We start from the raw sequence: 57,671 nt of genomic DNA on the forward strand, positions 1-57,671 counted from the left end.
TGATCGTGGTCGTGATCATCATGATGATGGTGATGACCACCGCCATAGGCACCGGCTTCAGGTTCAAACGGTGCTTGGGTTTCTTCCACATTAACATGCAATCCCAACAACATATCTTTTAATACATAATCGGCTTCCAGCTTTAACCAGCCGTCGCCAATTTCCAGCGGTACGTGACGATTACCCAAATGATAAGCCGCCCGCATCAGGGCATGAGCAGAATGGGTTGTGACAATCATCACTTGCTGATCAGCAGCTTGCACCTGAATGATAGAACCATCCTGTGCTTGCAGCACATCACCACCACGTAAGATTTCGCCTCTGGTCATAAAAATAGCCGCTTCCCGACCTGATGCCAGCTTGACCCGGATTCGACTTTTTTGACGTAAATCAAAACTCATCGAGACTTTGTCATCAAAGTCGCTGATGTTGTTGTCTGTTAATTTTGTATGTATTTCAAGCATGCTCTTACTCTAAAAAAGAAAATAGCGTTGTGCCATCGGCAACTCTGTGGCCGGATCGCAAATCAATAATTCGCCATCTGCCAGCACCTGATAAGTTTCAGGATCGACGCTAATATCCGGTGTTGCATCGTTTAATACCATATCTTTTTTCGTTACCTGCCGGCAGTTTTTCACAGCGACAAGTGGCTTGGATAAGTTCAGATTTTTAACTTCCGGATTATCCATAGCCGCTTGCGATACAAAGGTTAATGAGCTTTTAAGCCCCTTACCAAAGCTGGCAAACATCGGACGATAATGCACGGGCTGCGGTGTTGGGATTGAGGCATTAGGATCTCCCATCGCTGCTGAAGCAATGCTGCCCCCTTTTAAGATTAATGACGGTTTAACGCCAAAAAACGCCGGTCGCCATAACACCAAATCAGCAAATTTCCCTGGCTCGATTGAACCCACAATATGTGAAATGCCATGAGTTATCGCTGGGTTAATAGTGTATTTAGCAATATACCGTTTCACCCGAAAGTTATCGGTATTGTCCGCGCCATCTTTGGTATCTTCCGGCAAAGTCCCACGTTGCACTTTCATTTTGTGAGCCGTTTGCCAAGTGCGCATAATTACTTCACCCACGCGTCCCATCGCCTGTGAATCGGATGACATCATCGCAAAGGCACCAGTGTCATGCAGGATATCCTCAGCGGCAATGGTTTCACGGCGAATCCGTGATTCCGCAAAAGCCACATCCTCAGCAATAGCCGGATCAAGGTGATGACACACCATCAGCATATCCAGATGTTCATCCAGCGTATTCACAGTAAACGGTCGGGTCGGATTAGTTGATGACGGCAAGACATTTTGTGAACTGATGGCTTTGATAATATCAGGCGCATGACCACCACCGGCCCCTTCTGTATGGAAAGTATGAATGGTCCGGTTTTTAAATGCAGCTAAGGTCGTTTCAACAAAGCCCGATTCATTTAAGGTATCGGTATGAATCGCCACCTGAATATCCATTTCCTCTGCCACACTTAAACAGTTATCAATCGCTGCCGGCGTCGTACCCCAGTCCTCATGTAATTTCAGACCAATGACACCTGCTTCAACTTGTTCACGAGCAGGTTCAGGCAAAGACACATTGCCTTTGCCAAAAAAGCCCATGTTCATAGGAAACGCTTCAGCCGCTTCCAGCATACGATGAATATGCCAGGGACCTGGCGTACAGGTAGTGGCAAAGGTGCCGGTAGCGGGCCCGGTTCCACCGCCCAGCATGGTGGTCACACCTGAGGTTAGCGCCTCCTCGATTTGCTGTGGGCAAATCCAATGAATATGACTATCAATGCCACCGGCAGTGAGAATCATGCCTTCACCAGCAATAATCTCGGTACCGGCACCAATAGGAATAGTCACGTTAGGTTGAATATCTGGATTACCGGCTTTGCCTATTTGCCAGATATGGCCATCTTTAAGTCCTACATCGGCTTTGATAATGCCGGTGACTGCATCAATAATCAGTGCGTTAGTGATGACGGTATCCGCGACCTCTGCTGCAGGCAGTTGTGATTGGCCCATGCCATCGCGAATCACTTTGCCACCACCGAATTTGACTTCTTCCCCGTAAGTGGTGAGATCTTTTTCGACTTCGATCCACAGTTCGGTGTCTGCCAGACGAACTCTGTCACCGACAGTGGGACCAAACATTTCTGCATAGGCCTGACGTGAAATTTTAAGACTCATGACAAGGCCCCCATCACTTTGCCAGCAAAACCATACACCGTTTGTGCCCCCGCCAGTTCCACCAGCTCGACGCTACGCATTTGCCCCGGTTCAAACCGGACAGCGGTGCCCGCAGCAATATTTAAACGAAAACCATAGGCCTGCTCACGATCAAACAGTAAAGCCTCGTTTACCTCATAAAAGTGGTAATGCGAGCCCACCTGAACAGGACGGTCACCCGAATTGGAGACGTCAATTAATTTGGTCTCCCGCTGAACATTCAGCTCGATATCACCATTTGCAAAACGCATTTCACCTGGAATCATTTTGTCACCTCACACTATCGGGTCGTGAACAGTAATTAACTTGGTGCCATCTGGAAACGTGGCTTCCACCTGAATTTCAGTGACCATTTCGGCAATGCCATCCATCACATCTTCACGGGTCAGTAAGGTCGTGCCATAACTCATCAAGTCACTCACACTGCGACCGTCTCTGGCACCTTCCATAATGGCAGCGGTGATATAGGCCACGGCTTCCGGGTAGTTTAATTTCACACCACGATCTTTACGGCGTTCAGCTAATAATGCCGCGGTAAAAATCAGTAATTTATCTTTTTCTCTTGGCGTTAAATCCATGTCACAGGTCCTATAAAATATTCAGGTTGCCCAGATGCGTGGGCGTATTGCTTGTGAATTTGCATACCATGGGCGCAGACAAGCCCATAGTCTTTCAAAATACTGACGTGCTTCTTGTGCACAGCTACCGATATAACGTGCCGTAAACACTTCTGGTAAGGCAGAAACGCCGTATTGGGCATCAGAATTCACTGTAATTTGTCGACATTGTTCAATGACAGCATCGGGTACTTCACCCGCGGTAACCACAAAGCTACCAAATACTGGAAACCCTCTCAGCCCGGCCAGCGCAGTGACAACATGGCTATCCGGTTTAAACACCGCGGTTTCCTGCCACAACAACCGTTGTTCACGCGATATTTCTAACACTTGTTTATAGCGGCCCTGCTGCCACTGTTCGCCACTGGCTTGCCGACCGAGGCAACTGATATCCCAGCCGGCGAAATGAGCGTATTGGCTTAATTTTACCTGTGTCTTTAAGGTGACATCAGCCCCATCAAACACAATATTTTCTTGTGGAAACCATTCAAGAAGACTGTGATCCGCCTGTTCTATATGCAGTGTTTGACTGGCCTCGCGACCTGCCGACTTATACCATTTGGTGGCACCCGGTGTGGTGATAAAGCTTTTGGCCGCTTTTGCCAAACTAAAGTCCAGTGCTAAACGGTCTCCACCTGCCACACCACCCGGTGGATGAATCACCAGAACATGTGCGGGAGTCGGGCCTTCCGGATATAAACATTTTTGAATCGTTAACGGCCCTGAATGAGCCTTTTTTGCCAGAATTGTTTTACCGTCACGTTCGATAAAACCTAACTGAAGACGGGCATCCCAGCCCGTCATTACGGTATTAAGTTGCGTTCTGTCTATCAATTGGGTCACGCATTCTGTCCTGTTTTCATGCCGTAAAGATAGCATGACTAAAACATCCTCTTTGCATAAAATCAAAGAGGATGTTGTTATTTTTACACTGTCAGGTATTGTTTGATTTTGGCTGCATCCACATTTTCACGCAGATCTTCATGAATCAAATTGCCTTTTTCGATCACCATAATCCGATCGGCAATATCCATCGTGAAGCTTAATACCTGCTCTGATACCACAATCGTTATCTCACGCATTTCACGGATTTCGTTCAACACTTTTGCAATATCTTTAATGATAGAAGGCTGAATACCTTCGGTTGGTTCATCCAAAAGCAACACTTTGGGATTGGTCACCAGGGCTCGGGCAATTGCCAGCTGTTGCTGTTGACCACCAGACAAGTTACCGCCTTTACGATGACGCATCTCATGTAACACAGGGAATAAGGAAAAAATATCTTCCGGAATTTTTTTCTGTTTACTGACCTGTAAGCCAGTTTCAATATTTTCCTGCACGGTCAGATTGGGAAAAATCATCCGTCCCTGCGGTACATAAGCTAAGCCACTGGCAACACGTTTATAGCTATCCATGCCATCTAAATCAGTGCCTTCTAATTCAACCTTAGTCGCCGAACTTGGCAATATCCCCATTAAGGATTTGAACAGTGTGGTTTTACCCATCCCGTTACGGCCCATAATGGCCAGTGTTTCATTTTTATTCGCTGAAAAGCTGATTTCATGAATCACTTCACTCTGGCCATAGCTGACTTTTAAGTTTTCTACTTCAAACATATCAATTTCCTCGCTATTCGCTTAATGGCCTAAGTAAACTTCAACGACTTTCTCGTCTGACTGCACTTTATCCATAGCGCCTTCAGCCAGAATCTTGCCTTGATGTAATACGGTGACTTTGTGAGCAATCTTTTTCACAAACTCCATATCATGCTCAATCACAATCACTGAACGGTTTTTGCAGATACGATTCAACAATTCTGCTGTTTCGTCGCGTTCCTTCGCGCTCATACCGGCTACAGGCTCATCGAGCATTAATAGCTCTGGGTCTTGCATCAGTAACATACCTATTTCTAACCATTGTTTCTGACCATGACTCAACACAGCTGCTTCCGTATCCAGTTCATCTAATAACTGAATCTCTTCCGCTATTCTTAATACAGTTTCTTTCACCTTTTCGTCAGCTTTGAAGAACAAGCTACCAAACACGCCCCGCCCTTCCGGATAAGACACCTCCAGATTTTCGTAAACCGTTAATGTTTCGTAAATCGATGGTGTCTGAAACTTACGTCCTACACCGGTACGAACAATTGCGTGCTCTGACAGTTTAGTAAGCTCTGTATTTTTAAACTTGATCGAGCCTGAGCTGGCTTTGGTTTTACCGCAAATCAAATCCAGTAAGGTCGTTTTGCCGGCCCCGTTTGGGCCGATAACCACACGCAGCTCATTTTTATCGATATACAGATTCAAAGAGTCCACTGCCTTGAAGCCATCAAATGAGACGGTCAAATCTTCAATTGCCAACAGGAAATCAGTTTCAGTACCCATTATTTGGCTCCTTCTAATTCAGCTTTCGCTTCAGTTTTACTATCAGACTCTGCTTTTTTCTCGCCCAACAGACGTTGCATGAAAGGCAGCGTTCTGACGTATTTGTCATAAATACCGGCTAATCCATTCGGGAAGAACATCACCACAGCGATAAATAAACCACCCATCAAGAATAACCAGACTTCAGGAAACGATTCTGAAAAGGCTGTTTTCCCAGCATTCACTAATAAGGTGCCATACACCACACCGATAAGTGACATACGTCCACCCACCGCAGCAAAGATAACCATTTCAATTGAAGGTACGATGCCGACAAATGACGGTGACATAAAGCCAACCTGCAAAGTAAACATAGCGCCACCAATAGCTGAAATCACCGCGGCCAGACAGAAGATAAAGATTTTAAAGCTGGCTACGTCATAACCAGAGAAGCGAACACGATCTTCTTTATCTTTCATCGCCAGTAGCAGTCGACCAAATTTACTGGTCAGTACAAAGCGGCTGACACAGATTACTGCCAGTAATAAGACGGCATTGACGAAATACAAGACGTACTTCGCTGAATCTGGACGAATACTCCAGCCATTTAAGGTTTTCAGGTCAGTAATACCATTGATACCACCGGTGTAACCTTGTTGACCGACAATCAAAATAGTCAAAATCAAAGCGACAACCTGGGTAATGATGGCAAAGTAAACCCCACTTACCCGACGTTTAAACATCGACACCCCGATAAGGTAGGCAAACGCTGCTGGCACCACAAAAATCGCCAGAATCGCCACCCATAAGTGTTCAAACGGCACCCAGAACCAGGGTAATTCAGTTAACTGATTCCAATCCATAAAGTCAGGAATGCCCGGTGTAGATTGAATAGCGGTACTTTCCGGATCCGATGCTTCCAGTTTCAAAAACATCGCCATCGCGTAGCCACCGAGGCCAAAAAATACCCCTTGCCCTAAACTCAGAATGCCGCCGTATCCCCAAAGTAAAACCAGACTGACCGCGGCAAAGGCGTAAGTCAGGTATTTCCCCACCAGGTTAAGGCGGAAAATATCCAGTGCCAGCGGCAATACAATCAGAATAAGCAGCGCAAGGATGCCAATACCGATGGCGCCGTTTCTGCCACCCAATAATCTGTCATAGACAAAATTCATATGGTTATCTCCTACTGCTTATTTACGAACTTTATTGGCAAACAGACCTTCTGGACGAATCATCAGAATGATAACGATCGTCAGTAATGTCAGCACTTTTGCCATAGAACCACTGATAAAGAACTCCAGAATCGATTGCGCCTGGGCAATACTGAAAGCTGAAGCTATCGTGCCGAATAAACTTGCAGCACCACCGAAAACCACCACCATAAAGGTGTCAACAATATAGAGAGAACCGGTCGTTGGACCTGTTGATGCAATAGTGGTAAATGCCGCACCAGCTACACCGGCAATGCCACAACCAAGCGCAAAGGTCATACGGTCCACTTTTTTGGTATTAATACCTACTGCACCACTCATTACACGGTTTTGTGTGGTGGCACGTACATTGAGTCCCCAGGTTGAGCGGTACATCAGGATAAAGACGCCAAAGGTCACTAACGCGGTTAAACCCAGTACAAACATACCGTTAATCGGTATGAAGATAGTGTCTGTTGGCATATATGAACCCATTAGCCAATCTGGCAGCGTTGGGCTGACTTCACGTGCGCCAAACAGAGACCGGAAAATCTGTTGCATAATCAGACTTAATCCCCATGTCGCCAGCAGGGTGTCAAGAGGACGTTTATATAGATGCCTGATAAGCAGCCACTCAACAAAGTAGCCAATAATGCCTGCCACAAAAAACGATGCGACGATGGCAAAAATAAAGTAATAACTCAGAAAATCAGGAAAGTATTTTTCTGTCATGACTGACAATATGTAGGTCGTATAAGCCCCTACTGCCATAAACTCGCCATGGGCCATGTTAATGACGCCCATCTGCCCGAAAATAATTGCAAGGCCCAGTGCCATTAAAAGTAGAACACTGAATAAACTCAAACCAGCAAACCCTTGCATGGCCAGAATTGATGTCAATTCTTGTATTGAATAATCGCCCATAACGCTACTCCGAAGGTGATCTGAAAAGAGTGATTGAAACGTGTTTAAGAGAGGGCAAGCTGCGAATGCAGCCTGCCCATCTTGATACTGCGGTCTATTGGTAACCTTCTGGGAATGGGTTTGGTTCAATCAGCTCAGGTGATTGGTAAATCACTTTCGCTTGACCATCTTTTTGCCATTCAGCTACGCGAGTGTAGCTCCACAGATGATGGTTAGGATGAAGCTTCACATAACCTTCAGGTGCCGTTGTTAACTCAATATCGCCTTCTTCTGAAGCAGCAACTACTTTATCGACATCAAAGCTACCTGCTTTTTCAACAGCCGCTTTCCATAACCAAGGACCAAGGTAAGCCGCTTGAGTCACGTCACCAATAACGCTGTCATCGCCATGCATTTCTTTAAAGGCTTTAACGAAGGCTTTGTTATTGTCGTTATCCAGACTTTGGAAATATTTCATAACTGAATAGAAACCGACCAGGTTTTCACCACCGATACCTAAGACTTCGTCTTCAGTAACAGAGATAGTTAACAGTGTTTGTTTATCACCAGTGATACCGGCAGCATTTAACTGTTTGAACCAAGCAACGTTAGAACCACCGACAACAGCCGCGAAAATAACGTCAGGTTTTTTCAGACGGATTTTGTTAATAACCGAACCGAACTGTGTGTCACCTAATGGTTTGTACTCTTCACCAACGACTTTGCCACCTAAGACATTTTCGATATGTTTACGGGCAATTTTCATTGATGTACGTGGCCAGATGTAATCAGAGCCAATCAGATAATACGTTTTTGCACCTTTTTCTTTCGCTACCCAATCCAAACCAGCTAAGATTTGTTGAGTCGCTTCCTGACCGGTGTAAATGACATTATGTGATTGTTCCAGACCTTCGTAGAACGTTGGGTAGTAAAGCAGACCATTTTGCTGTTCGAATACAGGTAATGCCGCTTTACGTGAAGCAGAAGTCCAGCAACCAAATACGGCAGCAACGTGATCGTTCACTAATAATTTACGTGATTTCTCAGCAAATGTAGGCCAGTCACTCGCACCATCTTCCTGGATGATTTCAATTTGACGACCTAAAATACCGCCTGATTCATTGATTTGTTTAATCGCCAGTTTTTCAGCTTCTTGAGCACCGGTTTCACTGATAGCCATCGTGCCTGTCAATGAGTGCAAAATGCCCACTTTAACGGTGTCATCAGTCACAGCCAGACCGGTCGTGTTCACCGCCGCTGTCGGGTAATCTTCAGCCATCGCTGATGTGCTAATGAAGCCTGCCGCTATCATTGCGCCGAGTAAAGCGCCTGTTTTACCTAAGAATTTTCTTCGACTAAAATGTTTCATTGATTAATCTCCAGTTTTAAAACAATGTTTGGTTACTCAGTGACCGAGCATCCAAGGTCGTGCGGTTTTCTTTGTTTGCATCAATAGGCCGTTTCCTTGTTTATTTTCGTTAGAAGATGAAGTGTCTTTTTGCGATGTCGAGCAAGTGTGCGAGCCTGAACAACCACAGCTGGAACGGCGTGCTTGTCTCGGGGCATGTGCCGATTTTTCATTACGCTCAAACGCTTTTTTTCTGCCACTGTCCATCAGAGCCAGATTGGGCGCTGAAATAATGCGTGCTGCAGGCTCTCCACAGTTTTCACACGTGCAGGGCAAGCTGGATTCACTCATTTTGCGTAAGGCCGAAAATTCGCCACATTGCTCACATCGGTAGTCGTAAATAGGCATCGCACTCTTCCTCTAATCAATTAAGATGTTTTCGCTGTATCAATACCTGGGGTAACCAGTTCTAAAGGACCGTCTGGATTAGGCATGATGTCGAAATCAAATATCTCAGTGGGTAACCACAAGGTCGCACAAGCATTTGGTACATCAACGATGCCGCTGATATGACCTTCAACCGGTGCGGTACCGAGAATGGATACGGCCTGCTGACCGCTGTAACCAAATTTCTTCATGTACTCAATGGCGTTCAAACACGCTTGTTTGTATGCCACGTTAACGTCGAGGTAATGTTGTTTACCTTGTTCATCAACTGAGATACCTTCAAAAATCAGGTAATCACGGTATTTAGGTTCAACCACACTTGGTTTGAACAGTGGGTTTTTGATACCGTATTTCTTAACGCCGCCTTTGATTAAGTTGACGCGGATATCTAAGTAACCTGCCATCTCAATCGCACCACAGAATGTGATCTCGCCATCACCTTGAGAGAAGTGAAGGTCACCCATAGAAAGGCCACCGTCTTTCACATAGACAGGGAAATAAATACGAGACCCTTTGGTCAGGTTTTTAATGTCACAGTTACCACCGTGTTCACGAGGTGGCACAGTACGAGCACCTGTTTTAGCTGCAGCAACTGCTTCATCACCTTTCATTCTGCCCATAACGGCTGATTTTTCTTCAGGTGGGCAAGCTAACATCGGTACACGGTCAGGATCTGTTGCAATCAAATCGGCTTCACGCTGATTCCATTCTTCCAGCATTTCTTTTGATGGTAAGCAACCAATCAAACCAGGATGCATAATACCGGCAAACTGCACGTTTGGAATATGACGTGATGTGGTGTAAATACCGTGGAAATCCCAAATAGACTTACTTGCATCAGGGAAGTGATCAGTTAAGAAACCACCGCCGTTTTCTTTAGCAAATAAACCGTTAAAACCCCATTGCTGATCTTCAAACGTGCCGACATCCAGAATGTCTACCACCATTAAATCACCAGGCTCAGCCCCTTCAACACCAATCGGACCACTTAAATAGTGAACCTGGGTTAAATCGACATCGCGGATATCGTTGGCACTGTCATTGTTACCAATTTGGCCACCGGTCCAGTCCATACATTCAACACGGAATTCATCACCGGGCTTGACCATCGCGATCATGGGTATATCTGGGTGCCAACGGTTATGGATTTGACCGTCCTGCTCCCAAGGTTTTTTATCTAAATCGAGTTTTACTATCGTTTTCATTTTTTTCTCCCGTTAGGGTTTTACAATTTGGTTCTGAAGTTAGAATTGAAGTTGTAATTCAACGGCGAAGATATCCGTGCTTTTGTCATTAGCGGCAATAGGACTATCAACATCTTGATCAGAGTATCTGGCTGATACTTGCGCGTTGTAGCCATCAATGATGTAGGCCACACCATAATCAGTGCGTTCAGTTTCAGTATTGTCATCCGCATCAAAATTTTGGTAACGGATGAAAGGTTGGAATTGGCCCCAGCCAACTTTTTCGTTGAAGATATAACCAGCGCCTACGGCGTAAGCTTCACCTTGTTCAGATTCGAATACATCATCAGTGTCATAGTCGTAATAAGCCGCTTCAAAAGACACCGCACCAGTTGCCAGTTTTTTCTCAATTAACAAATCAGCACCGTATTGACTGTAATCGCCTACATCAGTCGCAGAAGCTGCACCGTCTTCTTTACTACGTCCAAAAATACCAATGGTGAAAATATCTTTTTGTCCCAGGTAGTTACCTGTACCGTAGTAACCTGGTTCTTTATCCCAGAAGCTATATTGCAAACGTCCGGCATACATCAATTCATCACTTTGGTCAGCGTTATTTGTTACGTCAGCAACACCACTACTCAACTCAAAGATTTTATCTGCTTCAAAAGCACCAAATGAATACGCCAAACGTTGGTCAAATGCTGTAGCTACTAAAGCGACACCATCATCACGGCCAATCGTGCCACCGTTATAACCATAGCGTGCTGCAATGCTTTGCCAGTACCCACCACCTAATGTGTAATAAGGTCCCGCCATATTGGCGCGACTGCTTGGCGATAAGAAACGACCCGCCCAAATGGCCATATCAGGGGTAAACTGAAAAATGCCGGCCGCATCAATAATCTGGAAAGTGTCATTCCCACCAGACTTTTCAGTATTAAAAATACCTTTGATGTATTTGTTTAATGAACCTGATACATAAAGACGAGCACTGTCTAAATCAAAATCTTTACTGCTGCCACCATCGTTTGCTGCGTCTTCTACACTGCTAAAACTGCCACGCATGCCAAAACCAACGCTGACATATTGATCTTCACCAAACGTGATCGTGCCAGCTGCTTGTGACACTGTAGGTGCCATCATTGCAGAACTGGCGAGCGCCACTGCATAGGTGAGAGAGTTGAGTTTCATTTTCATTCTAATTGCCCCTGTTAGCCATCCAAGAAAAGAAAAAGTCGCAAACGTGCTGTTCGCGTCAGGAGCAATACTAGTGAGCTGGGTCAGAAGCTTGAATACGTGAAATTGCGTAGAAACAGATCTGACTTGTTCAGGTAATCTGTAGCCATGTTAAAGAGTCATCAAGGAAAGACGGATGTTTCAAAAACGAAAATTTAATAAGACGCTTGCCATCACCACGATAGGCATTTTGAGTCTATCGCTCTCCGCATGTGGAGAGTTTAGTTATAAACGCGGCGCATCCGTCCGTGATTTTCAGCAAGAAAAAAATGTGTGTGCTGCCAGTACAAATACAGAGGCACAAACAAAAAAATGCTTAAAAGAGAATGGCTGGATCGTTTTAGATTTAGATAATAAGGCTAATGAAGAGGCCGCTAAAACCGGGAGCCCGGCCAATAAAGCTGTGATTCATGGTAGCTATACCAAAAGTTCACCCGACCAATTTATAGCTGAAAAGACAACAGACACTGAAATTGAGCCTGCACCTCTGCCTGCTGATCCACTCCAACCGGTCGGTGTCAGCTCATGGTGGAAAGCGGGTGCAGGTCCTGATCAATTACTCGCAGAAGGTCAAGTCTGCAAAGATGGTTTAAGTAAAGAGCACCCAATCAACGGTAATTTTAGCCAGGTTACCGTTGGCTTTATTGAGTGTATGGCAGAGAAAGGCTGGAAAGTCTGGCTTAAATAACTCTCTCGTCCTCGGTACCGCCAGTACACCTTCTAGTACTGGCGGTTTTTTTATTCTGATATTGGGGCTAACCAGTTAGTACCACCTAATTTACGTTGCTGTGCCAAGTTCCAGCGCGCCCGGTCAATAAGATGTTGGGCGGGTCTTGCCGGATCATATTTCAACGGACTAGGCAGGGTTGATGCCAACAGTGCGGCTTGCATATCCGTCAGTTGTGAAGCCTGTTTGGCAAAGTGATATTCACTGGCGGCTTCAATACCAAAAACACCCTTTCCCCACTCGGCAATATTCAAATACACTTCCAGAATACGTTGCTTGCCCCAGGTCAGTTCGATTAAAGAAGTAAACCAGACTTCCAAACCTTTCCTTATCCAGCTTCTACCTGTCCACAGGAACATATTTTTAGCGACCTGCTGACTAATGGTGCTGGCACCACGTAACCGTCCGCCATCCTCAGCTTCGTTAAGTGCCTTCATAATGGCATCAACGTCAAAGCCCTGATGCAGAGGAAAACGCTGATCTTCAGAGGTAATCACCGCAAGCGCCACTTTTTTGGGAATTTGCTCCCAGCTCAGCCAGCTTTGATGAATCGTATAATCTTCATGTGTCAGCCAGCGTTCCACCATCACCATACTGACCGGTGGGTTTAACCAACGAAACGGCAAAACGATAAGCAGGCTTATCACTAGCCAACCCAACATGCTATAGAGCATTAACTTTATAAAAAAACGTCTGATTTTATTCAGCATATTTGCCTTTGCTTTTTCCTCTGGCCTGGTTAATTAGGCACCTTATGATCATCCTGATATTATTTAGCATTGCGATACAAAGCTATACATTCCATGCTAAATACACTTTCTATTTTGTTGCCCATTTTCGGGCTGATTGCGGCGGGTTTTATCAGTAGAAAAACCGGTGTACTTGGCCCAACTGCCGCCAGTGAATTAAATCGTTATGTCGTCTGGCTTGCCTTACCTGCCTTGTTGTTCGACATTATGGCACATAGCCACTGGCAGGCTTTATTTCTGCCTGCTTTTATCAATGTTTACTTATTAGGTACGGGCATAATCTTTTTACTGATTCTTGTCTGGCGACTATCACAAGGCAAACATTTAGCGGATGCCAGTGTTGATGGCGTAGCGGCAGCCTATTCCAATACCGGCTATGTTGGTTTTCCTTTATTATTTTTGGTGTTCGGTGCATCCAGTCAGGTACCCACAACGATTGCGTCCATTATTGTGGTTTGTATCTTATTTTCTATCGCCATCATGTTAATCGAAACCGGTTTACAGGCTGAGAAAGCGCTACACTTACGGATAAAAAGTGTGTTATCTGCCGTATTTCGTAACCCATTAGTTGTTTCCCCCATCGCTGGTGTAATAGTCGCTGCGTCAGGTTTGACCATTCCCGACAGTGTTGAAACATTTCTCCATCTTTTGTCTGACTCTGCTAGCCCATGTGCATTGGTAAGCTTAGGTTTGTTTCTGGCAAGTAGTCGCAGTGCAATGCCAAATAATAGTGACAACGAGAAACGTGTCGCTTGGGTATTAACTTTTACAAAACTCGCCATCCAACCACTTCTTGTCGCCGTATTGGCGTTCTGGGTATTTGATATGGATAAAACCTTAGCGATGATGGCCGTCTTACTAGCCGCATTACCGACAGGCACCGGCCCTTTTATGCTTGCCGAATTTTACCAACGGGATGCCTTTATCACAGCACAGACCATCATGTTCTCCACCGTTATTTCATTACTGACACTGACAGTTTTATTAAATATGCTATGAAATCACATTAGGCGTTCAAAGCAGTTTTTTGTAGTATAAATACGCTTATTCACTTTTTACTGGAATCACATATGAAAAAGATCATCATCGCAGCACTGCTGGCAACATTACTCGGCTGTACTTCGGCATCCCCAAAGCAGTACTATCGTCCGGCGGGTGCTGAACAACAAGTGGAAGTCTATGGCCGCTTTGATCAAATCAGCTTTGAACATCAAGTCTTAATTAACGGCAATGTGGTGATTGATGGCCAGCTATCATATAACTACGATGATGGTCATTTTAGTGGTGAATATGAAGGCATGACCGTGACTTCAGACTGCAACTGGAAGTTGAAAAAAGATTTGACGTGTTTAGTTAAAATCAATGACGAAATGGCCGCCACGCTGACATTTTAGAAGCTATTGAGTAGTTATCACTTGAGGCTTTTGCTCTAGTGATAACTACTTTTTGTCGTCAGACAGTTCCTTCATTACCTTTTCAAACTCTGCTTTATTTTCTCTAACAGCAGCAACACACTCTGCATCTAATTTATTCGCCTGTTGCATTTTTTCCAGTTCAGCTATGGCATCGTCTAAAGGCCACGGTTTTTTGTAGGGACGCTGACAAGTCAGCGCATCAAAGATGTCTGCCACGGTTGCAATTCTGGCTTCCAGAGGAATCTCATCCCCTTTCAGACCTTTTGGATAGCCTGAACCGTCGATATATTCATGATGACAGGCAACGATATTACGCATCATATCGGTATCACGCATATCTACCAGATTGTAGTCATTAAGCACTTGCTCAAGCATATCTATCCCCTTGATAACATGCGTTTTCATAATGCTACGTTCATCATCATCTAATCGCCCGGGTTTATTAAGAATAGTGTCAGAGATACCGATTTTGCCAATATCGTGCAAGCGGGCAAACAAATACACATGTTCAATAAATTCATCACTTAAGCGATGCTTCTTAGCCAAGTGCGTGGCAATAATCCTGGCATAACAGGCCATACGATCAAGATGTAAGCCCGTTTCAAAATCTCTGAAGTCAGTGAAATCTCTGGCTGCCCTGACTGTCGCCAAGAGCGTATTAACCAGTGATAATTCTTCATTGATCATCATGGATATAAACTGACCGTACAAACTCAAGGTAATCTTCGCAGGATCGGTCAGGTTATCAGGCGAAGACACCATCTCAAAACAAACAAAACCAATGAATCTTTGTCCTTGTTTTATGGGGATAATGAACGCCGCGTGACTTTGTGGATCTTGTTTAAAATGTTGCCAAACCGGTTCGTCAGCATCGAAAAATACGAGCTTACCTTCTTCTTGTTGACATAGTGTAAACAAAGCCTGATTAGGCTTTAAACGAAGACTGTCTTCATATCCATCATTAGTGAAGTGATGACTACTCAGAAATTTTTTTAGTGAATCTGTTTTCTCATCATAGAGCAGGCAAGATGAATGCGTTATTTGAGGCAAACTCTGTCGCAAACATTCATGAAGGACTTGCAAGCGACCATTGAGCGTATCTGGTTTATTGGCCAGAAGCGATATTACTTTTGCATCCATATTACGCCTCCTCAACACTGCACTTTCCATTAAGAACAGTGTTATCAATCAATTAATGAGTGCGACAAGAATCCGTCTTGTTAGTTGCTTTCTGTTATTATTCGCATGCCTTTGTGGCAATACGGCTTACTCAATTGTGAGATTGAGCTATCAACATTGATATTTTAGAGATCACTATGCCTGAAATTATAATTGAAAAAAACCCAAGTGAAGCGCGTTTGCAAGAGTTAGGCGTTGCTGGTTGGGAAATCTGGGATTGTCCTGTTACTGAATTCAGATTGGACTTCGACGAAACTGAAAAAGCCTACATTTTAGAAGGCGAAATCGTTGTCACTCCAGATGGTGAAGCACCTGTTACTGTTGTTGCTGGTGACTACGTTGAATTTCCAGCTGGTTTAAAAAGCTTCTGGAAAGTCACAAAAACATTACGTAAACACTACAGTTACGATTAGTTTTTCTGATAAAGGCATCCATGGATGCCTTTTCTTTTTAACGCTTTAAATATTCAGCGATATTATGAGCGATCTGTTTTTCTTCATTGGTTTGTATCACCAGAATCGGAATTTGACTCCTGACATGATGAATCGCTGAAGTAGCCTGTTTAATCTGTTTATTTTCTGTAGAGTTGATTACCAAGCCGTACCGCCCTAGTTCATCACAGGCTAGTTCTCGAATCATCGAGGCGTTTTCACCTATCCCCCCTGTAAATACAAGGGCATCGACTCGTCCTAGACTAATCATGTAAGCCCCGATATAACGTCGGAGTTGGTACACATACATCTGAATCGCTAAACTCGCTTGTTTATCGCCCTGCTCAGCTCGGTGCTGAATCTCGGCCATATCATGTGTGCCAGTGATAGCCACTAAACCGGATTCAAAATTAAGCTGTTGCTCTAGCTGTTCTGCAGAAATGCCGGTCTGCTCTTGTATATACAAAGGTACCGCAGCATCCAGATCGCCACTGCGGTTTCCCATCATAAGGCCCTGCAGTGGAGTAAACCCCATAGAGGTATCAAAACTCTGACCATTTTTGATAGCACAGGCACTAGCCCCATTGCCCAGATGTAGGGTAATTAAATTAAGTTCACTCAATGGTTTGTCAAGATAACACGCTGCCTGCTGAGCGACATATTGATGAGATAGGCCATGAAATCCATAGCGGCGTACACCATGATTTTCGTACCAGTTATTTGGTACTGCATAACGATAAATATGCTCAGGAATGCTCTGATGGAAGTCAGTATCAAACACGGCAAATTGCCTAACCTCAGAAAAGAGTTCCTGACAGGTTTTTATGCCGGCAATATTACCGGGTAAATGCTGTGGTGCCAGATGTTGGTAGGATTCAATAGTCGTCAAAACCTCTTGGTTCAACTCAACAGGTGCGAAAAAAATAGCACCACCATGCACAACCCGATGGCCGATGAGATTTAAGTGTATGCCTGATGACTGTTCAAAAAAGCGCTGCATATCATCTGCAATGATTTGAAAAGCGGCTTGATGATCGTTTATTTCAATCGTAGCTTGAGGCTGAGTGAAGTTATCAGTAAATTGCTCATCCACACTAATATGATGTTTAGCTAATGAGCCAATGCCTTGGATACTGCCCTCTAATAAAACAGCGTCATCCTTGAGCTGAATTAATTTATATTTAACAGATGAGCTACCACTGTTAAGCACCAGAATGACAGGTTGTGTTGTCATGACCTTATTCTTTTATCGCAGACATATCACCCCACTTCCAATCACCGAATTCAGGCTTATCAACGCCATACTCATAGGCATATAAACTACAACTTATCTGATGATCGCGTAATTGCTGTTTGGCATGGGCACCTATGCCTTGCAAACGGTCTACTCTATCAATGATGTCCATGGCGATCGTAAACCGATCAATCTGATTACGAATGGCTAACTCCAGTGGTGTATTGATATTGCCTTTTTCGTTATAGCCATGAACGTGGAAATTAGTATGGTTAGTCCGACGATAAATCAAGCGATGAATCAACCATGGATAGCCATGGAAGTTAAATATTACCGGTTTATCTTTAGTGAATAAGCTATCAAAGTCTTTATCACTCAGACCGTGTGGATGCTCACTATCCGAGATGAGTTTGAATAAATCGACGACATTAATGAACCGAATCTTCAGATCATCAAAGTACTGATGAATCAGATCGATAGCAGCCAAAGCCTCTTGGGTTGGAATATCACCACAACCGACTACCACGGCATCAGGTTCAGTGCCCTCATCTGAACTTGCCCACTCCCAAATGCCGACGCCTTTCGTGCAGTGTTTCACAGCTTCATCAACATCAAGGTACTGGAAATGTTTTTGTTTGTCGGCCACGATCACATTCACGTAATTTTTGGCTTTCAGACAATGGTCAGCAACAGATAATAAGGTATTCACATCAGGTGGCAGATATATACGACAGACTTTTGGGCTCTTGTTCAGGACTAAGTCTAAAAAACCGGGATCCTGGTGAGTAAAGCCATTATGATCCTGGCGCCATACTGTAGAGGTAATCAATAAATTGAGAGAGGATATTGGTGCTCGCCACGACACGTTATTACAGATATCCAGCCATTTTGCATGCTGATTAAACATGGAATCAATCACATGAATAAAGGCTTCATAACTGGCAAAAAAACCGTGTCGTCCGGTTAACAAATAGCCTTCCAGCCAACCTTCCAGCGTATGTTCGGATAACATTTCCATGACGCGACCATCGCGAGCCAATTCTCCACCATCCTGATCTTCTGGTAACAAGTCGGCCATCCATGTTTTTTTACTCACTTCATAGATATTATCCAGCTTATTCGAGCTATTCTCATCTGGACCGAAAACCCGAAAATTAGACATATTTTTCTTCATGATATCGCGAAGGAACTGACCTAAAGGCCGGGTATTTTCCACCAGACTCTGACCTGGTTTTTCGATGGAAACAGCATAATCACGAAAATCAGGCATCTTCAGTGATTTTCTCAGTAAGCCACCGTTGGCATGCAGGCTGGCACTCATCCGTTTATTACCTTTTGGTGCCAGTGCTTTTAATTCTGGTTGCAGTTGTCCAGCTTCCGTAAATAGTTTTTCAGGCTCATAACTTCTGAGCCAGCTTTCCAACTGAGCAAGATGTTCAGGGTTGTCTTTCACACCGCCCAGAGGCACTTGGTGAGCACGCCAGAAACCTTCCACTTTGTGACCATCGACCTCTTTTGGCCCAGTCCAGCCTTTGGGTGTACGTAAAATGATCATCGGCCAGCGTGGTCTCTCATCACTACCAGATGCTCTGATACGTTGTTGCGTTTCACGAATGTCTACAATGCACTCTTCCATCACTTTTGCCATGGTTTGATGCATCACTTCAGGATCATCGCCTTCGACAAAATGTGGTGTCCAACCATAACCATGGAATAACAGCTCTATTTCTTCATGCGAAATACGAGACAAAATTGTCGGATTATTTATTTTGTAACCATTTAAATTGAGAATGGGTAAAACAGCGCCATCTGTTTTGGGATTGAGAAATTTATTTGAATGCCAAGAGGTTGCTAATGGGCCGGTTTCTGATTCGCCGTCACCGACCATCACCGCTACAACTAAATCCGGGTTGTCATATGCCGCCCCAAACGCATGAGAAACGCTATAGCCGAGCTCTCCCCCTTCATGAATCGAGCCCGGTGTTTCAGGGGTGCAGTGACTACCAATGCCACCTGGAAAAGAAAATGATTTAAAAAAGTGTTTGAGGCCGTCAATGTCTTCACTTTTATTCGGATAAACCTCTGAATAAGTTCCTTCGAGATAGACTGGGGCTAATACACCTGGTGCACCATGACCAGGACCAGCCAGAAAAATCGCGTCCAGATCGTATTTGTTAATCAATCTATTCAGGTGAACATAAGTAAAACTTAATGCGGGACTGGCTCCCCAATGCCCCAATAATCGATTTTTAATATGTTCAGGTTTAAGTGGTTCACGCAGTAGAGGGTTGTCTTGCAGATAAATCATGCCAGCAGCAAGATAGTTGCAGGCTCGCCAGTAAGCATCAATATTTGTCACGTCGTTTACATCAAGAGGTGTAGCAGACAATGTGCTATTCATAGAGGACTCCTTGCTTTATATATCAGTGCAGACTAGCTAAGTAAGATGACAATGGTTTGACTTACTCAAGCTGACATTTGATAAAAATGATAGTTTCTATCAGCCTACTCTTATTGCGAGGCGTCATAAAGGGGAATAGCGATTAAAATTGATGGGGATCAAGAAAGCATGACAAAGTTGAGCCCCTGCTGCTCAGCAGGGGCTCATACATAGTTACATTAATAGAAATCTACCGTTGCACTGATTGAAACAGTTCTTGGGGCACCTAGTGTGATTTGTCCGCTATCATTTGCTGAGCTCCAGTAATCGCGATCAAATAGATTATCAACTCGCGCTCTCAGAGTCAGGTCTTGATTACCCATATTAATTAGGTAACGGGCGCCAAGGCCGACCGTTGTCCAGTCATCTAGTTTGAGTGTATTAGTCGCATTAGCGTAACGTGAACTCACGTAGTGAATTTGTCCATCCAGAGCCAACCCTTTTATTTCTGGCACTTCCCATTCGGCTCCCATAACAGCCATCCACTCCGCTACACCAATCGCGCGCTTACCTTCTGTAGTAGCATTACCCGTGCCTTTTTGTTTAGCATCAAGCCATGTAAGGCCACCCAGTAATTTCAAATTATCTGTGGCTTTACCATATAAAGTCAGTTCAAGACCTTGGTGTTGATTTTCGCCCGTTTCAACAAAAATTGGATTATCTGGATCTGTTTTATCCATTAATGTTCTTGGCTGATCAGTCGTAAAGTAAGCTAAACCTCCACCGAATAAATCGGTTTCATATTTGAAACCAATTTCTTTTTGTTCAGACACATACGGAGAAAGTGAGTCACCACCATTGACCACATCGACATCATTTCCTGAGGATGTATTTGTAGTTAATGCTGCGGTTTCACCTGCAACTAGACTTTCAATGTAATTCGCATACACAGAAAGTTGCTCTGTGATTTTAAAAACACCACCTAACGCTGGAGTGATTTCGCTATCTTCATAAGAAGTTCTGACACCTGTATTGACATCATAATTGTCAACTTTTATTGCCTGATGCCGTGCTCCAATAGTCACTTGTAATCGGTCATCCATAAAAGATAATGTATCGCCAGTGGCAAAGCTATTGAACTTAGTACGTGTATTCAAAGATGGTGAGTAGAAATTATTTCCTGAAACGGCAGTGGAAGTAAATGCTGGTTTGGAAACATACTGAGGTTGATAAATATTGGTATTTGTTCGGGTTCCTGAAACATCATATGTGAACCCATTTTTGGTTTCTAACTGAAAGTATGAATAGGCTACGACCCAGTCATGGCCAACAAGACCTGTATCAAAATGCCCTCTCAATCCCATTTCACCTGTATCAACCCGGTCTTCACGAGCGTTATCAAAACGATAAAATGTGCCATCACCTGAATTTGCATTAGATAAAGTTAAGTTTGCCAGTGAGTTCTCTTCTTCAGAGCGACGCATACCATAAGCTGCCCATGCAGTGACTTCATCCGTCAGATCATACTCAGCTCTAAAAGTACCAAATTTATCTTCCTCGTTTGAGTAAGACCATGGTTGAGCCCAGTTATTACTAGCATCAGGCGCAGAAGGTACTTTTGATAGTCCTGAAATAGTCACATTGGTTCTAGTATGATCCAATTGATTATTTTGATATCCGATATCAGCCGATAACCTTAAACGCTCACCTTGATAATCCAAACCTATATTGAATAAGTTTAGTTCGGCTTGCTCATCATCAATAGACGTTCCACCGTTATGATGTGCGGCATTGACCCTGACACCAAATTCATCATTGTCACCAAAGCGCCGTGCTATGTCTGCTGCGATATTGCGTTTATCATTCATAGACGCACCAATCGTAACGCGGTTCAGATCATAGTTAGGAGCACGTTTAGGTAAAAGATTGATTGAACCGCCAATAGCACCACCTAAAGGATTGGCACCTGTTAGAAATGCCGATGCGCCACGAAGTACTTCTACTCGCTCAAATAATTCTGTCGCGATATATTGTCTTGGCAGGAGATTATAGAGTCCGTTATAAGCAACCGCATCAGATGAAGTCGTGAAACCACGAATCATATAGGCTTCCTGAAAATTTCCGAAACCACGTGTCACTTGCACAGTCGGGTCATATCGTAAAACATCCCCAACACTTTGTGCTTGTCTATCCTGAATAAATTCATTGGTATAACTGGTTATACTGAATGGTGTATCTAAATTATCTTTCGTGCCTAATATCCCTGCTCTCCCACCTTCAGCGACTTGTCCACCAGCAAAGGCTGGAGAGAGTCCTTCAGCACTGGCATCAGCACTTGCTGTAACCGATAAGGTATCTAATTCTAGAGTGCTGGTATTTGACGTTTCTTCATCTGCTAACGACACCTGCATACCACCCATTATCAGTGCCATCATCACACAAGTTGATTTCATTCTCATTTATTAATCCTGTTAAATTTTACTGAATTTTACATTGAATAAATTTCAATGTAAATGAGAATGATTTATGTTTGTAAGTGAATTTTCTCAATAAAAATCATAAAATTGACTATGCTTTGAGTGATAAGTTGATGTAGTCTTTAGCTATTGACACAAGGATTGAATGTGACAAGTAAACTCTCTAAACATCCACACATCTCCTCTGATTTATTAAATCAATGGCAAACTATTATGGATATTCTATCCGTGATCATGGATGTACCCATCGCTTTAATTATGAGGTATCAAACAGCTCACTTTAGCGTATATGTCAAAAATGACGATCAAGGTAATCCATTTGACATAGGTGAGATTGTTGAAAACGGCACTGGAAGCTATTGTGAATCTGTCATAAACGACGATAATCCGATACTTATTCCAAATGCATTGTTAGATGAAAAGTGGGTAAACGCACCTGAAATTGAGATGGGACTGATTAATTATCTCGGCTTCCCGCTTCGATGGCCTAACGGAGATGCTTTTGGCACCATTTGCATTCTGAACACAGAGGCTGTTTCTTATTCTGAGAAGCAACAGCAACTCATGCTTCAAATCAAAAACATTGTGGAGTCTAATTTAGAATTGCTTGAGAAAAATCAGCAATTAGAAGTCCTTTCAAATAATTTGCAATACCTCGCTAATACCGATGACTTGACCGGGATCTGGAACAGAAGAGCCTTCATACACGAAAGTAATAAAGAGTTACAACGTACAATGAGAAGTAACCATAATACTTGTCTGTTGATGATGGATATTGATGACTTCAAAGTTATCAACGATGCCTTTGGACATGAAGTGGGTGATGAAGTCCTTAAATTATTTAGTCATTCGATTCAGGCGGCAAAAAGACCTTACGACGTTTTTGGACGTATTGGTGGTGAAGAGTTTGCTGTTTTACTTCCTGAAACGACACTGAAACAAGCCATGTTGTTAGCTGAACGTTTACGTAAAAAAGTGGCCGCCATTTTTTACTACACTGGAGGGAACGACATCAGTATTACGGTCAGCATTGGTGCTTATGAACTCAAAGATGATGAGACCAATATCTTAGTCGCACTAAATAAAGCAGATAAATTACTTTACGCTGCCAAACACGCGGGGAAAAATACCGTTATGGCAGAGGCATTATGAATTAACGCCTGGCTGCATGCCACACTGTTTCAGCAAGTGCTGCCAGGATTTAGTGTGCAACTGAACTGCTGTCTGTAACTTTTGCCAGATGCCGGAGCTTGACTGAGTATCAAGATACGTCCGTTGATAGTGTTGGAATTCATCAGATGCCTTACTCTCACCCTGTAGAACAGCCAACTTATCCAGTAGAGGGAAAATAGATTCCCCCTGCTGACTCACGCTCGCCAGATATGGTTGGACTTTTGCGATATAAATATTGAAGAAGAATGAACGTAGGATCTCGGCTTGAGGAGTAACTCGCTGCTTATAACAAAGAGGTTTTTGTATCAGCCTTTTATCGATAATGCGTGTTGCCTCATTTAACCTAAGCGTCAACAACTGGGCACTTTTTAACAGCTTCCCTGCAACATGTGAATATAGCCATTGCTGTTGTATCGTTCCTAAATGATCCAGATTGATGTCGAATTTTTTATTATCTATCTGTTTTTTTATATCCACCAGAGCCTGCAGTCCCGTTCTTATTGTATTAATCGAGTTCGCATCAACGGGTAAATAACCTTTTGAATACGTCATCAACTGCTCTATTTCTTCTGTCGACCATATTGCATTCCAGAAAACGGCCGGTAATACAGCACTTTTCTTTGCTATGGCTTGCTGAAGAATATGAGTTGTTTTTTTATCATCAGTAGTCGCCAGGCATTGTTTGGCAGACTCTATAAAGCGCACCTCATAACGGAGACGGTTTATAGGTAACATCACACGACCTAAAATTGAGTTGCGTTCAGCCACTACAACCTGTAACTCACATCCATAAAAAGATAAAAATTCCAGCATGTTTACATCTATCTCTGGAATGCTCAGTGTTCTTTCTTTTTTGTCAGGTAACTTTGTTAACACTGGTGCTGCTGGAGCAGGCAGATCTTGCTCTAATACTCTGGCGAGCCGAACCAGATATTCATCCATCATTGATTCTGGTTGACTGAATGGATCACACGAAGTCAGTAAAAAAACCAGCGCCAAGACAAATACACACTTTATGCTCAACATAGGAAACCATAATGCAATCATTCAATACCCTTGTATGGGGAGTAATGATGCTAAGAAAGTCAATTAATAGCGTAAATTACTCAGTGATATCCTGATGCGTACCAAACATCAGAAGAGGCAAACCTTCATCCGTTCTGGAAAATAACTTTCCTCTGCTGAAGATATATCTCCACGAACCATTTCGATGACGCATGCGTGTCGTCATTTCAAAATAATCTGTCTCACCTTTAAAGTGCCGTTGTAACTCTTCTTCTACAGCAAGACTATCATCTGGATGACAGAAATTTCTCCAGGTATCAATCGTGGTAGGCATTAACTCGGATAATTTATAACCAATCATCTCTGACCAGCGCTCGTTGTATATGGCATCACCTGTTTGAATATTCCACTCCCAACTACCCAATCTAGCACCTTCCAACAGATTTTCTAAACGCCAGATTTTTTCACGTAATTGCAGATCAACATCATGCCGCTCTGTCACATCAGCCGAGAATCCAATCATACTTAGTGGATTATCCAATGCATCCCGTTCTACTGAAAAGCTGGAGTGAATATGACGAATATGATTATTTACAACGATTTTAAATACGAGCTCAAACCTTTCTTCAAATTGAGCAGCCTTGGCTAATGCCAGCAATACACGCTCACGATCATCTTCATGCAGGATCTGCTGCCATTCTGAATATGTTCCATGAAATTTATCCGGCTCTAATCCATAAATAGAAAGCATTCTTTTATCCAGATAAACTTTATCAGTATTTAGATCCCACTCCATCAATCCCAGATTAGCAGTATTAGCAGCTAGCTCTAAGTGTTGCATTAGTGTTTTCTTTTGCTGGTTTGCTTTAACAGCTTCTCGTTGAGCATAACCACGCTCTCTTGATAAAAAAGAGATGAAATAGAAAAGAAATCCACCGAAAAAGGTGAGGATGATAGCAATAAAAACAGGAAGAAAACGTTCTGATAAAGTCTGAAAGCCAACGTGGCTATACACAACAAGCTGCCATGGCCTACCAGCCACATTTAAATCGTACGTATGCTTGAATCCTCTGTAGTTAGCATCCACCGAAAGAAATGACTGTTGACTTGCTGAATTGCTATAAAGTAATCCACCATCATTCTCACCCACATCATAGATTTCAAAACCAAGTTGCTTCTGTCCCAGGCCTAAAATACCCTGCATCAGATCATCGACTCTAAAACTACCAAATACGAACCCTTTCAATGCTTGTTTACGATCCGCTAGAGTACTCAGCGTTTTATTCTGCTGATAAATAGGTATATACATTTGAAAACCAAACTGAGCAGCTTGATTTGTCTGATGCGCCACAGTCACTCTTCCGGTAGTTACGGCCTGATTAATATCTACTGCTAACTCCATGGCTCTTCGATGCGCAGGCTCGGATAACAGATCAAAACCTAAGGCAAGTTTATTGCGCCAGTCAAAAGGTTCTATATATACGATAGGACTATATTGTTTATGCTGCCCGTGAGTTTTGATGCTGTAGTTTGGAATACCTTGTGAACGTATCATTTGAATATGTTCCGAAAAGGACTCTGAAGGCACTATCTCACAATAGCCAAGCGCTTGAATCCCAGGAAAATATATTTGTAGCTGAATCGTATCAGCAAAATGTCTCCAATCATTCCTTGTCACTTCATCACTTGCATCAAACAATGCCTTGGCACTTTGAAGTGCTAATGCATAATCATGCATCCGTTCTGAAATCGCATTGGCAAGATCGCGTGATTCATAAGTAAAACGTTGTATTGCTTGATTATGGAAGAAAGAGAAAGAAAGATAGCAGGCAGAGACACTAAGAATAAACCACAAAAATAATGCGACCCATGCTGATGATGGGTGCTTTTTTGTGTATTTGGAAAAAAGGTTTTCCATTACTGGGAGTCAACTCCTTAAAGCGAAACATGTAAAGTCAAGCTTCGTCCCTATAAAAATCAAGTTAATACATCAACTTACAGCTTCTACGTCAATTGATAATAGCACACGAGCCAGTGTTGAAGGATATTCCCTGAATTAAGCTCAACATTTTCATCATTCTGTCATACACCGGAGCATAAACTACAAGTGACAGTTATGACCGTGTCTTTTGCTTTGCCGTTAGAATGATTAGTATCCGCTTATTATCTTGACAGATGAAAATATTTTTGACACGGCCCTATATTGTCTATACATTGAACATAGCTTGAAAGTTGATCTGAATATTTATTTTTCATTTCGAAGCATTACCATCAGTAGCTCGTCCTGTTTGTTAATAAGTACTCTGCACACTTCCAGCTATACCAAAAAGTCTCAATTTGGGACTTCAATTATTTATTAAGAAATTAGGATTATTTATGTCTACAACTACTGGTACTGTTAAATGGTTTAACGAAGCTAAAGGTTTTGGTTTTATTGAACAAGAGTCTGGCCCAGACGTTTTTGCTCATTTCAGCCAAATCAAAGGTGACGGTTTCAGAACCCTGAATGAAGGTCAACGTGTTGAGTTCACTGTAACTCAAGGTGCTAAAGGCCCTCAAGCAGAAAACATTACTGCTCTGTAAGACATTTGTTTACAGAAAAGAAAAAAAGCCTCGTTTTTACGAGGCTTTTTTTTGCCTGCTCTTTAGATAGTCTCAATCACATTTCTGGCAAAACTCTCGTACTCAGCCCAAAGTCGTTGTGCTTTACTATCTGGAAACACATGAGGTTCACTCACCTCTAAAGCATTGATAATAGCCTCAGCAACAACAGTTGCAGGTTCAGCATCTACTAGTCCTATTGACTTTGCCATATCAGTAGCCACAGGACCAGGATGTACACTTAATACAACCGTTTTTTGCTTACTCAATTCATGTCTTATGGCTTGAGTTAATGAATAGGCCGCCGCTTTTGAAGCGGCATAAGTCGCAAACTCGGGAACACTTCTCAAAGACGCAATTGAATTTAGTTGCACGAATGCACCGCCACCATTTTGCTTAAGCAATGGGGCGAACGCCTGAGCCATTCTGACTAATCCAAACACATTAATATCAAACTCGTGTTGCAGTGAATCAATAGCTGACATGGCCAGAGGATTTGAGCCATTCAAAATCCCAGCATTATTAATAACTAAGTCTACGTCTTGAGCATTGGCGGCAGCAGCAAAAATAGAATTAGGTTCGTTGAGATCGAGAAATATAGGCGTTACTCGGTCAATAAACCGTGTTTCTAAATCAGCTACTGTGCTGAGGTCTCTAACAGCAAGATAGACTTTCTCTACACCATAATTGAGTAATGTTTCAGCAATAGCTTTGCCAATACCTCTGTTTGCTCCGGTGATAAAGACGACTCGATGTTTCAGTGTAAATGGGCTATTCATGTGGTATTCCTAGAGTGAATTATTCACTTTGCTGACTGATATAAACGAGTAAAGTTCAGCATCTAAATTTGCCTTATTAAAAGCAGTCAAATACATTGTGTCCGAGATAATTAACAAAGGCATCACATGGATATCGAGCATTATCAAACAGTCATAGAGCAATTCTTAACCCAGCTAATGCATTGGTTAAGCAGTCCAAAATTCTATTCACAAATCGGCTTGATTGTATTGGCAATACTCATCGGGTTATCGATTAATCGATTTTTACGCAATCTGTCACCACTACTCAGACAAATGCCTACCGAAGGTCCTATTCTCCAATTGAGGCAAGGAATTTATAGGCTGAGAGAATTGATCTTGCCGCTTATGCTGGTGCTCTCACTATCATTTGCTAACGATATCAGCATGGCTGTTGTTGGTCAGGCTTGGTTAGTTAAGCTTAGCTTGAGTTTAGCGGTCATCTTTATGCTCTATACCATCATTACGCGATTTGTAGAAAAACAACTTTTTAGAAAGCTAGCGCTCTGGTTTATTTTACCTATTGCCGTGTTACACATATTCGGCTGGTTAGATGAAGTAGTGGCTTATCTCGAAACCATCTCATTACAAATTGGTAACTTTGAAATCTCCGCCTATGGTGTTGCCAGGGTACTGATTTTTGGTTCAGTCCTATTCTGGTTAGGACGCCTTTCCAATAATGCTGGCCAACAAATTATTCGAAATCAACATGATTTGGATATAGGCACAAGAGAGGTCTTTGCCAAACTGTTTCAGGTGGCTCTATTCTTTGTGGTTTTCCTGTTACTACTTCAAATAATGGGGATTAATCTGACGGCGCTGGCTGTGTTTGGTGGTGCGCTTGGTGTCGGACTTGGCTTTGGATTACAGGCCATAGCATCAAATTTTATTTCCGGAATCATCCTTCTTTTGGATCGCTCACTTAGTGTAGGTGATTTTGTTGAAATGGAAGATGGTCGTCGTGGCACTATCCGTGAACTTAATATGCGATCAACTACACTGGAAACCTATGATGGTAAAGATATTATGGTGCCAAATGAGCAATTCATCACTACTAGCTTTACTAACTGGACACATAAAAACATCAAGCAACGCTACTCTTTAGAATTCCAAGTTGCCTATAAGACGGATCTCCACCTGTTGTTTGATCTCGTTCGTGGCATAGTCGCCAGCCATCCTCAAGTTATCAGCGGTGATGATATCCCACTGGAAGAAAGACCAGATGCCGAAATAAAAGGCTTTGCTGACTCAGGTATCGATATTCTGGTTGAGTTCTGGATGGAAGGGATTGATGATGGACCTAACCGGGTCGGTGCAGATTTACTATTGATGATCTGGGATACTCTCAGACAGAACAATATAGAAATTCCGTTCCCACAACGTGAAATTAAAATTATCAATAACTAAACATCAATAACATTTCCAACACTAAAATGCTTGCGCGCAAGCATTTTAGTGTTACTATTTTGCTATGGATTATCTAATCACTGAATCGCTTTTTTTGGGAGGTATTTATGAAATATACAGCTATCATTGCTCCCTTGATCGTCATTACGGTTATCCTATTGAATCAAACCTTTGCTGAAGATGGGCAACTACATAGCGAAGCGAATTTTACCAAGCCTGCAGAAAAATTAGCTGAAAGTTGTTACCAGCACTGGCTAACGTTAAACTGGACGCTGACAAATTCTGAAGTGTTAGCAAGCAATAATAAATCCTTCAATGACGGCATAAAAAAAGTCTGTCAGGCCAGAGCCGAACTTTTTTTCGAAGGCTATGAGATAAAGCCATTTATCTCAGCTGATGCTCAACACGAAGTATTCCCACTGGTTTTTCGCCCCAATGTTGATGAGATCAAGTCGCAAATTCGTATCAATCTTCCGAAACTCAGATTAATATAATTAGTCTAAGATACTATATATCGTTTATTATCGTTTATTATCATTTATTCACTTTTTCGAGCGTCATTAGAGACAACAGAACTGAGAATAAATCCGATTTGCGTTACTCGAGTTACACTCTATAATTGACGCAATTGATAAAACAATAAACAACACTTTAACCGTACTGCGAATGTACCTCTATTGCATCGTAGCAAAGGTAATAAGCAAAAAAATTAAGGAATCAACGAATGTCAAATTTTGATAACTTGAGACTCGATAATCAGCTGTGTTTTGCTTTGTACACTGCTACCAATAGCATCACACGTTTTTATCGCAGCTTGTTGAACGACTATGACCTGACTTATCCCCAATACCTTGTTCTGGTCGTATTATGGGAAAAAGATGGTATCGCTATCAAGGATGTTATGCGACAACTCAAATTAGACTCTGGCACATTATCACCCATAATTAAACGTCTTCAATCAGCAGAGTTGGTGGAAAAAGTTCGCACCGATGAAGATGAACGAGTTGTTCGTTTATTTCTAACAGATAAAGCTAAGCAGCTAGAGCCACTCATTGCAGAGGTTCAAACTAAAGTCGCTTGTAAAACAGATCTTTCATCGTCTGAGTTTTTTGAGCTGCTGAGCACGCTTAACGAATTAACTAACAGTCTTAATAAGCGTGAAGAAGCAGCAGAGAAAGTGCTTTAAACTCTTATTTAATTAACGCTTTTGTCAGTTTAGATAATAGCCAAAGCGTTAACAACGGCATCAATAACATCAATAAAACAAATTCAGCAAGTAGATACACGGCTGCATGGACAGCACGATCTGCTTGCTGTCTTATTTGCTGAAGCTTTGATTCAATATCCAATTTACCTTTTAAGCTATCAAACCAGCCTTTAGGTTGTTCTTGCTCACGATTCGTTAAAGTCTCTACCTCATTCTGAGTAGTCTGCAATACCATGACAGCCTCATCTCTTTGTGACTGCATTAATCCCTGAAGTGTACCGCTGAACATAACAGACACTGGAATCAATAAGCGTAGAACAGATAAAAACAACACCGTTTTTAATAAAATGCGTTTTTGTTTAACCCCCACCATCGATGACAATGTTGCTATTGCTGCAATCAACACCAACACGATGATTCCGACCCGGAAACCCCATTGATCAGATAGAAACAAAATTATCTGCTGAATACCTAATGAGGCTGAGGCGGTTAATAAAATAGTGGAAAACTGCTCTATTAGATCATTCAATGGGTCCAGAATTTGTCCTGGTGCAAGAGTCAATCCCACCCCCATAGGTTCAATAGAAACTTCTGTACCCTGAGCTACCGATATCACCCCATTTAAACCACGAGCGATGGCATATACACTAAGTGTCACTGCCATCATCTGTTTGATTTGATGGTCAGTAGACAGTGTAACGGGAAAGCAAGCCAATCCTAAACAAATAAACAGCATCAGAAATGTATAGCGATATTTGTTTAGCATCAGCAATCTCACGTATTAACGAACACAGTTGCGTCCATCATTTTTGGCCTGATAGAGGGATATGTCAGCCCGAGCAATCAGCTGGTTCATTGCTTCTGATTGCTGGTACTCGGCCACACCTGCACTAACCGTAATTTGAAGCTTTTTACCAGTATAATCAAAATGATGAATTGCTATCGCTTCACGAAGATTATTCACTACCCTGATGGCCTCATTTTTACTGCAGTCCTGTAGCATCAATAAAAACTCTTCGCCTCCCCATCGACATAAAACATCTTCTTCACGGATATGCTGATTCATAATGCCAGCCACTGTCGTTAATACATAATCACCATATTGATGACCATAATTGTCGTTAACCTGTTTAAAGTGATCGATATCAATCAAAACAACCGATAATGATTCATTACGTCGCTTAGATCTCGCCACAGCCTGTGTAAAGAAAGAATCAAACATTTGTCGATTCGTCGCGCCTGTCAGTTTATCTTTTGTTGCCATCGTTTCCAGACGTCCCTGGTAACCACGAGAAGCAAGATGCAGTATGAACAACACTACAAGACTGATCGCAGACGACACCAGAATGTTGATAATCAGAGCGTTTTCCACTTTTTCAGTAGCCGGATCATTTACCTGCTCAACAATCAAATACCAATCAAACTCAGGAACTAAACGACTGTTCAGGTAAATGGTACTGCCATTGATCGTGTCAAATGAAAAAGATGAGCTGGGCGTAGTCAAAATACGTAAAAATACTTTATCGAGCCCTTCTTTATTTTGTATGTGCAGTTCTTTGCTGTACTTACTGCTTTGCAACATGACTTGTCCCTGCCGGTCAATAAAATAAATTTCGCGACCATAGCGCTGCTGATAATTTTCAATCAACTCTTCCACGACAAGTAGCGATAAACCAACGCCAATCACACCAATAAAATTACCCTTTTTATCAATTACACGATAGTTAACAAAAATACTCAGACGGCTGGGTTCTGCTGTATCACGATCAATATTGATTTGATAGGGTTGATTAGAATTCTTTGCTTGAAAGTACCAGGCATCAGCTTTGTTATCTTCAGAGACCTGTTTCAGCACCCCCGATGGATGGTAATAATTTTTTGTTTTATTAGAGACAAAAAACGCTGTAATTGTATTGTATTTTTTCTGAATTTGACTAAGGTAGCTTTCCATTTTTTCTGGCTCTTTTTCACCATCATTTACCCAATCAAACACAAAAACATCATTTGCCATCAGTGATGAGATGACAAGCGGATGGAGTAAGTCTCGCTGAATTTCAGAGTAAATATTATCGCTGGTCAGCGGCAGCATCTCCTGTTGAAGACGCTGTGAAATAGACGTTCTGGCAACAAAATACCCGATGAGACTTGTCGCTAAAAACCCTATTAACACGATAATGCTGATGATGACTGTATAGAGACGCTTACGATTTTTCAAAGAAAATACACCACAAATAAACCGTTAATGATATTGAAGCAGTAACAGAATTTCCATTTTTTAGTCTAGATCAAAAGGATATTCACGTTCATCCTCTTGTTTCTGTCCGGCTACCTTCTTGTGATGCTTGACCCCTAGAGCAAAACAAACAATAAGTAATATATAGAAAACATCCAGGTCATCATCTTTAAACAGGCTCAAAACAGCCCATACTGGCGGAACATAAAAAACAACACTGGATAACAATGAAGCCCAAACGGGTAATTCACGTCGGGCAGCAAGATAAACATAATGACTGAACAGCCCGGATAAAAACCCACCGAAAACGGCCAGGCAGAGATACAGAATCATCCCAATAGTATTAACGTGTGACATAGCCTACTCAACCATAATTCAGGTTTAGTCGAATGGTATTAACCAACCCGTTGACAATACACCTATCCGACCGAATAAAGCGATGTCTAATCTTATACAGCCTTAGCCAGGGATAAGCTTTGTTGTAATTTATGTTTGTTTTTAACCACATCAGCGAGTGTGTATTCATCCAGAACATTAAAAAAAGCTTGCTGAGCTTTCCTTAAAGCACTAAACAACATGCATACAGATTCAATCGGACAGGAACAATTCTTACCAAAACACTCCAACAATTCTGGATTTTCTATTTTTCGAATCAGATAACCAATGTTAATTTGTTCGGCTGGCATTGCTAATGATAAACCACCGCCACGACCACGCTGACTATTGATGATTTTTTCCTGAACAAGACGCTGAGCTACCTTCGCCAAATGGTTGGTAGAAATGCCATAACGCTCAGAAGCATCTTTAACCGTCGCAGGCTTATCAGGCGCATGAATCGCCAGATATATTAGTAGCCTTAAGGCATAATCTGAATGTGAAGTCAGCTGCATTACACCGTCCCCAAAAACATTCTTACATTCATCCCAGTTTCCTTGATCAAAGTGTTCATTAAACATCATCGAGAAGCAATTTCTCAGCCATCAATGTATCGCGCTAGCAAAGGAAATGCTATCAGCAGATATACGCATCGTAACGGCTCTATAACGACCATTCCATGTCAGAAATACTGGCAGTACAACAAATACACTACCTCTTTTTGAGTTCCGCTCTTGGCGACAAATCGCACTTAAACAGTGCACCTGATTCAAATACGTGCTTCACAGCAAATTCACGATACACAATTAATCATAGACTGTAAAAGTCAAGGTGAGTGATATGCAACGTTTTGGTCTTTCAGGAATAATTGTCATGGCGATATTTTTAAGCGGGTGTCAGACTAATCATTCGCCTATACAACCTGTTTCTTATGTCGATATAGATCGGTTTATGGGAGATTGGTATGTTATCGCTAACATTCCCACTTATATTGAAAAAGGTGCGCACAATGCCATCGAGTCCTATGAGCTAAAGCCAGATGGCAGTATTCAAACGACGTTTACGTTTCATGAAGATAGTTATGATGGTGAGTTAAAAACGTATCATCCAACAGGATTTATCACCGACAAGAAAACCAATGCGATATGGGGGATGCAGTTCATCTGGCCAATAAAAGCCGATTACCGAATCATGTATCTGACTGAAGATTATTCACAAACAATTATCGCTCGTAATAAGCGTGATTATGTATGGATCATGGCCCGCACACCAACCATTCCTGAATCTGACTACCAGCACATGCTCAGTCTGATTAAACAAGTTGGCTACGATATCAGTGAAATTCAGCGTGTTCCCCAGGACTGGTCTGGACAACCACCAAAAGCAAGATAATTGCTATTCAACATATACACTAGCGAATCGCATCTATCGGTATGTCATCTACGCGATCAACAACAACGGCATATAAATCCTCAGTAGCCGCCAAAGTGACCTCTTGAACTTGTTCAGCAGATAATTTCTTGCCATTATTCATGCATAAGGCCCTAGTCGCCGTTGCTTCTGCAACAATCGTCACATGATAACCACGATTAAACCCACCATGCGCGGTTGAGTTGACACACATATGTGTCATAAAACCGGCAAGGATAATATTCTCAATACCACGCTTTCTGAGCGCTTCGTCTAAAGATGTCTGGATAAAGGAATTAGGAAAACTTTTTACGATGACATATTCACCATCGATGGGAGCGACTTCATCTGCAATGGCGCCGAGCCGACTATTTAAGTCATATGGCGAGCCTTTGCCCCCATCATGTTGTATATGGAAAACGGGGATACCATGCTCACGGGCCAATTCAAGTAATTTTTTAACGTTTTGCAGAGCCGCTTCAACGTTATCTAACTTCATCACACCTTCCCTGTAGGTATTCTGGCAATCAATAAGGATTAACGCAGATTCACTTAGTGCTGAAGCCTGATGCCCTATTCCAACGATATCACGTAATGTCGTCATAACCGCTCTCCTTTAATGGCAAAAATTGACAATACCATATATCCCTTACTCAGATAATGTTCTGACTTGCATAAATTTTTGCAGTCGCTATTATTCCGCAGCAAGCCAAGATATATCATTAAACAGGAGAAAAAATGGCCTCATCTCTTACCCAAAAGACAAATCGTTTTGCGGCTGTTTTTCTTAACATAAAACAAAATAAATTATTTGAATCGATTGTCGTCGCTGTCATCCTTTTTTCAGCGCTGATGATCGGGGCAAAAACCTATAATATCCCGCCCAACCTTCTGACGATGATTGTCTGGTTGGATTACGCTATCACCGTGTTTTTTCTTATTGAGATTAGTATTCGCTTTTTTGCCGAAACCAGGAAAATCGCGTTTTTTAAAAGTGGTTGGAATATTTTTGACACCATTATCGTCGTTGTTAGCCTTATCCCGATAGAGGACAGTGAGCTGGCTCTGGTTGGTCGCTTGATCCGAATATTTCGCGTGTTACGGATGGTATCTGTGATACCCGAATTACGGACGCTACTGAACTCCTTGCTACGTGCCCTGCCACAATTAGGGTATGTCGCCCTTTTGATGTTTATCATTGTTTATATTTATGCGGCTGTAGGAACCACTTTTTTCGCCAGCGTCAATAAAACCTTATGGGGAGATATTGCTATTTCGATGCTGACGCTGTTCCGTATCATGACATTTGAGGACTGGACAGACGTGATGTACGAAACGATGACAGTCTATCCATTGAGTTGGATTTTCTATATCAGTTTTATCTTCCTAAACGCCTTTGCTTTTCTGAATATGCTTATCGGCATCGTGGTCAACGTGATGGAAAAAGAGAACGCCGAACAGTGGCAAAGAGAGCATGCCGGTGAAACGACTATTCAAGACTTATCTGATCAAATAGAAGAGTTAAAGCAACTTATCACTAAGCAGAAATAAAAAAGGGAGCTTTCGCTCCCTTTTTATAATCTTAAATACAACTAGGCTTTAAGTGCACGTAACATCCATGCTGTTTTTTCATGAACACGCATGCGGTCAGACACCAGCGATGCAGAAGATTCATCATCTGCTTCTTGGGCAAGCTTTAATACTTTACGGCAAGTTTTAACAACTTGCTCATGACCATGAGTCAACAGACCAACCATTTCTTTTGCTTCTGGCACGCCTTCCACTTCTTTAATTGAACTCAGTTCAGCGAACGATTTATAGGTGCCTGGAGCGGCAACATCCAGCGTCCGTATGCGCTCCGCAATATCATCCACGGCTACAGCAAGTTCTGTGTATTGTTCTTCGAACATCAGATGTAATTCACGAAATTGTGGTCCAGTGACATTCCAGTGGAAGTTATGTGTTTGTAAATAAAGAGTGTATGAATCTGCCAACAGGTTTTTTAAACCTTCAGCAATATCTTGTCTATCCTGCTTATTGATACCGATATCAATGGTACTCATTAATGAGCCTCCTTATTATTTAGTGGACATATATAGTCACTATGAACGCTGATTCGTTCATATCGATTAAATATAATTACATCATAATGATTGTATAAGAAATGTGAAACAGTTTATTTCCATGAAAATGATAGATAAAAACGATGATTAAATTATCGACTTTTCCAATCAATGTCATTTAACTAAGTTGTTGTACAAAGTTGTACAGGCTAATGATAATCATTCTCAACTAAACAGGAGAATGATCATGACTAAAACGTTAAGCTTTGCGGTTGTCCATTTCAGCGTTGCATTTACCGTTGGTTATGTAATGACGGGTAGCGTATTAGTTGGCGGCACAATGGCGTTAATTGAACCCGCAATCAATACTGTTGCTTTCTATATGCATGAAAAAGTATGGACAGCCATTAAGCAAGATAGTGCAGAGAGAAACCCAGTCATTCAATAGTCAGAGAAAGACATAATGAGAAAGACGACTATATCGTCAAGATACTTAAAGGCCTATATGTGAAGCTTCAACTTCATACGGATATTTTTAAAGTGTTTTTCACACTTGGATTGACGGCATTTGGTGGCCCGGTAGCGCATATCGCTTATTTTCGACAGGCTTTTGTTGAAAATAGGCGCTGGCTGTCTGATGAGGACTTCACCCAACTGCTTGCTGTCAGTCAAACGTTACCTGGGCCAGCGAGTAGTCAGTTGGGTTTTGCTATTGGTCTGTATCGTGGTGGTATATTAGGCGCTATCAATGCCTTCATCGCATTTACTTTACCCTCAGCATTAGCGTTGATTCTGTTTGCAACGTATGTCGTTGCAATAGCATCGCCACTAAAAGATAGCGCATTACATGGTTTGCAACTTGTGGCGCTTCCCGTTGTGGCCGACGCCGTCTGGAAAATGTCACGTCAACTTTGTCCAGATTTAAATAGAAGAATCATAGCCAGTCTGAGCCTGCTATTTTTATTGCTAGTGCCTTTCAGTTTTAGCCAGTTTATTGTCATGGGATTCGGTGCTATCGCCGGGTTATATCTGCTGCAGCCCAATACAAAAAGTCAAACCTTTTCACTCAACCTGCCCTACGGAAAAAAAACAGCTAGCTTATTTTTTGCCCTGTTTATTTTGTTGTTTTTTATCCCCTTACTGAATATTGACCAGCCGTTATTTCATTTTATTACTATTTTTTATCAGGCAGGTGCCACTGTGTTCGGCGGCGGACATGTGGTACTGCCATTATTAGAAAACAAAATTGTTTTTACTGGTCTGATTTCATCAGAACAATTTTTAGCAGGCTACGGTGCTGCACAAGCCGTACCTGGACCGTTGTTTACTATTTCGGCATATCTCGGAGCACTGTTACCAGGAGAAAGTGGTGGTGTTACTGGTGCTGTTATTTCCTTGTGCATATTATTTCTGCCAGGATTTTTATTAATTCTGGCAGTACTGCCTTTCTGGCAGTCTCTGCAAACTAACGCCGTCCTACAAAAGTCGCTGTTGGGTATTAATGCAGCTATGGTTGGTTTATTGGCGGCTGCACTCTATCAACCAATATGGCAACATGTTATTGGATCCTATACCGATATCATTATCGCTTTAACGGGCTTTGTATTATTGAATATTTTTCGTTTATCGCCCGTTATTATTGTTTTATGGTGTCTAGCTGGCAGTATTATCACGAGTTTATTATGAATTCACCGCACATCAGAAAAGCTGAGCAAAAAGATATTAGCAACATCACTGATTTACTCATCCACTGTGCTGAGAATATGCACCAACAAGGTATGCCGCATTGGCTGGGCGTTTATGATAATGAAGCAGTTCAACAGAACCTGTTAACAAAGCAGGTCTATGTGCTGGAAAAAGATGAACAGATTCTGGGCTGTATTGCTATGGGCACAGAAAAAGCCAGCTATTATGATGACTGTTGGCCAGAAGCTCCGGACGCAGAGATCTATATTACGCAACTAGCCGTTTCACCTGAAAAGCAAGGCGCTGGTTATGGCAAACAGCTAATGCAGTTCTGCCTCAATCGATTACAAGATAAAACGGTGCAATTAGATGCAGTAGATCACTACCCTGCCTTACTCAAGTTCTATAAAAATCTGGGGTTTCAGATCATTGCCACAGGTGTAGGCTTAGGTGATAAACGTCATTTGTTTACCTACTCAGCAAACGCAACGACCTAAACTGGAACTCCTACTCTGAATCTCAGTCATTCAACTAAACGATGATGGAGAAAAAAAATGGTCTACGCGCTACAAGAACATACTGTGTCATGCCCTTACTGTGGTGAAATTATTTCGGTAGTGATTGATGGCTCTGTCGAGTCGCAAGAGTATATCGAGGACTGTGAAGTATGCTGTCGTCCCATTACATTTAACGTGGAAGTGGATCAAACAGGTATTTATGTGCAGACCGCACATGAGAATGAATAATCACTGTTAGCACTCAAGCTAAATAATAACAAACCTTATTTGATATTCATTCTTACCTGAACTAACATGCTGTCTTAGCCTCCAAGGCAAGTCAGATGTCGTTTCACTTATCCTTAACTGCAATCAAACAAAGACCATAGTTTCTTCATGCGAAAATTCTGGATTGAGTTTCACCGAATCAGTGGTCTGATTTTATTTATTCCGCTATTTTTACAAAGCGTTAGTGGCGCCATTATTGTGTTTGATCACGCCATTGATGAATGGTTAAATCCACAGCTGGTGCTAGATGACGACATATCAGGCCCTCCCGCCTCCATTGCTGAAGTGATGTATGCAGCTTTACATGCCTTGCCAGATGTAGCCCATATCAATTCACTACGGACCCCACGCAATGATAAGGCCATGTACACCGCTTTTGTGGAGATGAATTCACAATCCCCTCTTCATGGAAAAACCATCGAAGTCATGATTAATCCGTACACGGCTGATGTGGTCAGTGTAAGGGAATGGGGAAGCTACTTTACCTCAATGATCTACCTGTTTCACTTTACGTTTTTGCTGGGTGAGAACATGGAATTGGTTTTAGGGTTGTTGGCTATCCTGATGCTAGCCAACGTTATTGTGGGTGTTTATTATGGCTGGCCCCGTAGTAAAAAAGCTTGGAACTGGTTACTGGCTCGCACACAAAAATCAAGCTCAACAATTGCACGTTTGCGTCGTACCCACATTGCTTTAGGGCTGATTTCACTGCCCGTGTTTATTGTCTTAATTATCACTGGCATCAGTTTGATCTTCCCGGATCAAACAAAATGGTTGCTCAACCGTCCAGCAAAAGCCTCGCCTGACGTAGACTGGCTGAGTAATCAGCCGATTCAGCCTGATCATTGGCTCATCAGTGCCAAACAGTATTGGCCAGAGAAACAATGGCAACGAATTATTCCACCATGCAGTCAGAGCCCAAGTGTTGAAATCCGCTTAAATGCAGATAATGACCCACGCAAAACCTCAGGAAGTTTCGTCTTGTGGCTGAACCCACAGACCAATCAGATACTCGCCGAGCAAAGCTACGACACGATGAGTCTCAGACAAAAAACCGCCTTCTGGTTATTCCCTTTACACAGCGGTGAGGCCTTTGATTTGACGGGTCGTATTATTGTCTTCATCACCGGTATCTTCACCGCTGTGTTAAGTGTTGCTGGCGGCTGCTTATGGTACCGACGTAAATTTAAACGCCAGCACCAAAAACGCTTTATTTGATCCAGACTTGTTTGGCATTCACAAACTCTTTAATACCATGTGGCCCCAGCTCACGCCCATAACCAGACTTCTTAATGCCACCACTCGGTAAACGAGGATCTGTCTTCACAATACCGTTTATGGCTACCTGTCCTGCATTAATCTTCATGGCAAGATCTTTGGCCAGTTCAATATTATCCGTCCAGACACCCGCACCAAGACCGAACTCCGTGTCATTCGCAAGCACTAAGGCATGTTCAGTGGACTCTGCCTTGATGGCACACATTACCGGACCAAAGGTTTCTTCTCTGAAGGCCGTCATATCCGCAGTGACATCCGCCAGAAAAGTGACCGGATAGGCAAAACCATTCCCGTCCGGTATCTCACCACCTAATAGACAACTAGCACCGGCATTGATGGTTTCAGTGACCTGACGATGCAAATTATCTCTTAAATCAGCACGTGCGATCGGCCCTATATCCGTGGATTCTTCTAAGGGGTCACCCATGGTTAATTTTTGCAAACGTGTTTTTAATTTATCAATAAACTCGTCATAAACAGGGGCTTCAATAATAATGCGCTTAGCAGCGATACAGGACTGTCCAGCATTAATAATACGCGACAGAGTCGCCACGTCTGCGGCGGCATCCAAGTCAGCATCCGCCAGCACAATCAACGGATCACTGCCACCCAGTTCCAGTACGGAGGGTTTAATTTCAGAAGCTGCCATTGAAGCGACTTTAGCCCCTGCTCCTGCCGACCCCGTAAATGAAATAGCCACAATATCAGGATGACGAATGGCTTTTTCTACTAAGGGTGTCTCAACCGGCAAATTCACCATCACCCCTACTGGAGCACCGGCTTCCTCAAATACCTGCTCGATTGCCTGAGCACAGCCCGGTACATTCGGATCATGTTTCATCACACAAGTATTGCCGGCCATCAAGGCAGGAGCGAGATAGCGGAAAGCTAACCAGAGAGGGGCATTCCACGGTAAGATGCCCAACAAAGTGCCAAGTGGCTGATAACAAACATAGCTGTCAGAGGCATCCGATGGCAGTTTTTCATCACTTAAATACGCCTCAGCATGTTCAGCGTAATATTCTGCACACCAGGCTGCTTTTTCCACTTCCGGCCCACCTTCTTTCACCGGCTTGCCCATTTCTTCTGCCATCAGTTTACTGAGTAATGGCTTATTTCTACGCAGTGAAGCAGCGACTGATTTTAAAATCTCTGCCCGTTGCTGAATAGGCATAGTGCGCCATGAGTCAAAGGCATTGACCGCTTTGGCTATCGTGATATTAACGCCTTGCTCATTTAACGCTTCGTACTTAAGGATCTCTTGTCCAGTATATGGATTCGTTGCAGTTAACATCTCCACCTCATTTCGATTGTTTAGCTTTGGGTTTTGCTTTATCGCTTGTCTCAGCCTGACGTACCTCACTGATATCCACTAAAGTTTTATCAGCTTGTTCAGGCTTAACGGTGAAATCGCGATCCATGGTAAAAAAGGATTTACAGCCATCTTCGGTCACATAGATCGTGTCAGATATGCCACAGGTTTTATCGCCATCCACACCCCACATCCATGGAATGATATGAAAGGTCATTCCCTCTTCCAGAATGGCAGATTCCCCTTGCTTCAGACTGCAGATATAACCTTCATCCCAGCTTGGAGGAAAAGCAATGCCAATGGAATAACCTGAACGCGTTATGAGACGGGCACCAATATCATTGTCTGAAATAATATTACGTACCATATTGTCGACATCAGACACGGTCATGCCTGGCTGCACAGTTTCATGTACAGCACTTAACGCTTTTTTCATGGTTTCCTGCGCTTTGTACATCGAGTCCGATAATTCGCCCAGCACCACGGTTCGCATCATCGCCGTGTGGTAGCGTCGATAACAGCCACCAACTTCAAGAAAGACATGTTCTCCTGGCTTCACTGTGCGGCCTTCCCATGTGGCATGACCAATCATCGTGCGTGGGCCCGATGTGACATACGGCATGACTGCCGGTGGTTCGCCTCCCGCTTTAAACATGGCTGAACTGATAGCCGCACCAATATCATTTTCGGTGACACCCGCTTTAGCCGCCTCCAAACCAGCTTTCATGCCAGCCTCAGTGGCTTTAGCGGCACGATGCATTAACTCAATCTCTGCTGCAGATTTTCTGATGCGCCCCTGCTCCACAATGCCAAAACAATCCAGTAATTTGCCATCGGTTAATGTGGTGTGAATAAAGTCCTGTTGATAAGCAGGGAAGAAATAACTGTTGCGCTCATAGCCAATGCGTTTGTCTGACAAACCAAACTCTCGCAAGGCATCTACCAGCATTTGAATGGCATCTCCGGTGTCAGGATAAGGCCGGGTCCGTTCTACCCAGGTACGGGCAATAATATTGGACTCCTCCATCGCCCGGGTGATCATGAAAGGTTCCTGCTCTAACGGCACGACTAACGCTTGAAAGAAGGAATATCCCGTGGTCTGATAATCCGTCATATACATAATATTTTCTGGATCAGTTATCACCACAGCATCTAAATGACGTTGAGCAATTCTGACGCGTAATTCACTCAGGCGACGTTCATATTCCTCAAAGGGAAAGGTCATATCATCACGTTGTCTCATGCTGCTTCCTCCATGACTTTGTATGTGGTCTGTACCAGAACATCTAAACCAGCCTGCAGATCCTCTTCAGGTATGGTTAAAGGAGGAATAAGCTTGACTACACGTCCGCCAGTGCCGCAACTGGCAATCAGTAATCCGGCTTTGAAGCATTCATCAACAATTGCTTTGGCACGTTCACCCGTCGTCACATCCAGACCGATAATCATGCCTTTACCACGTATCTGCACCTGCTCGAATTTTTCTTCCAGCGGTGCCAGAGCCTGATTCATTTTCTCAGCTTTTTGTTTGACCTCAGCCATCAAATCATCATTTTCAAAATAGGTCAGCGCTTCTTTACCAGCGACAAAAGACAGGCTCTGGCCACGGAAGGTGCCAGTGTGCTCACCCGGTGCCCAATATTCATCCACTTCTGGTTTAATCAGGTTCATCGCCATTGGTGTTCCCATGCCGCCAAGTCCTTTCGCCATACAAATGATGTCAGGATCGATATCCATATCATCAAAACTAAAGAAAGACCCGGTTCGGCCCATGCCAACCTGTATATCATCAATAATCAGCAGAGAACCTACTTCCCTAGCTAGTTTTGCTAACTCCTGAAGCCATTCTTTGGAGGCAACATTGACACCACCTTCCGCCTGAATCGTTTCAAGTAAAAATGCCGCAGGCGGTGTCACACCACTCGATGTATCCAGATACAGCGAACGCAAGTGTTCTAACACCGACATGCCACAGCCTGATTCACAGCCTTGACATGTTTTTTCACAGCCAAAGGGATAATGTGAGACGTGATTTAACGGAACACCGGCAGCACCACGAAAATAACGATTTGCCGTTGCGGCCAGAGAGCCCAATGTCATGCCATGAAAGCCACGAGTAAAAGCGACTATTTCCTGCCGTGAAGTTACGCGTCTTGCCAGCTTCATGGCTGCTTCCACCGCATTGGTGCCGGTAGGCCCAACAAACTGCATTTTGTGAGTCATACCCCGTGGTTTAAGAATCGTCTTTTCGAACTTCTCCATAAACTCACGTTTTGCTGTTGTTTGCATATCCAGCGCGTGAGTCACGCCGCCCGATTGAATATAGTCCACCACAGCCGAAGTCATCCGCTCATTATTGTGACCAAAATTCAAGACACCGGCACCGGCAAAGAAATCGATATATTCATTCCCCTCTTCATCGGTTTGCCTAGCATTACTGGCTTTATCAAAAACCACAGGATAAACACGACAATACGCACGGATACCGGACTCACGTTGTTCAAATATACTCATTCATTACCTCCTGGTTAGTGATATCCACTGCTATAACAGCGAATGAATTAGTCAGTTATTCAGGCAAAGGCGCACCGACCAAACGCGCATAAAGACGGGTAACTAAAGGAATTAGTTGATCATTAAAGTCATATAAAGGACTGTGGCATACCGATTGATGATCAGGACCATCATCCGCACCAATCAAGGCAAATGCGCCGGGAATTTCATTCAGGTAATAGCTGAAGTCCTCAGATGCCATAATCGGCACTGAGGTGTCTGTATCCATTCCAGCCAGCCCATGCTCAGCCTGCCACTGGGCACGCAGATTCGAAGCCTGATGAGCATGATTGATAGTGGCTTCATATCGGGGATAGATATTGACCTCACAGTCCACCCCATAACTTGCAGCTGTCTGTTGGCTTATCTCGGTAATTAGACGATTGATGAGATCGCGTGTTTTTTGGTCAGGAACGCGAATACTTCCACCTAATACCGCCTTATCAGGGATTACCGTGACTGCACTCGGGGCTTCGATAGATGAGACATTGACCACCGCTGCCTGTTGCGGAGAAAGATGACGACTAATAATCTGCTGAAGTGCCATAGTGACGGCACTGGCTGCCAACACAGGATCACGACAAAGTTCAGGCTGACTGGCATGTCCACCTTTACCAGTTAAAGTAATACTAAACGTACCATTCCCGCACATGACGATGTCATCTGGGCAAATAAGCTTGCCAAAAGACATCGCAGGCCAGTTATGCCAGCCATAAATTTCATCAATGCCCTGCAAAGCGCCGTCATCGATCATCTTTTTGGCGCCATGGCCGCCCTCTTCTGCTGGCTGAAACAGTAAGGTCACTGGACCTGGTAATTTATCTTCTACCGACTTTAACCAGGCGGCTGTTGCCAGTAATGTTGCTGTGTGACCATCATGACCACAGGCATGCATGCAACCTGTATTCTGAGATACCCAACTATGCTGTGTTTTTTCTGTAATAGGCAGCGCATCCATGTCAGCGCGCAGTGCGATATGCGGTTTGCTATCACCGTGAGGGTTCAGTCTTGCTAAAGTGCCCAGCTCAGCACAAGACTCCCAGGGAATACCCAGTAAATCTAATTGTTTGCGGATCAATTCAGCTGTTTGCACTTCTTGCCAACCCAGCTCCGGTTGACTGTGCAAGTGTCGACGCAGTTGCTGCGCATGACTGATCGCTTGTTGCCAGATGGTAGCCATCTTGCTCCTTTGCGTTTTTTTATTGACTCAAAACAGTGCATGTTTTGATGAAACGAAAGTATCTAAGCACCTGAATAGGTAATTTATGCTGTCAATTACAATACTTTCAAACTCTGACAAAGATAAAGCAAGCGTTGTTCCAATATTTCCAATAACGCTTTTTATCTGAATTCAACACATACTAGACGACTGGTCTAATATATGAAATGATAATAGCCATGACACAGACAAATAAAACACGAACCACAGACACAAGACAACAGATCTTAACGACAGCACAGCAGATTATCCTTGGGAAAGGTTTTTCTGCCGTGGGTCTAAATGAAATATTAAAAGCCGCTAATGTGCCAAAGGGATCGTTTTATCACTATTTCGAATCCAAGGAACAGTTTGGCAACGCGCTGCTAGAGCATTATTTTGCTCAATATATAACGACCGTGGATAAGCAGTTAAAAACGGATAAGCGTCCTGCTGTTGAACGTCTGCTCGCCTACTTTGAGCAGTGGAAAGCCAATCAATGTGATGACACCAGCATGGACCGATGCCTTGTGGTGAAGTTAAGTGGTGAAGTAACAGATCTATCAGAATCGATGCGGTTAACACTTAAACAAGGCACGCAACAGGTCATTGAACGACTATCCGTTTGTGTTCAGGAAGCGATAGATAAACGCGAAATCAATGCTAATTATGATGCTAAAACAGTCACAGAAGAGATCTATTATCTGTGGGTAGGCGCGACGCTGATGACCAAAGTCAATCACACACCCGCTGCGCTTGAAATCGCCATGAAAGCGACACAAAACAGACTGGGCTTGACTGACAATAACGAGTGACCTGCTCTATTTATCTAAAATAAAGACGACTGGTCTAATAAACTATTTTTAAGGTGGTACGGCAATGAATAATTTTAATTTTTATAATCCGACACGTATTGTTTTTGGTGAAGGTCAGGTTGCACAACTCGATGAGCTTGTGCCGAAAGATGCGCGTGTTTTAGTGTTATTTGGTGGACAAAGTGCACGAAAAAACGGCACCTTAGACGAAGTCATTACTGCCCTCGGTAATCGTCATATAGAAGAGTTTGGCGGTATCGAAGCCAATCCTGGTTACAGTACCTTGATGCGTGCGGTTGAGCAGATTCGTCAAAATGAGTTGGATTATCTGTTAGCTGTTGGGGGTGGTTCCGTCATAGATGGCACCAAGTTTGTTGCTGCAGCTGTTCAGAGTGACGGTGACCCATGGCAGGAAATCTTAGTGAATCACGCCAAAAATATTCGTCAGGCTTTACCGTTTGGATCCGTGCTTACCCTTCCCGCCACTGGCTCAGAAATGAATGCCAACTCTGTGATCACACGTTACGAAACACAAGAAAAACTGGCCTTCAGTAGTAAGCTCGTCTATCCGGCATTTTCGATTTTAGATCCCACCAAAGCCTATACTTTGCCACCACGACAACTGGCGAATGGTGTAGTGGATGCCTTTACGCACATCATGGAGCAATATCTGACTTATCCGGTTAATGCCATGGTGCAGGATCGATTCGCAGAGGGATTATTGCAGACACTGATTGAGATTGGTCCTGAGTTGCTTGAGTCGCCTAATGATTATGATCTGCAGGCCAATTTCATGTGGACAGCGACATTAGCGTTAAACGGCCTGATTGGTGCCGGAGTTCCTCAGGATTGGGCAACTCACATGATCGGTCATGAAATCACCGCACTGCATGGGCTGGATCACGCACAGACATTGGCGATTTTATTGCCCACGGTACTGCAGGAACAAAGTGAGAAAAAATCCGCCAAATTACTACAGTATGCCGAACGTGTCTGGGGACTCAACGAAGGCACTGACGACACTAAAATAAATATGGCGATCACAAAAACTCGCGATTTTTTTGAACGAATGGGTGTGAAAACACATCTGAGTGATTACCAGATTAATGCTGATGCTATTCCAGTGATGATCAAACAACTGGCTGAACATGGTCTGACCCAGCTTGGCGAACATAATGATATCGACCTCAAAAAAAGCCAACAAATTCTGCAAGCAAGCCTATAAATAAAGGAGCGCTTTATGTCAAAAACAGTTCAATTTTCTCAGGTAGGTGAACCATCCGTTTTATCAATTATTGATGAAACCGTCCCAGCCCCTTCTGCTGATGAAGTACAGATCCAAGTCCATGCTATTGGTCTTAACCGTGCTGAGGCAATGTTCCGCCGTGGCCAATATCTTGAAACACCTGAACTCCCTGCCCGTATAGGCTATGAATGTTCAGGAACCGTTACTGCCGTCGGTGACAACGTCAAACATATCAAAGTTGGTGATGCCGTCAGTACCATTCCCAACTTTTCAATGAACCAATATGGTGCTTATGCAGAAGTCACCAATATGCCAGTTACCGCTGTCACTCATCACCCGGAGAATTTAAGCTGGCAGCAAGCGACATCAGTGTGGATGCAATATTTAACAGCGTATGGTGCCTTGATTGATATTGCCAAAATGCAAGCTAGTGATTATGTGTTAATTCCAGCCGCGTCCAGTAGTGTAGGTATCGCAGCCATACAATTATGTAACCTGATTGGTGCCACACCTATTGCCATGACCCGAACGGCTGAAAAGGTAGAACAACTGCATCAGTTAGGGGCTAAACACGTGATTATCAGTGAACAAGATGATGTGGTAGATGCAGTAATGGCCATCACTGAAGGCCGTGGTGTCAATATCGTTTTCGATCCTGTTGCCGGCCCGATGTTAAACACCTTAGCTGAAGCCTGCGCACCATTAGCGATGATCTTTCAATATGGCGCATTAAGTGCTGACCCCACCCCTTATCCGCTGTTCCCCGCATTACAGAAAGGGCTCACAATTCGGGGGTACACGCTATTTGAATTCACCAGCGCTCCAGAACGTTTAAACAAAGCTAAAGAAAAAATCTTTGACTGGTTGAAGCATTCGCAGCTAAGCCCGGTTATCGCTAAAACATTTGAATTTGACGATATTGTCGCGGCCCATAGCTATCTGGAAGCCAATAATCAGTTAGGCAAAATTGTTATTACACTTTGAACTTAGGGATGCACTATGACAGCAATGAATCAACAAACTCAGTCGCTTTTATCACCTATTGAACTGGGTTCCATCAGCTTGAAAAACCGCGTGATAATGGCACCGCTTACGCGTAACCGTGCAGGTGAAGGTTTAGCCCCCACAGATATGAATGTTGAGTATTACCGTCAGCGAGCTTCGGCGGGGCTAATTATCACTGAAGCCACATTAATCTCGGCTCAAGGTATTGGTTATCCGAATACACCAGGCATATACAGCAAAGCCCAGATTGAAGGCTGGAAAAAAGTCACCAAGGCAGTCCATGCAGAAGGTGGCAAGATTGTCTTGCAAATATGGCACTGTGGTCGAGTCTCACATTCATCTATGTTACCCGGTGGTATGAAACCACAAGCCCCATCAGCCATTAAACCTGCTGGTGAAGTTTATACCTACGAGGGTATGAAACCTTATGAAACACCACAGGAAATGACAAAGGATGAAATCAAGCAGACAATCGATGATTTCAGAACTGCCGCTTATAACGCCTTAACAGCAGGCTTTGATGGTGTCGAAGTGCATTCTGCCAATGGCTATCTGCTTGACCAATTTTTACGTGATGGCAGTAATCAGCGAACGGATGAGTATGGTGGCAGTATTGAAAACCGCGCCCGTCTGACCCTAGAAGTCGTTGATGAAGTTTGCAAAATCTGGGGTTCAGACCGTGTTGGTATTCGTTTGTCTCCGTTGCAACCTTTTAATGATATGAAAGATAGTCAGCCCGAAAAAACCTTTGAGTACCTTATCAAGGCGCTAAACAAGTTTAACCTGGCGTATTTACATATCACTGAAATGGGCGCTGAAAATCCAGGCGCTGCGGGCCCTGAGTTTGATTTAGGCCTATGTCGTGAGTGGTATCAGGGAACATATATGACAAACAGTGAATATAATTTCGATACCGCCAATGTAGCGATTCAAAGTGGCGAGGCTGACTGTATATCCTTCGGTAAGTTATTCATTGCCAACCCGGATTTAGTTGAACGTTTCTCTACTCGCGCCCCATTGAATACACCTGACAGCGATAGCTTTTATGGTGGTGATGAACATGGTTATATCGATTATCCCTTTCTCACTGAAAAATAACGATATGTAGAAACCAGCACAAACCCCGTTTTATTAGGCAAGCACCATGAGTATCAGTGACGTATCGTGTCCTGATACCACTCAAGCAGCGTATCGATTCTCTGTAATTCAATAATCGATACGCTGCACAGCAGGAAAATACATACTAAAGGAGGATGTATGACACTTAAGACAATAACACAGCTTATGCTAGCCGGTTCGTTAGGACTGATGGGACAGGCTGCATTTGCTGACCGAGCCGATGCAGAAGAAAATCTACACAAGCTCAAGCTGCCAGAAGGCTTTCATATTAATGTTTATGCCGAAGTCGAAGGTGCGCGTCAAATGGCCTTAGGCCAGTCAACAGGCACAGTATTTGTTGGCACACGCGGTAATAATGTCTTTGCGGTAGTCGATAAAAACAAAGATCGTAAAGCCGATAAAGTGGTGAAGATTCTTGATGATTTAAAAGTCGGTAATGGTGTAGCGGTGCATCAAGGCAACCTTTATGTTGCTGAGCAAAACCGTATTGCCATTTACCCCGCTCCGGGTTTCGATCTCAACTTACCATTTAAACAAATGCGTGAGGTTATTTACGATAAGCTACCGGATAAAGCACACCATGGCTGGCGCTATATTGCTTTTGGCCCTGATAACAAGCTTTATGTCACCGTAGGTGCCCCCTGTAATATCTGTAATCCTCAGGGTATTGAAGCCAGCATTATTCGCATGAATGCCGATGGCAGTGATGCTGAAATATATGCCAAAGGTATCAGAAACTCAGTGGGTATGGACTTCCAGCCCGACACTGGCACCCTGTATTTCACTGATAATAACGTCGATATGATGGGTGATGATAATCCACCGGGTGAGCTCAATGCCGCACCTAAAGCCGGTATGCACTTTGGTTTCCCTTATTATGCGGGTGGCAAAGCGCAACATCCTGACTGGAAAGACAAACAAGCACCACAAGACGTCACGTTCCCTGTCCAGGAATTCCAGGCACATACCGCAAGTCTGGGTCTCAAATTCTATACAGGTGATATGTTTCCAGCTGACTACAAAGGCGATGCCATTATTGCTCAGCATGGTTCATGGAATAGAACGAGTCCTGTGGGTTACCAGTTAATGCGTGTCACATTTGATGATAATCATCAGGTGACAGGTCATGAAGTCTTTATCGATGGTTGGTTGCAGAATGGTGAGGCCTGGGGACGTCCGACCGATGTATTACAACTTGCCGATGGTTCCTTACTGATTTCTGATGATTATAACGATGTGATTTACCGTGTTAGTTATGGCGATGACAACGCATCTTCAACTGATGCCACGTCTCAGTCAAATAGCAAAACAATCACTGATCTGCAGATGCCTGAATCAGCCATTGCAGCACCAGATGGTCGTGTATTTGTCACTGAAATTGGTGAGTTTGGTAAAGCCGGTGACGGTAAAGTCACGGTTATCGATAAGTCCGGACAAAAAACAACGCTGGCTACAGGCTTAAATGATCCCAAAGGCATCGATTTATGGAATAACGAACTGTATATCGCTGATGTCGATCATGTCGTTAAAGTAGATATGAAAGGTGATATCACAGTTATCGCCAAAGCCAAGAATTTTCCCGGAAAACCTGTCTTTCTGAATGATATGGAAATTGATGGTAACGGTACCTTATATGTCTCTGATAGCGGCACTGATGATGGAGAAAATGCCGGCATTTATCAAATTACTCAAGCAGGTAAAGTGAGCGAAATTTTGGATGATAAATCGGCTATTAAACGTCCTAATGGGTTGCTGATGGACGGTAATGACACGCTGTTAGTTGCTGACTTTGGCACAGGTGACTTGTATCGTGCGAATATCAGCTCGGGTAAAACTGAAGCACTGAACAAAGGCTTTGGTGGTGCTGATGGTCTGGTCAGAGACAGCAAAGGCTATCTGTATGTGAGTGATTGGCAAAATGGTAAGGTGTGGCAATTAGTTGAACCTAAAGCAACACCACAATTACTCAGTGATGACTTTGTCTCTGCTGCTGACATTAGTCTCTCAGCAGATGGTCAGTACCTGATGGTGCCGGATATGAAAGGCAGTAAGTTAGTCTATTTACCAATACAGTAATACAATAGAAAATGCCCGGTGTTATTCACCGGGCATTCTAAAATCCGGTGATCACACTTTGTGTCTCTGACGTCTTGAATGTGGGTTGTTTGAAAAAGTTATAACTGTTTTTGTTGTGTGATTTGACTTCATACATCGCAAGATCAGCGTACTTGAGTAATGTCTCAATATTATCAGCATTGAATGGATAGAGCGCGATACCAATGCTAGCACTGATAGTCACACTCATATCAGACTGACATTCTATTGGTTGCTGTAATATATTTAACAGTTTTTCTGCAATACTGCTCGCTTCTGATAAATCCGTGGTTAATCTGGCAAAAACAACAAATTCATCGCCTCCCCAACGTATCGCAATATCTTCAGCACGAATTGAACCTAATAATCGATTTGCAACCGCTATAAGCACTCTGTCTCCTGCTTCATGGCCAAATTGATCATTAACAGGTTTAAACCCATCCAAATCAATCATAAACAGGCCATATGAAAACCGCTTAGAGTCCGAAGATGAGATAAGTTGTTCAATTTTATTCTCACCTGCACCGCGATTATACAAATTGGTTAAGGCATCGACTTCAGCCTGCCCCTTTAACTTTTCTTCCCGATTGCGACGCTCTGAAATATCTTGCAAGACAATTTCAAAAGACGACGTCTTATCATCGTCTGTCATGACCGAAATAAGGCAGTATAACCACCTCGTTTGTGACCCCTCCTCAACTTTTATATCAACTGCTCGTGACTCACCACTCGATAAAACTTCAGCGGCAGCTGATTCCAAGCGACTTTTTTCTTCATCAAATAGTGCAAAAAAGGAAAGGGAGTCTTGCTTTGAAATCTTCTGAAAACATTCATCACCAATAATCTGTTTGAAAGACGGGTTATGTAGCCTCATTTTGCCATCAATATCGACAATGGCGATACCGTGACTGGACTGTTCGAAAATATCTCTGAATCGGTTTTCTAACTCTTCCACTTCAAGTCGAAGCGTTCTTTCAAGATTAATATTCTCCTCGACCGAATTTAATAACTCATTTATATCGTGAGTTAATAAACCAATTTCATCGTATTGGTGAGACTGCGTTGGAATAATTCGCTCTTCACTGCCAATCCGAATACCATGTAAACGACTGGCAAGCCGTTTTATTTCAGTTATCAACTGTGTATTCAATAAGAAAATAATAAGTGTGATCAAAACAAACGTCTGAACAGAAATTAATATAACGTGATTGATAGCGGCCTTTCTCGCATCCGACTTAATCAAAGCGACATTCGGCACAAGGTTTAATTTACCAACCATTTCACCGCTTGAAAAAGGAGATTCCAAATCAAACTTCATTGTCTCAGCGTCATCAGGTACGGTACCACGTAAAGCTAGCGATTCCTGAGTTGACTTTAACTCCACAGCTTTGACTAAATCACTGCCTGCAATCCCCTCAACGACTTCTTTAGCCAGTGTCAGATCATCTAAATAAGCAGCGATTGCAGCTGTATGGGATACAGCATGAGCGAGTTGTCGGATATTTTTCTGACTTTGAGCAAACTCTTTTGAATAGGTATAACTGTAAAACAAATATCCTGTTGATAACGCAGACACAACACCAGCCAGGATCAATATGAATGCTAATCGAGTGGCAATACTTGTGCGAAGCTTAGTCAACATAACCCAGGACTTTTAATGAGTCATTCACCTTATCAGCCTCAATATAGCCGATTGCATTAGAATCTTTTTCTAACCACTTTATCATCTCATCATCACTGACTTCTTTAGGTAAAGCAAATCGACCAGAAAATAAGAGTCGGGCGCGGTAGGAATTGATTTCATTGAGTGTTTTATTAACCAGATTTTGATAAAAATCTCTTCTCGCTGGAGACGCAATCTCCTGATCTAGTAACACTATTCTCTGTCCGGTCGAATAAAATTTTGTCCGCCCCATAAAAATATCAACAATCTGCTGCTTACTCAGCGCGGCTAGTGGATTATTTTTATTTGCGACCACAGCAATCTCTCCTGAGGCCGCTAAGGATGGCACCAGCGATAAACACAATATTGCTAATACTAATATCGTCTTCATCAGAATATAAAATCCACGGTCAGACTGAATACGTTAAAAATATGCTGTTTATCTATTTGGTTTTTTTGTTCAAAGATAAAGTCGCCATACTTCTCAACCCAGGTACGATCCCATTGCGCTTTTAATGAAACCGTTTGCGAAACATCCCAACGAGCGCCGATACCAAGCGTACTTTGGTCAGCATAAATGCCATTTGACGCAGCCTGAGCGATTGATTGTAATCGTTGATATGATGTAATGAATGCAGGTGCAGGTGGTATGGTTTCTCGACTACCCAGCGTGGTAAATTTGCTGACAATAAAATAGGGTGTCACAGCACCAAACCGATGCCCCACACTCAAATAAGCAGAAGCGTATTTATCATGCGTACTTGTTTCTGCCTTAACAACGCTCAATTCACTTTGAACAAGCCAGTCGTCTTTATCATAGCTGAGTCCCGCGGTAACATATCTCAGCCAGGTATCATTAATCGAAAAACCCGCGATAGAAGCCGCTTCGGGCCAGCCAAACTTGGATGCTTGTATTAACGCATCGTCAAATGCAGCGGCAGGATCGTCTTTGTCATTAATTCTGGCTTGTGAGTAAAGAAGTCTTAATAACCAGGTCTGATTTTCCCAGCGCAGCCCTGCCCCAAAGTTCGGCTCAAACTTTATCTTTTTTGCCTCACCATTACTGTCATAAGGAAAGTTGCTTCGACCCGCCCATACAGACGAGGTCAACACACCATCCCCTAATCTGAGGTGATGGCTTAATTTTGCGCCATCGTAGGATTCACCCGCTAGCTGGCCATAAAACGCGACGGGTAAATGCGTCCATAAACGAGCAAAACCAACATTTTTATATTCTGATGACATGAAGACATCATTCGGTAAACGACCAAACCCAATTTCAAAACGATTATCAAAATGATAGGTAAAAAAGGCTGATTTAAGGGTGTTGTTAAATGACTGCTCAGGTCTGTCTATGAAAACAAATTGTGTGGTGAAATTTAACTGCTGGTTGAAAATGTAATCAATTTGCAGGCCAAGGTTAGACTCGGTTGCTGAATCAAATCCATGCCCACTGCCCTCTTGTTCGATGGAGTTGCGATAGAGAATATTATCGCTGTCATTGTAGATGAGGCCTAATGTGCCGTAACCATTCACAGACAAGCCCTCAATACCTGTATCTAAGGCCTCACATCGAAATGGTAACGTCAATAACAATCCGATTAATAAAAAACTGTGTTTAACATTTAGCAAGCCAACACCCACGCTCATGACAAAATCCACATGGATTATATAGATATTTTCCTGCATTTTGTTGTTCTTAAATGAATTATCCCCCCTTATGCAGGCGTTTCGCACTTACTCACAGTTTCTGTGGAAAACAATGTGGATAACTTTCTGGTAAATCTGTAAGTGATTCTTTTACGACAAACTTTACATGATGGTTAATTTTTAACCATTGCAAAAAAAGCGTGAAGATTGTTGATATAGCTACATCTATAAAATTCATAAATCTCATCGTCAATCTAAAGTTTTATTCACTTTACTCACAAAAACGGTGGATAAGCATGTGGATAAGTTTCTGGTAAAGCTGTAAGTGACTCTTTTATGACAAGCTTTATGACATGGTTAAATTTTAACCAAGAGCCAGTTTTCGGATGATGAGAGAAAAGACAAAAGCTTTATGAATGATACGAAGATAATTATCTCGAATAATTTATACACATTACCCACAATTTCAGTGGATAAGCATGTGGATAAGTTTCTGGTAAATCTGTAAGTGACTCTTTTCTGACGAGCTTTAAATGGTGGTCAATATTTAACCACTGCTATCGAATAAAAGCTTGACAAACCCTGTAAAGCAGACAAAAAAAGACAAGATCAAACTGTCAACAAGGCCTTTTCACGACCCAATAAAATTTGTTTACGTTCTACACCCCATCGATAGCCTGACAGCGTGCCGTTTTTATTAACAATCCGATGACAAGGTACCAGCAAAGCCAATGAATTTGCGGCACAAGCATTGGCGACAGCTCTCACAGCCGAGGGTTTTCCCAGCATGTTTGCCAGCTCGGTATAGGTTCTGGTTTGCCCAACAGGAACTTGCTGTAAGGTCATCCATACTGATTTTTGAAACGTCGTTCCTTCCATTTCAATCGGTAAATCTAACTCACCTTTTGGTGACTCGATATAGTTTAATATCCGGATTAAATAGCTGGTTAGTAAAGTATCATTTTGCTGTTGTTTTGCATGTGGATATTTTTCTTGGAGATGCTCAACCAAAAGGTCGGGGTCATCAGCCAATGCAACAAAGCATATAGCTCTGTTATTTCTAGCCACCAGTAGACAACCTAGGCTGGAAATCCCTAATTCATAAAACACCATGAACTTGTCCTCCCTACTGAATGCATTTTTCATATACCATATAAACGATTGAACTTAATCGTATTCAAAACTGCCAAAAGTTAATTGAATACTGAGGAGTAAACCATTGAGAACCTTTAGCCTCTTGTCGTTATTATTTTTATGCCCTGCTGTATTTGCTGGCAATATCAGCTCTCAATATAGCGGAGACAGTTTACAAAAATTATATGCTGAGCTTCATTATTTACGTGAAGTAGGTATCGAAATTCATCAAAAATATGATCTCAAAAAAAATCCTGATCAACTCCGTTTTTGTAAAGGTGAGTATGGCTATATTTCTACACGGGCCAAGTCCACAATAGGCATTGCCAACCGCTTACCCAGTCCGCATAAAGAAGAATATATTGCTGCTGGCTGGAAAGCATATGAATGTAGTCAGTGTACTGGTAACATTGAAGCTTGTGACGCCGTCCCACCTGCACTGGAAACCATAAAAGCAGAATTTAAAGAAAAACAAAACGCGACTGAATAAACTAGTGAAAACATTAACGACACATTTGCTACTGCTGTGCATGACACTGATGATGACCTTGTCATCATGGTCAGCGCACGCAGACAAAGCAGAAATGCGTTCAGATATGTCTCACTCTTCCTCGCATCATGTTCAATCTTCTGATACTCAGAAACACTGTGCAGAAACGTCATCAAAAGAGTGTCCGCATTGTATGAATATGGATCATTGTCAATCCAGTCATCACAGCTGTTTCAACACTGTCACACTGCCAACGAAGTCTTACCTTTCCATTAATCAGCCTCTTTTTATTCTGCTGACCATGAGTCAGATTGAAGCAAAACCAACAGAACAACACAGCTCCCTGTTCAGGCCCCCCATAAGCTTATAACACCTATCTCCTCATTTCCGTGAGGCCACAGCACATCTGTGCTTATATCATTATCAATGATTGGTGAAGCTTATGAAGCAATGGAATACAACCATTACCGCGTGGTTAATTTTTTTACCACTGATTTTCCTCATACCATCCGCTTATGCGGCTGAAGATACCAAAGAGCGCGTTGAGCAGGTACACTCTGTTTTAACGCTGGATACAGCCATAGCCTTGGCTGAGCAGTCCAACCCAGGTCTTGCCCAGCGTCAGGCTCAGGCTGAAGCAATGTCTGCGCTGCCCTCACAGCTTGGCAGCCTGCCGGATCCCATGATCAGTATGGGCCTGGTTAACCTGCCTACGGATAGCCTGAACACATCACAAGAATCTATGACGCAATGGCAAGTAGGCATTAGTCAGGAGATTCCATTTCCCGGCAAGTTAGCACTGAAACAACAAGCGGCCACTGAACGCGCTAATGCCAGTGCCTTGATGACGACAGAGTATAAACAGCAGCTAATCCAATATGTAACAAGCTACTGGTGGCAACTGTTTTATCTGGAAAAAACGCTGGCCATTATTTCCACCAATAAAACGCTACTTAAGCAGTTTATCGATATTGCTGAAACAAAATACCGTGTCGGGCATGGTCTGCAACAGGATGTCTTACTTGCTCAACTGGAGTTATCCAAACTCCTGAACCGTGAGATTGAATTAAACAGTGAACGCGAACAGGTGGTCATCAGGCTTAACACCTTACTTAGTCGCCCAACGAACACGGCGATTCAGCTTCCGGCATTTCAGCATATTGATACCACGCTACCAGAGATTAAACCTGTTGATGAAGTTCTCGATATTGCCGAACAGAACAGACCTTTTCTGCTGCAACAAAAACACCTTATT

58 protein-coding genes (2 of these 58 cut by a window edge) are annotated in these 57,671 nt (G+C 42.9%); 23 read left to right on the plus strand and 35 right to left on the minus strand.

Features of this window, described 5'->3' with window-relative positions; all coding sequences use genetic code 11:
* From ureE to AC13DA_RS12130, 13 genes are all read right to left on the minus strand, one after another.
* Positions 1–464, minus strand: the 5' portion of a protein-coding gene (gene ureE / locus AC13DA_RS12070; protein WP_284451953.1) for an urease accessory protein UreE. Its footprint begins 28 nt before the window's first position; 464 of the gene's 492 nt are visible here — the first part of the coding sequence; it begins with the start codon at positions 462–464; its stop codon lies beyond the left edge, outside the window.
* Positions 465–473: 9 nt separating this feature from the next.
* Positions 474–2,192: an urease subunit alpha gene (gene ureC, locus AC13DA_RS12075; RefSeq protein WP_007145297.1), complete on the minus strand. Its 1,719-nt coding sequence runs from the start codon at positions 2,190–2,192 to the stop codon at positions 474–476.
* A complete protein-coding gene (locus tag AC13DA_RS12080; RefSeq protein ID WP_284451954.1) occupies positions 2,189–2,497 on the minus strand; it encodes an urease subunit beta in 309 nt (102 codons plus the stop codon). Before AC13DA_RS12080 ends, ureC begins: the two co-directional genes overlap by 4 nt.
* A gap of 9 nt (positions 2,498–2,506) precedes the next feature.
* Positions 2,507–2,809, minus strand: coding sequence for an urease subunit gamma (locus tag AC13DA_RS12085; RefSeq protein ID WP_284451955.1), 303 nt, complete (start codon positions 2,807–2,809; stop codon positions 2,507–2,509).
* 21 nt (positions 2,810–2,830) lie between these two features.
* Complete coding sequence (locus AC13DA_RS12090; protein WP_284451956.1) at positions 2,831–3,691, minus strand: urease accessory protein UreD; 861 nt, start codon at positions 3,689–3,691, stop codon at positions 2,831–2,833.
* An 83-nt stretch (positions 3,692–3,774) separates the two neighbouring features.
* A complete protein-coding gene (gene urtE, locus AC13DA_RS12095; RefSeq protein WP_007145301.1) occupies positions 3,775–4,464 on the minus strand; it encodes an urea ABC transporter ATP-binding subunit UrtE in 690 nt (229 codons plus the stop codon).
* Positions 4,465–4,485: 21 nt separating this feature from the next.
* Entirely contained in the window at positions 4,486–5,232 is a 747-nt protein-coding gene (urtD, locus tag AC13DA_RS12100; protein ID WP_007145302.1) for an urea ABC transporter ATP-binding protein UrtD, read from the minus strand.
* A complete protein-coding gene (gene urtC / locus AC13DA_RS12105; RefSeq protein WP_007145303.1) occupies positions 5,232–6,386 on the minus strand; it encodes an urea ABC transporter permease subunit UrtC in 1,155 nt (384 codons plus the stop codon). The genes urtD and urtC overlap by 1 nt, the downstream gene beginning before the upstream one ends.
* Before the next feature lie 18 nt (positions 6,387–6,404).
* The gene (gene urtB, locus AC13DA_RS12110; RefSeq protein WP_007145304.1) at positions 6,405–7,328 is read right to left on the minus strand and encodes an urea ABC transporter permease subunit UrtB; all 924 of its coding nucleotides are present in this window, start codon (positions 7,326–7,328) and stop codon (positions 6,405–6,407) included.
* A 94-nt stretch (positions 7,329–7,422) separates the two neighbouring features.
* On the minus strand, positions 7,423–8,676 hold the full coding sequence (urtA, locus tag AC13DA_RS12115; protein WP_007145305.1) for an urea ABC transporter substrate-binding protein: 1,254 nt from the start codon (positions 8,674–8,676) through the stop codon (positions 7,423–7,425).
* Between the two features lie 36 nt (positions 8,677–8,712).
* Complete coding sequence (locus AC13DA_RS12120; RefSeq protein WP_007145306.1) at positions 8,713–9,063, minus strand: FmdB family zinc ribbon protein; 351 nt, start codon at positions 9,061–9,063, stop codon at positions 8,713–8,715.
* 20 nt (positions 9,064–9,083) lie between these two features.
* On the minus strand, positions 9,084–10,307 hold the full coding sequence (gene fmdA / locus AC13DA_RS12125) for a formamidase (protein ID WP_273181560.1): 1,224 nt from the start codon (positions 10,305–10,307) through the stop codon (positions 9,084–9,086).
* A gap of 39 nt (positions 10,308–10,346) precedes the next feature.
* A complete protein-coding gene (locus tag AC13DA_RS12130) occupies positions 10,347–11,486 on the minus strand; it encodes a porin (protein WP_284451957.1) in 1,140 nt (379 codons plus the stop codon).
* A gap of 175 nt (positions 11,487–11,661) precedes the next feature.
* On the opposite strand from AC13DA_RS12130, the gene AC13DA_RS12135 reads away from it, so the two are divergent.
* Positions 11,662–12,213, plus strand: a complete 552-nt coding sequence (locus AC13DA_RS12135; protein WP_284451958.1) for a hypothetical protein — start codon at positions 11,662–11,664, stop codon at positions 12,211–12,213.
* A gap of 50 nt (positions 12,214–12,263) precedes the next feature.
* Here the strand turns inward: AC13DA_RS12135 and mtgA are convergent, their stop codons facing one another.
* A complete protein-coding gene (gene mtgA, locus AC13DA_RS12140; RefSeq protein WP_284451959.1) occupies positions 12,264–12,962 on the minus strand; it encodes a monofunctional biosynthetic peptidoglycan transglycosylase in 699 nt (232 codons plus the stop codon).
* Positions 12,963–13,055: 93 nt separating this feature from the next.
* On the opposite strand from mtgA, the gene AC13DA_RS12145 reads away from it, so the two are divergent.
* Both AC13DA_RS12145 and AC13DA_RS12150 read left to right on the plus strand, forming a co-directional pair.
* The gene (locus AC13DA_RS12145; RefSeq protein WP_284451960.1) at positions 13,056–14,000 is read left to right on the plus strand and encodes an AEC family transporter; all 945 of its coding nucleotides are present in this window, start codon (positions 13,056–13,058) and stop codon (positions 13,998–14,000) included.
* Between the two features lie 71 nt (positions 14,001–14,071).
* A complete protein-coding gene (locus tag AC13DA_RS12150; RefSeq protein ID WP_284451961.1) occupies positions 14,072–14,395 on the plus strand; it encodes a hypothetical protein in 324 nt (107 codons plus the stop codon).
* A 45-nt stretch (positions 14,396–14,440) separates the two neighbouring features.
* On the opposite strand, the gene AC13DA_RS12155 is transcribed toward AC13DA_RS12150, so the two are convergent.
* The gene (locus AC13DA_RS12155; protein ID WP_007145313.1) at positions 14,441–15,556 is read right to left on the minus strand and encodes an HD-GYP domain-containing protein; all 1,116 of its coding nucleotides are present in this window, start codon (positions 15,554–15,556) and stop codon (positions 14,441–14,443) included.
* Between the two features lie 176 nt (positions 15,557–15,732).
* On the opposite strand from AC13DA_RS12155, the gene AC13DA_RS12160 reads away from it, so the two are divergent.
* The gene (locus AC13DA_RS12160) at positions 15,733–16,008 is read left to right on the plus strand and encodes a cupin domain-containing protein (RefSeq protein ID WP_007145314.1); all 276 of its coding nucleotides are present in this window, start codon (positions 15,733–15,735) and stop codon (positions 16,006–16,008) included.
* 37 nt (positions 16,009–16,045) lie between these two features.
* Here AC13DA_RS12160 and AC13DA_RS12165 read toward each other — a convergent pair whose 3' ends face one another.
* The 3 genes from AC13DA_RS12165 to AC13DA_RS12175 all read right to left on the minus strand — a co-directional run bounded on the left by AC13DA_RS12165 (position 16,046) and on the right by AC13DA_RS12175 (position 22,099).
* The gene (locus tag AC13DA_RS12165) at positions 16,046–17,260 is read right to left on the minus strand and encodes an acetate/propionate family kinase (protein WP_284451962.1); all 1,215 of its coding nucleotides are present in this window, start codon (positions 17,258–17,260) and stop codon (positions 16,046–16,048) included.
* 4 nt (positions 17,261–17,264) lie between these two features.
* On the minus strand, positions 17,265–19,661 hold the full coding sequence (locus AC13DA_RS12170) for a phosphoketolase family protein (protein WP_284451963.1): 2,397 nt from the start codon (positions 19,659–19,661) through the stop codon (positions 17,265–17,267).
* Positions 19,662–19,879: 218 nt separating this feature from the next.
* Positions 19,880–22,099: a TonB-dependent receptor gene (locus AC13DA_RS12175; protein ID WP_284451964.1), complete on the minus strand. Its 2,220-nt coding sequence runs from the start codon at positions 22,097–22,099 to the stop codon at positions 19,880–19,882.
* 165 nt (positions 22,100–22,264) lie between these two features.
* Here AC13DA_RS12175 and AC13DA_RS12180 point away from each other — a divergent pair, with 165 nt between their 5' ends.
* Positions 22,265–23,269 (plus strand): GGDEF domain-containing protein, encoded by a 1,005-nt coding sequence (locus tag AC13DA_RS12180; protein ID WP_007145318.1) that lies wholly within the window; start codon positions 22,265–22,267, stop codon positions 23,267–23,269.
* Here the strand turns inward: AC13DA_RS12180 and AC13DA_RS12185 are convergent.
* Positions 23,264–24,337 carry a DUF3080 domain-containing protein gene (locus tag AC13DA_RS12185; protein ID WP_284451965.1) on the minus strand — a complete coding sequence of 358 codons (1,074 nt, stop codon included), beginning with the start codon at positions 24,335–24,337 and terminating at the stop codon, positions 23,264–23,266. The genes AC13DA_RS12180 and AC13DA_RS12185 overlap by 6 nt on opposite strands.
* A 55-nt stretch (positions 24,338–24,392) precedes the next feature.
* Complete coding sequence (locus AC13DA_RS12190; RefSeq protein WP_284451966.1) at positions 24,393–26,213, minus strand: CHASE domain-containing protein; 1,821 nt, start codon at positions 26,211–26,213, stop codon at positions 24,393–24,395.
* 458 nt (positions 26,214–26,671) lie between these two features.
* Between AC13DA_RS12190 and AC13DA_RS12195 the strand changes: the two genes are divergently transcribed.
* Positions 26,672–26,878, plus strand: a complete 207-nt coding sequence (locus AC13DA_RS12195; protein WP_007145321.1) for a cold-shock protein — start codon at positions 26,672–26,674, stop codon at positions 26,876–26,878.
* A gap of 62 nt (positions 26,879–26,940) precedes the next feature.
* Here AC13DA_RS12195 and AC13DA_RS12200 read toward each other — a convergent pair whose 3' ends face one another.
* On the minus strand, positions 26,941–27,675 hold the full coding sequence (locus tag AC13DA_RS12200) for an SDR family oxidoreductase (protein WP_284451967.1): 735 nt from the start codon (positions 27,673–27,675) through the stop codon (positions 26,941–26,943).
* A gap of 126 nt (positions 27,676–27,801) precedes the next feature.
* On the opposite strand from AC13DA_RS12200, the gene AC13DA_RS12205 reads away from it, so the two are divergent.
* From AC13DA_RS12205 to AC13DA_RS12215, 3 genes are all read left to right on the plus strand, one after another.
* On the plus strand, positions 27,802–29,100 hold the full coding sequence (locus tag AC13DA_RS12205; RefSeq protein ID WP_284451968.1) for a mechanosensitive ion channel family protein: 1,299 nt from the start codon (positions 27,802–27,804) through the stop codon (positions 29,098–29,100).
* Positions 29,101–29,207: 107 nt separating this feature from the next.
* Positions 29,208–29,594, plus strand: a complete 387-nt coding sequence (locus AC13DA_RS12210; RefSeq protein ID WP_007145325.1) for a hypothetical protein — start codon at positions 29,208–29,210, stop codon at positions 29,592–29,594.
* A gap of 230 nt (positions 29,595–29,824) precedes the next feature.
* Positions 29,825–30,286 carry a MarR family winged helix-turn-helix transcriptional regulator gene (locus tag AC13DA_RS12215; RefSeq protein ID WP_007145326.1) on the plus strand — a complete coding sequence of 154 codons (462 nt, stop codon included), beginning with the start codon at positions 29,825–29,827 and terminating at the stop codon, positions 30,284–30,286.
* A gap of 4 nt (positions 30,287–30,290) precedes the next feature.
* Here the strand turns inward: AC13DA_RS12215 and AC13DA_RS12220 are convergent, their stop codons facing one another.
* The 4 genes from AC13DA_RS12220 to AC13DA_RS12235 form a co-directional block, all read right to left on the minus strand.
* Positions 30,291–31,073 carry a hypothetical protein gene (locus AC13DA_RS12220; protein ID WP_007145327.1) on the minus strand — a complete coding sequence of 261 codons (783 nt, stop codon included), beginning with the start codon at positions 31,071–31,073 and terminating at the stop codon, positions 30,291–30,293.
* 15 nt (positions 31,074–31,088) lie between these two features.
* A complete protein-coding gene (locus AC13DA_RS12225; RefSeq protein WP_007145328.1) occupies positions 31,089–32,522 on the minus strand; it encodes a sensor domain-containing diguanylate cyclase in 1,434 nt (477 codons plus the stop codon).
* 60 nt (positions 32,523–32,582) lie between these two features.
* Positions 32,583–32,897 (minus strand): hypothetical protein, encoded by a 315-nt coding sequence (locus AC13DA_RS12230; RefSeq protein ID WP_284451969.1) that lies wholly within the window; start codon positions 32,895–32,897, stop codon positions 32,583–32,585.
* Positions 32,898–32,989: 92 nt separating this feature from the next.
* Positions 32,990–33,499: an RrF2 family transcriptional regulator gene (locus AC13DA_RS12235; RefSeq protein WP_284451970.1), complete on the minus strand. Its 510-nt coding sequence runs from the start codon at positions 33,497–33,499 to the stop codon at positions 32,990–32,992.
* Between the two features lie 256 nt (positions 33,500–33,755).
* Here AC13DA_RS12235 and AC13DA_RS12240 point away from each other — a divergent pair, with 256 nt between their 5' ends.
* Complete coding sequence (locus AC13DA_RS12240; RefSeq protein WP_284451971.1) at positions 33,756–34,307, plus strand: lipocalin family protein; 552 nt, start codon at positions 33,756–33,758, stop codon at positions 34,305–34,307.
* 19 nt (positions 34,308–34,326) lie between these two features.
* Here the strand turns inward: AC13DA_RS12240 and AC13DA_RS12245 are convergent, their stop codons facing one another.
* Complete coding sequence (locus tag AC13DA_RS12245) at positions 34,327–34,929, minus strand: cysteine hydrolase family protein (RefSeq protein ID WP_007145332.1); 603 nt, start codon at positions 34,927–34,929, stop codon at positions 34,327–34,329.
* A 134-nt stretch (positions 34,930–35,063) separates the two neighbouring features.
* Here AC13DA_RS12245 and AC13DA_RS12250 point away from each other — a divergent pair, with 134 nt between their 5' ends.
* On the plus strand, positions 35,064–35,876 hold the full coding sequence (locus tag AC13DA_RS12250) for an ion transporter (RefSeq protein ID WP_284451972.1): 813 nt from the start codon (positions 35,064–35,066) through the stop codon (positions 35,874–35,876).
* 41 nt (positions 35,877–35,917) lie between these two features.
* Here the strand turns inward: AC13DA_RS12250 and AC13DA_RS12255 are convergent, their stop codons facing one another.
* Positions 35,918–36,388, minus strand: coding sequence for a Dps family protein (locus AC13DA_RS12255; RefSeq protein ID WP_007145334.1), 471 nt, complete (start codon positions 36,386–36,388; stop codon positions 35,918–35,920).
* A 247-nt stretch (positions 36,389–36,635) separates the two neighbouring features.
* Here AC13DA_RS12255 and AC13DA_RS12260 point away from each other — a divergent pair, with 247 nt between their 5' ends.
* The 5 genes from AC13DA_RS12260 (at position 36,636) to AC13DA_RS12280 (ending at position 40,077) form a co-directional block, all read left to right on the plus strand.
* Positions 36,636–36,836, plus strand: a complete 201-nt coding sequence (locus AC13DA_RS12260) for a DUF2061 domain-containing protein (protein WP_007145335.1) — start codon at positions 36,636–36,638, stop codon at positions 36,834–36,836.
* 59 nt (positions 36,837–36,895) lie between these two features.
* A complete protein-coding gene (gene chrA / locus AC13DA_RS12265) occupies positions 36,896–38,074 on the plus strand; it encodes a chromate efflux transporter (protein ID WP_284451973.1) in 1,179 nt (392 codons plus the stop codon).
* Positions 38,071–38,571 carry a GNAT family N-acetyltransferase gene (locus AC13DA_RS12270; RefSeq protein ID WP_284451974.1) on the plus strand — a complete coding sequence of 167 codons (501 nt, stop codon included), beginning with the start codon at positions 38,071–38,073 and terminating at the stop codon, positions 38,569–38,571. The genes chrA and AC13DA_RS12270 overlap by 4 nt, the downstream gene beginning before the upstream one ends.
* A 57-nt stretch (positions 38,572–38,628) precedes the next feature.
* A complete protein-coding gene (locus AC13DA_RS12275; protein ID WP_007145338.1) occupies positions 38,629–38,820 on the plus strand; it encodes a CPXCG motif-containing cysteine-rich protein in 192 nt (63 codons plus the stop codon).
* A 147-nt stretch (positions 38,821–38,967) separates the two neighbouring features.
* The gene (locus AC13DA_RS12280; RefSeq protein ID WP_284451975.1) at positions 38,968–40,077 is read left to right on the plus strand and encodes a PepSY-associated TM helix domain-containing protein; all 1,110 of its coding nucleotides are present in this window, start codon (positions 38,968–38,970) and stop codon (positions 40,075–40,077) included.
* On the opposite strand, the gene AC13DA_RS12285 is transcribed toward AC13DA_RS12280, so the two are convergent.
* From AC13DA_RS12285 to doeB2, 4 genes are read right to left on the minus strand one after another with little or no spacing between them, the layout of a single operon-like run.
* Positions 40,070–41,431, minus strand: coding sequence for an NAD-dependent succinate-semialdehyde dehydrogenase (locus tag AC13DA_RS12285; RefSeq protein WP_284451976.1), 1,362 nt, complete (start codon positions 41,429–41,431; stop codon positions 40,070–40,072). The genes AC13DA_RS12280 and AC13DA_RS12285 overlap by 8 nt on opposite strands.
* 7 nt (positions 41,432–41,438) lie before the next feature.
* Positions 41,439–42,692: an ectoine hydrolase gene (doeA, locus tag AC13DA_RS12290; protein WP_284451977.1), complete on the minus strand. Its 1,254-nt coding sequence runs from the start codon at positions 42,690–42,692 to the stop codon at positions 41,439–41,441.
* Positions 42,689–43,963, minus strand: coding sequence for an aspartate aminotransferase family protein (locus AC13DA_RS12295; protein ID WP_273181620.1), 1,275 nt, complete (start codon positions 43,961–43,963; stop codon positions 42,689–42,691). The genes doeA and AC13DA_RS12295 overlap by 4 nt, the downstream gene beginning before the upstream one ends.
* A gap of 55 nt (positions 43,964–44,018) precedes the next feature.
* Entirely contained in the window at positions 44,019–45,182 is a 1,164-nt protein-coding gene (doeB2, locus tag AC13DA_RS12300) for a N(2)-acetyl-L-2,4-diaminobutanoate deacetylase DoeB2 (protein ID WP_284451978.1), read from the minus strand.
* Positions 45,183–45,400: 218 nt separating this feature from the next.
* Here doeB2 and AC13DA_RS12305 point away from each other — a divergent pair, with 218 nt between their 5' ends.
* The 5 genes from AC13DA_RS12305 (at position 45,401) to AC13DA_RS12325 (ending at position 51,461) form a co-directional block, all read left to right on the plus strand.
* On the plus strand, positions 45,401–46,015 hold the full coding sequence (locus tag AC13DA_RS12305; RefSeq protein ID WP_284451979.1) for a TetR/AcrR family transcriptional regulator: 615 nt from the start codon (positions 45,401–45,403) through the stop codon (positions 46,013–46,015).
* 64 nt (positions 46,016–46,079) lie between these two features.
* Positions 46,080–47,240 carry an iron-containing alcohol dehydrogenase gene (locus AC13DA_RS12310; RefSeq protein WP_284451980.1) on the plus strand — a complete coding sequence of 387 codons (1,161 nt, stop codon included), beginning with the start codon at positions 46,080–46,082 and terminating at the stop codon, positions 47,238–47,240.
* A gap of 15 nt (positions 47,241–47,255) precedes the next feature.
* Positions 47,256–48,245, plus strand: coding sequence for a zinc-dependent alcohol dehydrogenase family protein (locus tag AC13DA_RS12315; RefSeq protein ID WP_284451981.1), 990 nt, complete (start codon positions 47,256–47,258; stop codon positions 48,243–48,245).
* A gap of 15 nt (positions 48,246–48,260) precedes the next feature.
* Positions 48,261–49,364 carry an alkene reductase gene (locus AC13DA_RS12320; protein WP_284451982.1) on the plus strand — a complete coding sequence of 368 codons (1,104 nt, stop codon included), beginning with the start codon at positions 48,261–48,263 and terminating at the stop codon, positions 49,362–49,364.
* Positions 49,365–49,523: 159 nt separating this feature from the next.
* Positions 49,524–51,461, plus strand: coding sequence for a PQQ-dependent sugar dehydrogenase (locus AC13DA_RS12325; RefSeq protein WP_284451983.1), 1,938 nt, complete (start codon positions 49,524–49,526; stop codon positions 51,459–51,461).
* A 37-nt stretch (positions 51,462–51,498) separates the two neighbouring features.
* On the opposite strand, the gene AC13DA_RS12330 is transcribed toward AC13DA_RS12325, so the two are convergent.
* The 4 genes from AC13DA_RS12330 to AC13DA_RS12345 form a co-directional block, all read right to left on the minus strand.
* Positions 51,499–53,121 (minus strand): sensor domain-containing diguanylate cyclase, encoded by a 1,623-nt coding sequence (locus AC13DA_RS12330; protein WP_040576232.1) that lies wholly within the window; start codon positions 53,119–53,121, stop codon positions 51,499–51,501.
* Positions 53,111–53,533, minus strand: coding sequence for a type 2 periplasmic-binding domain-containing protein (locus tag AC13DA_RS12335; RefSeq protein WP_007145350.1), 423 nt, complete (start codon positions 53,531–53,533; stop codon positions 53,111–53,113). The genes AC13DA_RS12330 and AC13DA_RS12335 overlap by 11 nt, the downstream gene beginning before the upstream one ends.
* Complete coding sequence (locus AC13DA_RS12340) at positions 53,533–54,792, minus strand: hypothetical protein (protein WP_284451984.1); 1,260 nt, start codon at positions 54,790–54,792, stop codon at positions 53,533–53,535. Before AC13DA_RS12340 ends, AC13DA_RS12335 begins: the two co-directional genes overlap by 1 nt.
* A 609-nt stretch (positions 54,793–55,401) precedes the next feature.
* On the minus strand, positions 55,402–55,905 hold the full coding sequence (locus AC13DA_RS12345; protein ID WP_007145353.1) for a methylated-DNA--[protein]-cysteine S-methyltransferase: 504 nt from the start codon (positions 55,903–55,905) through the stop codon (positions 55,402–55,404).
* Positions 55,906–56,011: 106 nt separating this feature from the next.
* Here AC13DA_RS12345 and AC13DA_RS12350 point away from each other — a divergent pair, with 106 nt between their 5' ends.
* Positions 56,012–56,416 (plus strand): hypothetical protein, encoded by a 405-nt coding sequence (locus AC13DA_RS12350; RefSeq protein WP_273181636.1) that lies wholly within the window; start codon positions 56,012–56,014, stop codon positions 56,414–56,416.
* A gap of 442 nt (positions 56,417–56,858) precedes the next feature.
* Positions 56,859–57,671 carry the 5' portion of a TolC family protein gene (locus AC13DA_RS12355; protein ID WP_284451985.1) on the plus strand. The gene runs 516 nt beyond the window's last position, so only the first 813 of its 1,329 coding nucleotides appear in the window; its start codon is at positions 56,859–56,861; its stop codon lies beyond the right edge, outside the window.

The organism is Methylophaga sp. F-2 (assembly GCF_056859315.1).

Excerpts from the sequence above, each read along its gene's own strand:
- AC13DA_RS12165 (WP_284451962.1), bottom strand. The coding sequence starts at position 17,260 with ATGACAACACAACCTGTCATTCTGGTGCTTAACAGTGGTAGCTCATCT.
- AC13DA_RS12270 (WP_284451974.1), top strand. The coding sequence starts at position 38,071 with ATGAATTCACCGCACATCAGAAAAGCTGAGCAAAAAGATATTAGCAAC.
- AC13DA_RS12280 (WP_284451975.1), top strand. The coding sequence starts at position 38,968 with ATGCGAAAATTCTGGATTGAGTTTCACCGAATCAGTGGTCTGATTTTA.
- AC13DA_RS12335 (WP_007145350.1), bottom strand. The coding sequence starts at position 53,533 with ATGAAGACGATATTAGTATTAGCAATATTGTGTTTATCGCTGGTGCCA.
- AC13DA_RS12325 (WP_284451983.1), top strand. The coding sequence starts at position 49,524 with ATGACACTTAAGACAATAACACAGCTTATGCTAGCCGGTTCGTTAGGA.
- AC13DA_RS12170 (WP_284451963.1), bottom strand. The coding sequence starts at position 19,661 with ATGAATAGCACATTGTCTGCTACACCTCTTGATGTAAACGACGTGACA.
- AC13DA_RS12160 (WP_007145314.1), top strand. The coding sequence starts at position 15,733 with ATGCCTGAAATTATAATTGAAAAAAACCCAAGTGAAGCGCGTTTGCAA.
- ureC (WP_007145297.1), bottom strand. The coding sequence starts at position 2,192 with ATGAGTCTTAAAATTTCACGTCAGGCCTATGCAGAAATGTTTGGTCCC.
- AC13DA_RS12245 (WP_007145332.1), bottom strand. The coding sequence starts at position 34,929 with ATGACGACATTACGTGATATCGTTGGAATAGGGCATCAGGCTTCAGCA.
- AC13DA_RS12190 (WP_284451966.1), bottom strand. The coding sequence starts at position 26,213 with ATGGAAAACCTTTTTTCCAAATACACAAAAAAGCACCCATCATCAGCA.
- urtC (WP_007145303.1), bottom strand. The coding sequence starts at position 6,386 with ATGAATTTTGTCTATGACAGATTATTGGGTGGCAGAAACGGCGCCATC.
- urtE (WP_007145301.1), bottom strand. The coding sequence starts at position 4,464 with ATGTTTGAAGTAGAAAACTTAAAAGTCAGCTATGGCCAGAGTGAAGTG.
- AC13DA_RS12210 (WP_007145325.1), top strand. The coding sequence starts at position 29,208 with ATGAAATATACAGCTATCATTGCTCCCTTGATCGTCATTACGGTTATC.
- AC13DA_RS12275 (WP_007145338.1), top strand. The coding sequence starts at position 38,629 with ATGGTCTACGCGCTACAAGAACATACTGTGTCATGCCCTTACTGTGGT.
- AC13DA_RS12150 (WP_284451961.1), top strand. The coding sequence starts at position 14,072 with ATGAAAAAGATCATCATCGCAGCACTGCTGGCAACATTACTCGGCTGT.
- AC13DA_RS12200 (WP_284451967.1), bottom strand. The coding sequence starts at position 27,675 with ATGAATAGCCCATTTACACTGAAACATCGAGTCGTCTTTATCACCGGA.
- AC13DA_RS12310 (WP_284451980.1), top strand. The coding sequence starts at position 46,080 with ATGAATAATTTTAATTTTTATAATCCGACACGTATTGTTTTTGGTGAA.
- AC13DA_RS12230 (WP_284451969.1), bottom strand. The coding sequence starts at position 32,897 with ATGTCACACGTTAATACTATTGGGATGATTCTGTATCTCTGCCTGGCC.
- doeB2 (WP_284451978.1), bottom strand. The coding sequence starts at position 45,182 with ATGGCTACCATCTGGCAACAAGCGATCAGTCATGCGCAGCAACTGCGT.
- AC13DA_RS12330 (WP_040576232.1), bottom strand. The coding sequence starts at position 53,121 with ATGTTGACTAAGCTTCGCACAAGTATTGCCACTCGATTAGCATTCATA.
- AC13DA_RS12085 (WP_284451955.1), bottom strand. The coding sequence starts at position 2,809 with ATGGATTTAACGCCAAGAGAAAAAGATAAATTACTGATTTTTACCGCG.
- AC13DA_RS12215 (WP_007145326.1), top strand. The coding sequence starts at position 29,825 with ATGTCAAATTTTGATAACTTGAGACTCGATAATCAGCTGTGTTTTGCT.
- AC13DA_RS12235 (WP_284451970.1), bottom strand. The coding sequence starts at position 33,499 with ATGATGTTTAATGAACACTTTGATCAAGGAAACTGGGATGAATGTAAG.
- AC13DA_RS12340 (WP_284451984.1), bottom strand. The coding sequence starts at position 54,792 with ATGAGCGTGGGTGTTGGCTTGCTAAATGTTAAACACAGTTTTTTATTA.
- AC13DA_RS12345 (WP_007145353.1), bottom strand. The coding sequence starts at position 55,905 with ATGGTGTTTTATGAATTAGGGATTTCCAGCCTAGGTTGTCTACTGGTG.
- urtA (WP_007145305.1), bottom strand. The coding sequence starts at position 8,676 with ATGAAACATTTTAGTCGAAGAAAATTCTTAGGTAAAACAGGCGCTTTA.
- urtB (WP_007145304.1), bottom strand. The coding sequence starts at position 7,328 with ATGGGCGATTATTCAATACAAGAATTGACATCAATTCTGGCCATGCAA.
- AC13DA_RS12205 (WP_284451968.1), top strand. The coding sequence starts at position 27,802 with ATGGATATCGAGCATTATCAAACAGTCATAGAGCAATTCTTAACCCAG.
- AC13DA_RS12145 (WP_284451960.1), top strand. The coding sequence starts at position 13,056 with ATGCTAAATACACTTTCTATTTTGTTGCCCATTTTCGGGCTGATTGCG.
- AC13DA_RS12305 (WP_284451979.1), top strand. The coding sequence starts at position 45,401 with ATGACACAGACAAATAAAACACGAACCACAGACACAAGACAACAGATC.
- AC13DA_RS12130 (WP_284451957.1), bottom strand. The coding sequence starts at position 11,486 with ATGAAAATGAAACTCAACTCTCTCACCTATGCAGTGGCGCTCGCCAGT.
- AC13DA_RS12255 (WP_007145334.1), bottom strand. The coding sequence starts at position 36,388 with ATGAGTACCATTGATATCGGTATCAATAAGCAGGATAGACAAGATATT.
- AC13DA_RS12080 (WP_284451954.1), bottom strand. The coding sequence starts at position 2,497 with ATGATTCCAGGTGAAATGCGTTTTGCAAATGGTGATATCGAGCTGAAT.
- AC13DA_RS12320 (WP_284451982.1), top strand. The coding sequence starts at position 48,261 with ATGACAGCAATGAATCAACAAACTCAGTCGCTTTTATCACCTATTGAA.
- AC13DA_RS12120 (WP_007145306.1), bottom strand. The coding sequence starts at position 9,063 with ATGCCTATTTACGACTACCGATGTGAGCAATGTGGCGAATTTTCGGCC.
- AC13DA_RS12240 (WP_284451971.1), top strand. The coding sequence starts at position 33,756 with ATGCAACGTTTTGGTCTTTCAGGAATAATTGTCATGGCGATATTTTTA.
- AC13DA_RS12250 (WP_284451972.1), top strand. The coding sequence starts at position 35,064 with ATGGCCTCATCTCTTACCCAAAAGACAAATCGTTTTGCGGCTGTTTTT.
- mtgA (WP_284451959.1), bottom strand. The coding sequence starts at position 12,962 with ATGCTGAATAAAATCAGACGTTTTTTTATAAAGTTAATGCTCTATAGC.
- AC13DA_RS12220 (WP_007145327.1), bottom strand. The coding sequence starts at position 31,073 with ATGCTAAACAAATATCGCTATACATTTCTGATGCTGTTTATTTGTTTA.
- urtD (WP_007145302.1), bottom strand. The coding sequence starts at position 5,232 with ATGGGTACTGAAACTGATTTCCTGTTGGCAATTGAAGATTTGACCGTC.
- AC13DA_RS12175 (WP_284451964.1), bottom strand. The coding sequence starts at position 22,099 with ATGAGAATGAAATCAACTTGTGTGATGATGGCACTGATAATGGGTGGT.
- AC13DA_RS12285 (WP_284451976.1), bottom strand. The coding sequence starts at position 41,431 with ATGTTAACTGCAACGAATCCATATACTGGACAAGAGATCCTTAAGTAC.
- AC13DA_RS12315 (WP_284451981.1), top strand. The coding sequence starts at position 47,256 with ATGTCAAAAACAGTTCAATTTTCTCAGGTAGGTGAACCATCCGTTTTA.
- AC13DA_RS12195 (WP_007145321.1), top strand. The coding sequence starts at position 26,672 with ATGTCTACAACTACTGGTACTGTTAAATGGTTTAACGAAGCTAAAGGT.
- fmdA (WP_273181560.1), bottom strand. The coding sequence starts at position 10,307 with ATGAAAACGATAGTAAAACTCGATTTAGATAAAAAACCTTGGGAGCAG.
- AC13DA_RS12155 (WP_007145313.1), bottom strand. The coding sequence starts at position 15,556 with ATGGATGCAAAAGTAATATCGCTTCTGGCCAATAAACCAGATACGCTC.
- AC13DA_RS12185 (WP_284451965.1), bottom strand. The coding sequence starts at position 24,337 with ATGATTGCATTATGGTTTCCTATGTTGAGCATAAAGTGTGTATTTGTC.
- doeA (WP_284451977.1), bottom strand. The coding sequence starts at position 42,692 with ATGAGACAACGTGATGATATGACCTTTCCCTTTGAGGAATATGAACGT.
- AC13DA_RS12260 (WP_007145335.1), top strand. The coding sequence starts at position 36,636 with ATGACTAAAACGTTAAGCTTTGCGGTTGTCCATTTCAGCGTTGCATTT.
- AC13DA_RS12295 (WP_273181620.1), bottom strand. The coding sequence starts at position 43,963 with ATGAGTATATTTGAACAACGTGAGTCCGGTATCCGTGCGTATTGTCGT.
- AC13DA_RS12135 (WP_284451958.1), top strand. The coding sequence starts at position 11,662 with ATGTTTCAAAAACGAAAATTTAATAAGACGCTTGCCATCACCACGATA.